Origin of the sequence: Actinoplanes sp. NPDC049265 (genome assembly GCF_043197135.1) — a bacterium.
Classification (GTDB): Bacteria; Actinomycetota; Actinomycetes; order Mycobacteriales; family Micromonosporaceae; genus Actinoplanes.
Window position 1 is genome coordinate 57,672 of sequence record NZ_JBICSP010000012.1, and the last position, 57,247, is coordinate 114,918.

The 57,247-nt window shown below is 71.1% G+C and carries 49 protein-coding genes and 1 riboswitch (2 of these 50 only partly in view); of the genes, 23 read left to right on the top strand and 26 right to left on the bottom strand.

Translation table 11 applies throughout. The features are described 5' to 3' along the window. Both ACGFIO_RS26655 and ACGFIO_RS26660 read right to left on the bottom strand, forming a co-directional pair. A protein-coding gene (locus ACGFIO_RS26655; RefSeq protein WP_392829634.1) for an NADH-ubiquinone oxidoreductase-F iron-sulfur binding region domain-containing protein crosses the window boundary here: on the bottom strand, positions 1 to 221 show its beginning. It extends 1,249 nt beyond the left edge of the window; 221 of the gene's 1,470 nt are visible here — the first part of the coding sequence; it begins with the start codon at positions 219 to 221; its stop codon lies beyond the left edge, outside the window. Further along, positions 222 to 1,817, bottom strand: coding sequence for a translation initiation factor III (locus ACGFIO_RS26660; protein ID WP_392829635.1), 1,596 nt, complete (start codon positions 1,815 to 1,817; stop codon positions 222 to 224). It lies immediately after the preceding gene. A 411-nt stretch (positions 1,818 to 2,228) separates the two neighbouring features. Here ACGFIO_RS26660 and ACGFIO_RS26665 point away from each other — a divergent pair, with 411 nt between their 5' ends. The 4 genes from ACGFIO_RS26665 to ACGFIO_RS26680 all read left to right on the top strand — a co-directional run bounded on the left by ACGFIO_RS26665 (position 2,229) and on the right by ACGFIO_RS26680 (position 4,964). Continuing rightward, positions 2,229 to 2,999, top strand: coding sequence for a hypothetical protein (locus tag ACGFIO_RS26665; protein ID WP_392829637.1), 771 nt, complete (start codon positions 2,229 to 2,231; stop codon positions 2,997 to 2,999). Between the two features lie 49 nt (positions 3,000 to 3,048). Beyond that, positions 3,049 to 3,828 carry a caspase domain-containing protein gene (locus ACGFIO_RS26670; protein ID WP_392829639.1) on the top strand — a complete coding sequence of 260 codons (780 nt, stop codon included), beginning with the start codon at positions 3,049 to 3,051 and terminating at the stop codon, positions 3,826 to 3,828. A gap of 112 nt (positions 3,829 to 3,940) precedes the next feature. Continuing rightward, a complete protein-coding gene (locus ACGFIO_RS26675; RefSeq protein ID WP_392829640.1) occupies positions 3,941 to 4,555 on the top strand; it encodes a DUF3455 domain-containing protein in 615 nt (204 codons plus the stop codon). Positions 4,556 to 4,571: 16 nt separating this feature from the next. Further along, positions 4,572 to 4,964, top strand: a complete 393-nt coding sequence (locus ACGFIO_RS26680) for a DUF6461 domain-containing protein (RefSeq protein ID WP_392829642.1) — start codon at positions 4,572 to 4,574, stop codon at positions 4,962 to 4,964. Here the strand turns inward: ACGFIO_RS26680 and ACGFIO_RS26685 are convergent. Further along, on the bottom strand, positions 4,927 to 5,799 hold the full coding sequence (locus ACGFIO_RS26685; protein WP_392829643.1) for a class I SAM-dependent methyltransferase: 873 nt from the start codon (positions 5,797 to 5,799) through the stop codon (positions 4,927 to 4,929). The two genes, ACGFIO_RS26680 and ACGFIO_RS26685, sit on opposite strands and share 38 nt — an antisense overlap. Positions 5,800 to 5,871: 72 nt before the next feature. Between ACGFIO_RS26685 and ACGFIO_RS26690 the strand changes: the two genes are divergently transcribed. Together ACGFIO_RS26690 and ACGFIO_RS26695 are read left to right on the top strand one after the other, a co-directional pair. Continuing rightward, on the top strand, positions 5,872 to 6,849 hold the full coding sequence (locus ACGFIO_RS26690) for an aldo/keto reductase (RefSeq protein WP_392829645.1): 978 nt from the start codon (positions 5,872 to 5,874) through the stop codon (positions 6,847 to 6,849). An 18-nt stretch (positions 6,850 to 6,867) separates the two neighbouring features. After that, on the top strand, positions 6,868 to 7,419 hold the full coding sequence (locus ACGFIO_RS26695; protein ID WP_392829647.1) for a TetR family transcriptional regulator: 552 nt from the start codon (positions 6,868 to 6,870) through the stop codon (positions 7,417 to 7,419). 3 nt (positions 7,420 to 7,422) lie between these two features. Here ACGFIO_RS26695 and ACGFIO_RS26700 read toward each other — a convergent pair whose 3' ends face one another. Both ACGFIO_RS26700 and ACGFIO_RS26705 read right to left on the bottom strand, forming a co-directional pair. Then, a complete protein-coding gene (locus ACGFIO_RS26700; protein ID WP_392829649.1) occupies positions 7,423 to 9,918 on the bottom strand; it encodes a LamG-like jellyroll fold domain-containing protein in 2,496 nt (831 codons plus the stop codon). Positions 9,919 to 10,076: 158 nt separating this feature from the next. Next, positions 10,077 to 11,441 (bottom strand): UDP-glucose dehydrogenase family protein, encoded by a 1,365-nt coding sequence (locus ACGFIO_RS26705; protein WP_392829650.1) that lies wholly within the window; start codon positions 11,439 to 11,441, stop codon positions 10,077 to 10,079. Positions 11,442 to 11,529: 88 nt separating this feature from the next. On the opposite strand from ACGFIO_RS26705, the gene ACGFIO_RS26710 reads away from it, so the two are divergent. Beyond that, complete coding sequence (locus ACGFIO_RS26710; RefSeq protein WP_392829651.1) at positions 11,530 to 13,050, top strand: diguanylate cyclase domain-containing protein; 1,521 nt, start codon at positions 11,530 to 11,532, stop codon at positions 13,048 to 13,050. An 86-nt stretch (positions 13,051 to 13,136) separates the two neighbouring features. On the opposite strand, the gene ACGFIO_RS26715 is transcribed toward ACGFIO_RS26710, so the two are convergent. After that, positions 13,137 to 13,844, bottom strand: coding sequence for a hypothetical protein (locus ACGFIO_RS26715; RefSeq protein ID WP_392829653.1), 708 nt, complete (start codon positions 13,842 to 13,844; stop codon positions 13,137 to 13,139). Between the two features lie 133 nt (positions 13,845 to 13,977). Here ACGFIO_RS26715 and ACGFIO_RS26720 point away from each other — a divergent pair, with 133 nt between their 5' ends. The 4 genes from ACGFIO_RS26720 (at position 13,978) to ACGFIO_RS26735 (ending at position 22,120) form a co-directional block, all read left to right on the top strand. Continuing rightward, entirely contained in the window at positions 13,978 to 15,108 is a 1,131-nt protein-coding gene (locus ACGFIO_RS26720) for a sensor histidine kinase (protein WP_392829654.1), read from the top strand. A gap of 161 nt (positions 15,109 to 15,269) precedes the next feature. Beyond that, positions 15,270 to 15,959 (top strand): response regulator, encoded by a 690-nt coding sequence (locus ACGFIO_RS26725; RefSeq protein ID WP_392830014.1) that lies wholly within the window; start codon positions 15,270 to 15,272, stop codon positions 15,957 to 15,959. A gap of 176 nt (positions 15,960 to 16,135) precedes the next feature. Further along, on the top strand, positions 16,136 to 19,225 hold the full coding sequence (gene glyS / locus ACGFIO_RS26730) for a glycine--tRNA ligase subunit beta (protein WP_392829655.1): 3,090 nt from the start codon (positions 16,136 to 16,138) through the stop codon (positions 19,223 to 19,225). Between the two features lie 726 nt (positions 19,226 to 19,951). Next, a complete protein-coding gene (locus ACGFIO_RS26735) occupies positions 19,952 to 22,120 on the top strand; it encodes a diguanylate cyclase domain-containing protein (RefSeq protein WP_392829657.1) in 2,169 nt (722 codons plus the stop codon). A 126-nt stretch (positions 22,121 to 22,246) separates the two neighbouring features. Here the strand turns inward: ACGFIO_RS26735 and ACGFIO_RS26740 are convergent, their stop codons facing one another. Beyond that, positions 22,247 to 23,368 (bottom strand): glycerophosphodiester phosphodiesterase, encoded by a 1,122-nt coding sequence (locus tag ACGFIO_RS26740; protein WP_392829659.1) that lies wholly within the window; start codon positions 23,366 to 23,368, stop codon positions 22,247 to 22,249. 324 nt (positions 23,369 to 23,692) lie between these two features. Here ACGFIO_RS26740 and ACGFIO_RS26745 point away from each other — a divergent pair, with 324 nt between their 5' ends. Further along, complete coding sequence (locus ACGFIO_RS26745) at positions 23,693 to 24,082, top strand: hypothetical protein (protein WP_392829661.1); 390 nt, start codon at positions 23,693 to 23,695, stop codon at positions 24,080 to 24,082. Here the strand turns inward: ACGFIO_RS26745 and ACGFIO_RS26750 are convergent. From ACGFIO_RS26750 to ACGFIO_RS26830, 17 genes are all read right to left on the bottom strand, one after another. Next, positions 24,079 to 24,816 carry an SDR family oxidoreductase gene (locus tag ACGFIO_RS26750; protein WP_392829663.1) on the bottom strand — a complete coding sequence of 246 codons (738 nt, stop codon included), beginning with the start codon at positions 24,814 to 24,816 and terminating at the stop codon, positions 24,079 to 24,081. The genes ACGFIO_RS26745 and ACGFIO_RS26750 overlap by 4 nt on opposite strands. Position 24,817: 1 nt before the next feature. After that, complete coding sequence (locus ACGFIO_RS26755; protein ID WP_392829664.1) at positions 24,818 to 25,453, bottom strand: TetR/AcrR family transcriptional regulator; 636 nt, start codon at positions 25,451 to 25,453, stop codon at positions 24,818 to 24,820. 47 nt (positions 25,454 to 25,500) lie between these two features. After that, positions 25,501 to 26,529, bottom strand: coding sequence for a branched-chain amino acid ABC transporter permease (locus ACGFIO_RS26760; RefSeq protein ID WP_392829666.1), 1,029 nt, complete (start codon positions 26,527 to 26,529; stop codon positions 25,501 to 25,503). After that, positions 26,526 to 27,398, bottom strand: coding sequence for a branched-chain amino acid ABC transporter permease (locus ACGFIO_RS26765; RefSeq protein WP_392829668.1), 873 nt, complete (start codon positions 27,396 to 27,398; stop codon positions 26,526 to 26,528). The genes ACGFIO_RS26760 and ACGFIO_RS26765 overlap by 4 nt, the downstream gene beginning before the upstream one ends. After that, positions 27,395 to 28,645 (bottom strand): ABC transporter substrate-binding protein, encoded by a 1,251-nt coding sequence (locus ACGFIO_RS26770; protein ID WP_392829670.1) that lies wholly within the window; start codon positions 28,643 to 28,645, stop codon positions 27,395 to 27,397. The genes ACGFIO_RS26765 and ACGFIO_RS26770 overlap by 4 nt, the downstream gene beginning before the upstream one ends. 37 nt (positions 28,646 to 28,682) lie before the next feature. Then, positions 28,683 to 29,375 (bottom strand): ABC transporter ATP-binding protein, encoded by a 693-nt coding sequence (locus tag ACGFIO_RS26775; RefSeq protein ID WP_392829672.1) that lies wholly within the window; start codon positions 29,373 to 29,375, stop codon positions 28,683 to 28,685. After that, positions 29,368 to 30,132, bottom strand: coding sequence for an ABC transporter ATP-binding protein (locus tag ACGFIO_RS26780; RefSeq protein WP_392829674.1), 765 nt, complete (start codon positions 30,130 to 30,132; stop codon positions 29,368 to 29,370). Before ACGFIO_RS26780 ends, ACGFIO_RS26775 begins: the two co-directional genes overlap by 8 nt. Then, positions 30,129 to 31,778 (bottom strand): tannase/feruloyl esterase family alpha/beta hydrolase, encoded by a 1,650-nt coding sequence (locus tag ACGFIO_RS26785; protein ID WP_392829675.1) that lies wholly within the window; start codon positions 31,776 to 31,778, stop codon positions 30,129 to 30,131. The genes ACGFIO_RS26780 and ACGFIO_RS26785 overlap by 4 nt, the downstream gene beginning before the upstream one ends. 120 nt (positions 31,779 to 31,898) lie before the next feature. Continuing rightward, complete coding sequence (locus tag ACGFIO_RS26790) at positions 31,899 to 32,150, bottom strand: hypothetical protein (protein WP_392829677.1); 252 nt, start codon at positions 32,148 to 32,150, stop codon at positions 31,899 to 31,901. Positions 32,151 to 32,162: 12 nt separating this feature from the next. Beyond that, complete coding sequence (locus tag ACGFIO_RS26795) at positions 32,163 to 33,347, bottom strand: anion permease (RefSeq protein WP_392829679.1); 1,185 nt, start codon at positions 33,345 to 33,347, stop codon at positions 32,163 to 32,165. Positions 33,348 to 33,523: 176 nt separating this feature from the next. After that, complete coding sequence (locus ACGFIO_RS26800; protein ID WP_392829680.1) at positions 33,524 to 35,590, bottom strand: PQQ-dependent sugar dehydrogenase; 2,067 nt, start codon at positions 35,588 to 35,590, stop codon at positions 33,524 to 33,526. Then, positions 35,590 to 36,507 carry a sugar phosphate isomerase/epimerase family protein gene (locus tag ACGFIO_RS26805; RefSeq protein WP_392829682.1) on the bottom strand — a complete coding sequence of 306 codons (918 nt, stop codon included), beginning with the start codon at positions 36,505 to 36,507 and terminating at the stop codon, positions 35,590 to 35,592. The genes ACGFIO_RS26800 and ACGFIO_RS26805 overlap by 1 nt, the downstream gene beginning before the upstream one ends. A gap of 243 nt (positions 36,508 to 36,750) precedes the next feature. Beyond that, entirely contained in the window at positions 36,751 to 37,530 is a 780-nt protein-coding gene (locus ACGFIO_RS26810; protein ID WP_392829684.1) for a hypothetical protein, read from the bottom strand. Between the two features lie 12 nt (positions 37,531 to 37,542). Beyond that, the gene (locus ACGFIO_RS26815) at positions 37,543 to 38,421 is read right to left on the bottom strand and encodes a hypothetical protein (protein WP_392829686.1); all 879 of its coding nucleotides are present in this window, start codon (positions 38,419 to 38,421) and stop codon (positions 37,543 to 37,545) included. Beyond that, positions 38,418 to 38,906 carry a hypothetical protein gene (locus tag ACGFIO_RS26820; protein ID WP_392829687.1) on the bottom strand — a complete coding sequence of 163 codons (489 nt, stop codon included), beginning with the start codon at positions 38,904 to 38,906 and terminating at the stop codon, positions 38,418 to 38,420. The genes ACGFIO_RS26815 and ACGFIO_RS26820 overlap by 4 nt, the downstream gene beginning before the upstream one ends. Before the next feature lie 9 nt (positions 38,907 to 38,915). Next, positions 38,916 to 41,228 carry a putative bifunctional diguanylate cyclase/phosphodiesterase gene (locus ACGFIO_RS26825; protein ID WP_392829689.1) on the bottom strand — a complete coding sequence of 771 codons (2,313 nt, stop codon included), beginning with the start codon at positions 41,226 to 41,228 and terminating at the stop codon, positions 38,916 to 38,918. A 120-nt stretch (positions 41,229 to 41,348) separates the two neighbouring features. Next, positions 41,349 to 42,677: an NAD(P)/FAD-dependent oxidoreductase gene (locus tag ACGFIO_RS26830; RefSeq protein WP_392829690.1), complete on the bottom strand. Its 1,329-nt coding sequence runs from the start codon at positions 42,675 to 42,677 to the stop codon at positions 41,349 to 41,351. 257 nt (positions 42,678 to 42,934) lie between these two features. Between ACGFIO_RS26830 and ACGFIO_RS26835 the strand changes: the two genes are divergently transcribed. From ACGFIO_RS26835 to ACGFIO_RS26860, 6 genes are all read left to right on the top strand, one after another. Next, on the top strand, positions 42,935 to 43,441 hold the full coding sequence (locus tag ACGFIO_RS26835) for a GNAT family N-acetyltransferase (protein ID WP_392829692.1): 507 nt from the start codon (positions 42,935 to 42,937) through the stop codon (positions 43,439 to 43,441). Positions 43,442 to 43,535: 94 nt separating this feature from the next. Next, a complete protein-coding gene (locus ACGFIO_RS26840) occupies positions 43,536 to 44,621 on the top strand; it encodes an alpha/beta hydrolase family protein (protein WP_392829694.1) in 1,086 nt (361 codons plus the stop codon). After that, positions 44,618 to 45,835 carry a sensor histidine kinase gene (locus tag ACGFIO_RS26845; RefSeq protein ID WP_392829695.1) on the top strand — a complete coding sequence of 406 codons (1,218 nt, stop codon included), beginning with the start codon at positions 44,618 to 44,620 and terminating at the stop codon, positions 45,833 to 45,835. Before ACGFIO_RS26840 ends, ACGFIO_RS26845 begins: the two co-directional genes overlap by 4 nt. Then, positions 45,832 to 46,449, top strand: coding sequence for a DNA-binding response regulator (locus ACGFIO_RS26850; protein WP_392829697.1), 618 nt, complete (start codon positions 45,832 to 45,834; stop codon positions 46,447 to 46,449). Before ACGFIO_RS26845 ends, ACGFIO_RS26850 begins: the two co-directional genes overlap by 4 nt. Positions 46,450 to 46,515: 66 nt before the next feature. Further along, positions 46,516 to 47,817, top strand: coding sequence for a M20/M25/M40 family metallo-hydrolase (locus ACGFIO_RS26855; protein WP_392829699.1), 1,302 nt, complete (start codon positions 46,516 to 46,518; stop codon positions 47,815 to 47,817). Positions 47,818 to 47,852: 35 nt separating this feature from the next. Further along, positions 47,853 to 48,344: a beta-class carbonic anhydrase gene (locus tag ACGFIO_RS26860; protein ID WP_392829701.1), complete on the top strand. Its 492-nt coding sequence runs from the start codon at positions 47,853 to 47,855 to the stop codon at positions 48,342 to 48,344. Positions 48,345 to 48,455: 111 nt separating this feature from the next. Here the strand turns inward: ACGFIO_RS26860 and ACGFIO_RS26865 are convergent, their stop codons facing one another. After that, positions 48,456 to 49,016 (bottom strand): redoxin domain-containing protein, encoded by a 561-nt coding sequence (locus ACGFIO_RS26865; RefSeq protein WP_392829702.1) that lies wholly within the window; start codon positions 49,014 to 49,016, stop codon positions 48,456 to 48,458. Positions 49,017 to 49,144: 128 nt separating this feature from the next. On the opposite strand from ACGFIO_RS26865, the gene ACGFIO_RS26870 reads away from it, so the two are divergent. After that, positions 49,145 to 50,329, top strand: a complete 1,185-nt coding sequence (locus ACGFIO_RS26870) for a S8 family serine peptidase (protein WP_392829704.1) — start codon at positions 49,145 to 49,147, stop codon at positions 50,327 to 50,329. A gap of 76 nt (positions 50,330 to 50,405) precedes the next feature. Here ACGFIO_RS26870 and ACGFIO_RS26875 read toward each other — a convergent pair whose 3' ends face one another. Then, positions 50,406 to 51,701 (bottom strand): aminotransferase class V-fold PLP-dependent enzyme, encoded by a 1,296-nt coding sequence (locus ACGFIO_RS26875; RefSeq protein ID WP_392830016.1) that lies wholly within the window; start codon positions 51,699 to 51,701, stop codon positions 50,406 to 50,408. 148 nt (positions 51,702 to 51,849) lie between these two features. Continuing rightward, positions 51,850 to 51,966: riboswitch (SAM riboswitch) on the bottom strand. A 385-nt stretch (positions 51,967 to 52,351) separates the two neighbouring features. Between ACGFIO_RS26875 and ACGFIO_RS26880 the strand changes: the two genes are divergently transcribed. The 4 genes in view from ACGFIO_RS26880 to ACGFIO_RS26895 are tightly spaced (at most 48 nt apart) and all read left to right on the top strand, a layout consistent with a single transcriptional unit that may run on beyond the window. Beyond that, a complete protein-coding gene (locus ACGFIO_RS26880; RefSeq protein ID WP_392829705.1) occupies positions 52,352 to 53,080 on the top strand; it encodes a hypothetical protein in 729 nt (242 codons plus the stop codon). Continuing rightward, positions 53,077 to 55,380 carry a hypothetical protein gene (locus tag ACGFIO_RS26885; protein ID WP_392829707.1) on the top strand — a complete coding sequence of 768 codons (2,304 nt, stop codon included), beginning with the start codon at positions 53,077 to 53,079 and terminating at the stop codon, positions 55,378 to 55,380. Before ACGFIO_RS26880 ends, ACGFIO_RS26885 begins: the two co-directional genes overlap by 4 nt. Continuing rightward, a complete protein-coding gene (locus ACGFIO_RS26890; RefSeq protein WP_392829709.1) occupies positions 55,377 to 57,107 on the top strand; it encodes a hypothetical protein in 1,731 nt (576 codons plus the stop codon). The genes ACGFIO_RS26885 and ACGFIO_RS26890 overlap by 4 nt, the downstream gene beginning before the upstream one ends. A gap of 48 nt (positions 57,108 to 57,155) precedes the next feature. After that, a protein-coding gene (locus ACGFIO_RS26895; RefSeq protein ID WP_392829710.1) for a hypothetical protein crosses the window boundary here: on the top strand, positions 57,156 to 57,247 show its beginning. 583 nt of this gene lie beyond the right edge of the window; the window shows 92 of its 675 coding nt (coding positions 1–92); it begins with the start codon at positions 57,156 to 57,158; its stop codon lies beyond the right edge, outside the window.

Here is a 57,247-nt window from a genome sequence, read left to right on the forward strand (position 1 = left end):
AGGACGGCGCGTACCTTGCGGGCGAACGGGAACCCGGCGCCGCCGCGGCCGCGGAGTTCGATCCGGTCGGCGAGCCCGATGAGCTCGCCGGAGGACAGTTGCGCGAACCCGCCGTGAACTTCCTGATGTGCGGCGAGGTCGAGCCGGCCGTACTCGTCGAAGCCCGCGGTGATGCGCGGTGTGCCGATGCTGGTGACCGGCGGGACCTGCGACGAACTCACCTACCGAGCCTCTCCCCTGAGCTGACGCCAGTACTGCGCGTCGTCGAGCGATTCGTCCCCACCGCTGACCCGATCGCGCCGGCCACCCCGGGGCCGGATCGGTTCCGCCTGCTGCGCCTGGCGGCGCGCGCGGCGGGAAGCCATGTCGACGAGCGTGGGGGTCTCGTCGGGCTCCATGAAGTTCGGGTCGCTGCGGCCGCGCCAGCCCTCGGACTGCGGGGCGAGGTCGACGAACTCGCTGCGGCTGTGCCGGCCGGAGTCGGCCCGGTCGACGTCGTCACGCCCTTCTCGCCGGGAGCGGCGCGGGGCGTCGTAGGTCTCGAACTCGCCGGTGCGGTAGTCGCCGCGGCGGCCGCGGGGGGCGTCGTCGTAGCGGTCGTCGTCATCGTCGGCGTACCGGCGGCGGCGGGGAGCCTCGTCCTCGTAGCGGTAACGCTCGTCCTCGATCGCCCGCCGCGACATCTGGCCGGTGGGCTCGTCGTAGTATTCACGCCCGCGGCGGGACATCTGGCCGGTGGGCTCGTCGTAGGACTCCATGGCACGACGGGACATGGCGCCGGTCGGCTCGTCGTAGCGCTCGTCGGCGCGGCGGCGCCCACCCCGGCGGCCGTACCCCTCGTCGTCGTACGGCATCGGGCTGATCGGGTTGCTGCTGATCGGCATCGAGCTCGACGGCATGCCGCTGGCCGGCATCGCGCTGGCGGGCATCCCGCTGGCCGGCATGCCACTGGCCGGCGGGGCCATCACCGGCGGGCGCGGGGTGGCCGGCTTGAACGTCTCGACCGAGGGCGGCTCGGGCTCCTCGCGACGCTTGCGCCGGGGCGCCGGGGCGGCGGCGGTGGGCACAACCGCGCCGACCGGCTTCATCGAACCGGTGGAGGTGGAGGAGAAGTCCTTCTTGCGGTTGAGGCTGACCGAGAGACGGACGGCCAGGCCGATCAGCACGCCCAGCACGCAGACGATGTAGCTGACGGTGACCCAGGTGGCGGCCGGGCGGCCGGCGCCGAGGCCGTGGATCAGGGCGAGCGGCCACATCAGGTACGAGATCGAGTGGATCGAGCGCCACATCCACGGCTTGCCCCGGCCGATGAACCGGGCCCGGGCCAGACCGGTCCAGGTCACCAGCAGCAGCACCCACCCGGACAGGGTGCCCAGCCCGACGTAGAAGTTGTTGAACGACGACAGGATCGGGATGAAGTCGATCAGGCCGATGTGCTCTTCCATGAACTTCGTCCACACGTGGGCGACCAGCGAGGTGACCGCGATGACGCCGGTGGTGCGGTGCGCGGACTGGAGCAGCACGCGCTGCCGGATGGAGAGCACGAGACGGTCGGTGGAGACCAGCCCGACCATGATCGTGATGGACAGCGACACGAGGGTCAGCACGCCCATGTAGAACTCGGAGTACGCGAAGAAGTAGTAGTACCCGACCCGGCCGAACGGTGTCAGCATCGACGCGGCCCAGACGGCCGTCAGGATGCAGATCGCCAACACGGCGACCGACCACTTCGGCGGTGGCTTGCGTCCGCCGGTGGCATCCACCGCCACCGGCTCCGGCCGGTTGTCGGGTCGTTCGTTGTACCTCGTGCGAGCCATTGACTCCTCGTTCTCCGCAGCGGTCTGTGTCCCTCGGGGCGTTCGGTACACCGGCATCCGTGGGGGATGCCCCGCGCTTCAGTTCTGGGGGGCCGGGGCGGCCGCGTCACTCCTTTGCCCGTTTGCACCCTGCGTTGCGGCCTGTTCGTGCCCTCCCCCATCTACGGAAGCCAGCCGTGTTCGGATGAACCAACTCCGAGAAGTTTCCCGACCTTCTTGCCCGGCCCTGCTACCCCACTCCCGGGCAGTGCCTCTGAGCTGCGGAGACATGGAAACGCAACGGTCAGCTAAGGCAAAAATAAGGTGCCGTCCGGTGGTGACCCGGGCCACCCGGTGAACCAATCCTCCGGGTCGTGCGAACTACCTGTTGTGCCGGTGACTGTGACTCCGCTGCGTAAGGAGATGATTGCTGTGCGGCATCGTGGTGCTGCCCTGCTGCTCTCGGTCGCGCTCACCCTGTTGACTACGGCTCTGCTGCCCGCTCCGGCTCAGGCCGAGGTCGACGGAGTGGATCTGAAGGTGACGAAGGTGCCGGACGAGTTCAAGGCCGGCGACGACCCGGACGTCGTCGAGGTCGTCGTGTCCACCGACAACCCCGGGCGCTGCCAGAAGGTCCGGTGGTCGCTGCTGGTCGGGGTGGAAGGAGCCGACCCCGATCAGGTACGGGTGAACCGGGTCGAGGAGGACGGCACGTTCCCGACCCAGACGCGGGCCGAGGGTGACCGGACCCGGATCACCGACACCCAGTTCGACCCCGGCCAGCTGTGCCGTGGGCGTACCGTGACCGGCCGTTATCTGGTCTCGGTGACCGGCGGCGCGCCCGACGGCGAGGTGACCTTCGAGTCGGAGGCGTTCGACGCGCGCGGGACGCTGCTGCAGAAGGCCGATGCCACCAGCGACATCTCGGGCGTCGCGAAGCCGTCACCGTCACCGTCGCCTTCCCCCTCGCCCAGCGAGCCGGGCGACGAGGAGGAGCCCGCGGCCGTACCCCCGCCATCACCTTCGCGGAGCGACACCGAACTCGCCGCCGGCCAGGACAGCACGCCCAGCCTGCTCGGCCCGGGCCTGATCGTCGGCGCCATCCTGGTCTTCATCGGCGTCGGGCTGCTGCTGCGGATCCGGATGCGGAACCGGCCCAAGCGCCCCCAGCGCCCGCAGATGCCGGGGTACGTGCGGTACTGAGTCACCTGGTTGACGGCGGTGACCCCGGCCGGTGCGCGATCCTGTGCGGATGAGACGGGGACTGTGCATCGGCATCAACGACTATCCGGGCACCGGCAGCGATCTGGCCGGCTGCGTCAACGACGCCAACGACTGGGCGGCCGAGCTGACCCGGCGCGGCTTCGAGATCGAGCTCATGCTCGACGGGCAGGCCACCGGCGGGGCCATGCGGGCGGCCATGCGCGGGCTGATCGGCGGGGCCGGCCACGGCGACGACATCGTGATCACCTATTCCGGGCACGGCACCTGGGTCCGCGACGACAACGGGGACGAGCCGGACGGGCGGGACGAGGCGCTCTGCCCGTGGGACATCGCCGAGAAGGGCCCGCTGCTCGACGACGAGCTGTACGACATCCTCAGCGACCGGGCCCGCGGCGTACGCGTGGTGATGATCTCGGATTCCTGCCACTCCGGCTCGGTGGCCCGGTTCGCGCCGTCCACCCGCCACGACGCCGACAAGGTCAAGTTCCTGCCGCCGTCGGTGTTCCTGACCCCCGACGAGGCGGCCCGGGCGGCCCGGCTGCCCCGGATCGCGGCCGGGCGCCCACGCAACGCGGCGCTGCTGATGTCGGGCTGCGCGGACATCGAGTTCAGCTACGACGCCCACTTCGGGGGTCGGCCGAACGGCGCGTTCACCTACTTCGCGCTCAAAGCCCTGAGCGAGCTGCCGGCCGGTGCGACCTACCGCGACTGGAGCGCGCGGATCGCCGAAGCGCTGCCCAGCCAGGACTATCCGCAGTCGCCGGCGCTGTCCGGCAGCAGCACCCAGAAGGGGTGGCCGGTCCTTTGACGGTTAGCGCCTAAGGCAAAAAACGCACAAACTTATGCCTGTCCTAAGGCGACAGTCTCTAAGGTTCGGGGCGCTCGCTTGCTCGCACGCTCGAACGTCAGGGGTCTCACCAATGCAGAAGCGCACGTTCCGCATCGTCGCCGGCGTCGGTGCCGCCGCCATCGCCATGATCGGCGTCACGGCCGGGGTGTCGTTCGCCGGCCAGACCCCGGTGGCCGCGCCGGCCGCCTCGTCCTCCTCGGCCCAGGCCGACAGCTTCCTGGGCGGCAAGCCGGATGTGCCGCCCGCCATCGCGGTGCCCGACGGCAACGTGCTGACCTCGGTGTTCAAGGCACATGGGGTGCAGAACTACGGCTGCAACAGCAGTGGCGCGTGGGCGCTGCTCGAGCCGGCCGCAGTGCTCACCGGCCTGTCCCTCAAGCCGGTCAAGCCGGCCACCGCGATTCACTTCCGCGGCCCGAGCTGGCAGTCGGACTCGGACGGCAGCCTGGTCGAGGGCACCTCGCCGGTGTCGGCGCCGTCGCCCAACCCGAACAGCATCGCGCAGCTGCTGATCACCGCGAAGACCCTGGACCCGGCCCGCGCCCAGACCGGCGTCTTCGCCGGCGTGACCTTCGTGCAGCGGCTGAACACCAAGGGCGGCGTGGCCCCGGCCGGCGCGTGCACGGCGGGCCAGACCACCGCGGTCAAGTACACCGCCGACTACCGCTTCTTCAAGAAGGCCTGATCACTACCCTGGTGGCGTGAAGGACCTCGCGGACGCGCGCGCCCTGGCCGACCGGCTCGGTGAGAGCTACGAACTCGTGTACGTCAAGGACGACACGGGCTGGTCGGTCAGTCGCGCCGCCCCTTCCCGGGAGACGCTGGAGACGGTCACGGTGTCGCGCGGCCCCGGCACGAGCCATTTCTCGTACGCCGTCGCCGGCGAGACGATCGTCGCGTTCGATCCGGGTTACCCCGCGCCGGAGACCACGTGGGGCACCGACCCGGCCCGGCTCTCGCACCTGATGACCGCGCTCGGCCTGCGCCCGCCCGACGACGAGTCCGACGACAGCTGGCGCGACGCCGACGCACGCGCCCTGCTCCTGGCCGAGCGGGTCACGGGCCTGCTGGAGGATCCGGCCGGACGGCCTTGAGGTAGGCGGTTCCCATCGTGCTGGCGCGTGGGGCACCCTGGTCGATCAGATCTTTGATGTACGCCTCGAAGCGCGCCGCCTCCTCGACGGTCATCGTCCGCGCGATCGCCTCCTCGTAGGTCGGCGCCAGCGGATTGGGCGCCGTCCGCCGCAGCCGCTCCCAGCCGGCCGACAGCGGCGGCTCCGGCACCTCCACCTCGGCCCGGTAATCCAGCTCGATCGCCGTGAATCCGGCCTCACCGGCCCATCGCAGCAGGTCCCGTTCGTCGAAGTCGGCGATCACCCCTTCGTTCCGGTACGCGGTCAGCAACTTCGCCACCAGATCATCCACCGGCGCCAGGTCGAACCCGAACAGCCGGATGCCCCGGCGTACCGCGAAGCTGTTGATCGGCTCGAACACCGCGAGCCGCCCGCCCGGCCGCAGCACCCGCGCCAGCTCGCGGAAGCCCTTGCCCTTGTCCGGCAGATACATCAGCACCGACCGCGTGGTGACGACGTCGACCGACCCGTCGGCGATCCCGGCCAGGTCGTCGGCCGAGGCCCGCACGAACTCGCACCGCGCATCGTCACCGGCCTGCCGCCGGCACTCGTCCAGCAGCGCCTCGGACACGTCACTGAAGATCACCCGCCCGCTCGCGCCGACCTGCTCGAGCGCCCCGAACCCGATCAGCCCGGTCCCGGTGCCCACGTCGAGCACGACGTCACCCTCTCGCACGGCGGCCCGCTGGAGCACGCCGTCACGAAACCGCACGAGCGCCGGATGGTGGTCTCGGCGTACCCCGGGATCGCCCCCGTCACGCCGCCCCATCAGCCACGCCGACCACTTGTCACCCATGCCGGCAACGGTATCGGCTGATTACTGGTTACAGAACTTGAAATCTGTAACCTGTGGATTTAAGGTCGCCGTGTGGACAACAGGAGACTGGGACAGGACGGGCCGCTCGTGCCGTCGATCGGGCTCGGCTGCGGGCCGATGTCGCTCGGCGAGCTCGACCCGGCCCGCGACCGGGACAGCGTGGCGACGATCCGCGCGGCCGTCGACGCCGGCGTCACGCTGATCGACACCGGCGACTTCTACGGCAACGGGCACAACGAGTGGCTGATCCGGCAGGCGCTGCGGGCCGGCGACCGGGACCGCGTGGTGATCAGCGACAAGTTCGGCGGCCTGCGCGACCCGGCCGGGCGGTTCGTCGGCACAGATGCTCGTCCGGCGTACCTGAAGAGTGCCCTTGCCTACTCGTTGCAGCGCCTCGGCACCGACCACGTCGACATCTACCGCCCGGCCCGGCTCGACCCCCAGGTGCCGATCGAGGACACCGTCGGTGCGATCGCCGAGATGGTCCAGGCCGGCTACGTCCGGCACGTCGGGCTGTCCGAGGTCGGCCCCGAGACCGTCCGGCGGGCCCACGCCGTGCACCCGATCGCCGACCTGCAGATCGAGTACTCGCTGTTCAGCCGGGGCCCGGAGCGCGAGATCCTGGCCACCTGCCGGGAGCTCGGGATCGGCGTGACCGGGTACGGCGTGCTGGCCCACGGTCTGCTCACCGGTGCGTACGCGGCCGGCAAGTTCGACCACTCCCCCCGCCACCAGGGCGACAACCTGCCCGCCAACCTGGCCCTGGTCGAACGGCTGCGGCCGCTCGCGGAACAGCGTGGCGTGACCATCGCGCAGCTGGCCATCGCGTGGGTGCTGTCCCGCGGCGACCACATCGTGGCGCTGGTCGGGGCGAGCCGCCCGGACCGGATCACCGAGGCCCTGACCGCGGCCGGCCTGGCCTTGACCGGGGCCGAGCTGGCCGCGATCGAGGACGCCGTGCCCGCGGACGCGGTCGCCGGTGACCGTTACCCCGCGCCGCTGATGGCGTCGCTGGACAGCGAACGCTGACGCGCTATGGTCGCGGGGATGGCCGCCCTGGACGCTGAGACGATCATGCTCGCCGCCGAGGACGCCCTGAGGCGCTTCGGTCCGGCCAAGGCGACAGTGGTCGACGTCGCCCGGTCGCTGGGGGTCAGCCACGCGGCGGTGTACCGGCATTTCCCGTCCAAGGCGGCGCTCCGCGAGGAGGTGACCCGCCGCTGGGTGAGCCGGATGTACGCCGGCCTGGACGCGATCGCGACCTCCGATCTCCCCTGGGAAGAGCGGCTGCGTACCTGGCTCGTGGCGCTCTACCACGCGAAACGGGACGCGGCGGTCGGCGATCCGGAGCTGTTCGCCACCTACCGGGTTCTGGCGCAGGAGCACAGTGCGATGGCGGCCGAGCACCTCGACCAGCTGCTGCTCCAGCTCACCAAGATCGTCGGCTCGGCGGAAGGGGCCCGGACCGTCTTCGAGGCCACCGCCACGTTCCACCACCCGGCCCACGCGGACGACTGGGAACGACCCGACCGGGACGAACTCCTCGACCGCGTCTGCACGCTGGTCATCGAGGGGCTTCGTCCCGGCCGGGATCGCTAGGTACTACTTCTCCTGGTCGTACAGCGCCTTGATCTCGGTGGCCGAGAGCGCCCGGTCGTACAGGTGCACCTGGTCGGCCACGCCGTCCAGGAAGTCGACCTGGTTGCCGCCGTACTTGCCGCGACCGATCACCGTGTTGCCGGTCGGGGTGGACGAGCTCAGGCAGGCGCTCGCCGTGCCGGCCGGCTGACCGTCGACGTAGAGCCGCAGCTCGCCCTTGACCGAGTCACGCACGCCGACCAGGTGGTACCAGCGGCCGACGTCCGGCTTGACCGGGCCGAGCGCCCGGACACCGGCGAAGCTCATCGCCCAGCGCTGATTCTGTCCCGAGTACTGCAGGAAGAAGTCGCTGTTGGACGGACCGTCCTGGCTGACCACGGTCTGGAAGGCGCCGTCGGCCTTGTCCAGCTTGACCCAGGCCGAGGCGCTGTAGTCGGACGACGTGTCCAGCACCGGGGCGCCGGTGTCGACGAACTGGGTGCTGCCGTTCAGGTCGACGCCCTGGCCCTTGTGGCCGGCCACGAAGCCGGGGTTGCCGACCAGCGTGCCGTCGTGGTTGCCGGCCGTGTCCTCGGCGTTGCCGTCCAGCGGGTAGACCGCCACGCCGTCGAGGCCCGGGGTGCCGGGCGGCGGCTGCGGCGTGTTGGCGGCCGAACCGTCGGCCTCACGGATGATGCGCTTGTTGATGTTGCGCACCTTCGTGAAGTCCATCTTCTCGACCTGCCGGTCGTACGTGAAGAAGCCGTTGACCTCATGCTCGACGTCGGTGATCTGGGTGTAGATCGAACCGCTGATGCCACACCGCTGGGCGGTCTGGATCGTGTCCTGCTCGTTGGTCACGTAGCGCCGGGTCAGCGACTCCGAGTCCGGGAACAGGTCGGCGTAGCCGTGCCCCTCGCCGAACCACATATGGTTGGGCACCTCGAGGCCGAAACCGCCGTGCTCACCGTCGATCGACACGCGTACGGCGTCCGGTGCCGGCGACGCGGGACCGCCGTCGTTGTATTCGTGCCAGTCGATGACGTCGCCCCGACCGGAGTCACCGTGCGAGTTGCAGCAGTTCACACCACTGTGGGCGTTCACCAGCCGGGTCGGGTCCTGGGCCTTGACCGCGTCGGCGATCCGGCCGGTGTCCTCGCGGGACCACTCGCCCCAGCCCTCGTTGAACGGGATCCATCCGACGATCGAGGTCCAGCTGTCGTGGTCGGCCACCATCTTGTGCAGCTCGGCCTCGAACTGGGCGCGCCACTCGGCCGGGATCGGGCCGGTGTTCGACGACGGCATGTCCTGCCAGACCATCAGGCCCAGCTTGTCGGCCCAGTAGAACCAGCGGTCGGGCTCGACCTTGATGTGCTTGCGGACGGCGTTGAACCCGAGCCGCTTGTGCGCCTCGAGGTCGAACTTGAGCGCGTCGTCGGTCGGCGCGGTGTACAGGCCGTCGGGCCAGAAGCCCTGGTCGAGGGTGGCCAGGTTGAACAGGATCTGCCCGTTGAGCGCGATCCGCAGCTTGCCGTCGGCGCCGGCCTTCTTACTGACCTCGCGCAGGCCGAAGTACGAGCCGACGGTGTCCACCGGCGTCGTGCCGCTGAGCAGCTGAACTTCGAGCGTGTAGAGGTACGGGTTGTCCGGCGACCACAGCTTCGGGTTGCGTACGGGCAACGTCAGCTGCGTGTCGGCCGGGCCGGTGACCTGGCCGACGATGCCGCCGTTGGCGTTCCGGGCGACGGCTTTGACGGTCAACCCCGAGCCGTTCACGGTCCGCGCGGTGAGCTTGAGCGCCCCGGCGGTGATGTCCGGCGTGGTCTTCAGGCTCGCGATGCTGGACGCCGGGACGGGCTCCATCCACACCGTCCGCCAGATGCCGGAGCTGCCCAGGTAGAAGATGCCCCGATCGGACTGCCGGCGCTGCTTGCCGATCGGCTGCCCGGTCGCGTCGACCAGGTCCTCGGCCCAGACGATGAGCTCCTGCGGGCCCTTGCCCTTCAGCGCGTTGGTGACGTCCACGTCGAAGCCGTCGTATCCGCCGCGGTGGGTGGCGACCTGCGTGCCGTTGACGTAGACCTTGGCGTCGTAGTCGACCGCGCCGAAGTGCAGGACCAGCCGCTGCCCCTGCCAGGCGGCCGGGACGGTGAAGGTCCGGCGGTACCACATCCGGTCCTCATGCCGCTGGATGCCGGAAAGAGCCGATTCGATGGGGTACGGGACCAGCACGCGCTCGCCCAGCGCCCGGCCGACCGGCGGCGCCTCACCGGCGTTGGCCTTGGCGAACTGCCAGACACCGTTCAGGTTCTGCCACGCGTCGCGGGTCAGCTGCGGGCGCGGGTAGTCCGGGAGGGCGTTGTCCGGGCCGACCTCGTCGGTCCACGGCGTGGAGATCGGTGGCGTCCCCTTGTGCCAGGCCGGGGCGGCGTCGGCCGGGCCGGCGGGCGCGGCTAAGCCGGCCACGGCGAGGGTCGCGGCGGCGGTCGCGGCCAGCGCGCGCCGTCGTCTCGTATGCATCGAGGTGGGTCCCTTCTCTCGCGTTGTTCGGTACGCGGGCAGCACCCAGCTGCGCTCCCGACACAACTCATCGGGAGCGCTCTTGGACGGCCATGAGCAAACACATTTCAACAATGTTGCGCAGGCAACGTCAAGGTTCGATGTTTTATTACTTCGTTTTATCCCGCTGTCGTCAGGTATCGATAGCCGAGCCGCTCCAGGCGGGCGGCGTCCAGGCAGTGTCGTCCATCCAGGAGCACCGGCTTGCGCATGATCCCGGCGAACTTGCCCCAGTCCAGCTCCAGGTACTGGTCCCACTTGGTCACCAGGACCACGGCGTCGGCGTCGTCGAACACCTCGTCGATCGAGTCGGCGAGCTGACCGGCCAGATCCGGCTGCTCCGCCCGGAACCGCTCCCCGGCCACCGGGTCGTGCAGCGTGACCCGGGCACCCCGCGAGATCAGCTGACGGGCGATGTCCACCGACGGCGAGTCGCGCAGATCGTCGGTGTCCGGCTTGAACGCCAGCCCGAGCACGCCGATCTTGCGTCCCTTGAGGATCCGCAGCTCACCCAGGAGCTGGTCGACGACCACCGAGCGCTGCTGCCGGTTCACCTCGCGGGCGGCCCGGACGATCGGCATGTCGTGGTGGTACTCCTCGGCCGTGGTGATCAGCGCCGCGGTGTCCTTGCCGAAGCACGAGCCACCCCAGCCGACTCCCGGCTCCAGGAAGCGCGGGCCGATCCGGGCGTCCAGGCCGATGCCCCGCGCCACCTGGGTCACGTCAGCGCCGACCTTGCCGGCCAGCCGGCCGACCTCGTTGATGAAGCTGATCTTGGTGGCCAGGAACGCGTTGGCCGCGTACTTGATCAGCTCTGCGGAGGCAAGATCGGTGGAGACCATGGGTACGGCGCCGACCTCACCCGGCCGGGGCAGGAACGACGGCGGCGTGAAGGTCTGGTTGAGCACGGCTCGGTAGAGCTGGTGCAGCACGTCGAGGCCACGCGGATGGTCCGAGCCGACGACGATCCGGTCCGGGTAGAGCGAGTCGAAGATCGCCACGCCCTCGCGCAGGAACTCGGGGTTCGACGCCACGGTGAACTCGCCGTCGGCCCGCCGGCCGTGCGAGCGCTCGAACGCCTCACGCAGGATCGAGTCGACCCAGTTGCTGCTGCCGATCGGTACGGTCGACTTGTTGACCACCACGGTGAAATCGCCCGAAATGTGCTGTCCGACGGTTTCCGCGGCCCCGCTCAGGTAACGCAGATCCGGGTTTCCGTCCGGCAGCGAGGGTGTCTGCACCGCGATGAAGACCACGTCGGCGTCCGGAACGCCGTCGGCATAGTCGGTCGTGAAGCTGAGCCGCTCCGACGCCTCGCCGAGCAGGGCCTCCATGTGCGGCTCGTAGATCGGCGACCGGCCGGCGCGCAACATCTCGACCTTGCGCTCATCCAGGTCGACGCAGGTCACGTCGTGTCCCAGGAACGCCAGGCTGACCCCGGTGGTGAGCCCCACGTAGCCCGTGCCGACCACGCACACCTTCATGACAGTCGTCCCCTTTCGCTACGGCAACCGACACCGTAGCCGACGCCGGACAACTCAAGCTGACGGCAGGATTGCCGATTTACCTGCCATGACGGTGGGTAGCGGAGTGCTCCCGGCCGGCCCGGCGATCGGTCCGCCGGCGCCGCAGCCGCAGCACGCCCCGGAACCGCAGGTCGCGATGCTGACCGACCTGGTCAACTTCATGACCCGGGACACGCCGTCGATCGGTCCGCTGGTGGACGTGGTGCACGAGCACCTCGGGGCGTGCGGGCTCGATCACATCACGATCTTCGCGCTGGATCCGGAGGAGGGCACGCTGGGCGTGGTCGCCGGCCCCGCCGATGACCGGGAGGACGGCGCCCTGGCGTTCCGGGTGTTCCGGGCCCCCGCCGGCGGTGCTCCGCTGCGCGACCGGGACCGGCTCGGGGTCCGGCTGCGGGCGGGCGGCCAGACGGTCGGTGTGCTGGTCCTGGCCGGCGGCGATCTGGCCGAGATTCGCCCGTACGTGATCAGCGCCCTGGCCCTGCATGTGGCCACCACGCTGCAGGCGCTGGACGCGGAGCGCCGCCGCCAGATGGTGGCGAACGTGACCGCGGCCACGAGGCGCCTGTTCGAGGAGGGCACGTTCACGGCGAGCGTGGAGGAGGCGGGCCGGGTCCTGGCCGAGACGGTGGCGGCGGCGTTCCGCACCGAGCACGCCGCGCTCACGCTGATCGACAACGAGGGCCGTATCGTCCGGGCGGTCGGCGTCGGCATGGCCGAAGAGCAGGCCGAGGCCATCCGGTCGAGCGCGGTCGGCGAGCCGGCGATCGCGTCCCCCCTGTGGAGCGAGGTGATCAAGAACGCCGGCCCCGTGCTGGTCAGCGACCTGACCGACGCCCGGACCCGGGCGGGCGGCCTGGCCCGCACGATGCGCCTGCGCTCCTGCGTGGCGATTCCCCTGATGGCCGGCACCCAGCCCGTGGGCATGGTGATCTGCGGCGACAGCAGCCGGCGGCGGAACTGGACCGGCCACGACCGCACGCTGGCCCGCCAGCTGGCCGTCGAGGGCGCGCTGATCGTCGACAGCGCCCGCATGCGCCAGGCCGAGGCGGCGCACGTCGAGACCTTGACTCACCAGGCGTTCCACGACGCGCTGACCGGCTTGCCGAACCGCTCGCACCTGCTCGACCGGGCCGACCAGGCGATCGCCGCCGCCCTCGAGTCCGGCGACCAGCTGGCGTTGCTGCTGCTCGACCTCAACGGCTTTAAGCAGGTCAACGACACGGCCGGCCACCACGCCGGCGACGTGCTGCTGCACCAGGTCGGCCAACGCCTCCAGTCAGCACTGCGCGGCGACGACCTGGTCGCCCGCCTGGGTGGCGACGAGTTCGCCGTCCTCCTCACCCGCAACGCGAACGAGGACAGGGCTTTCATGGTCGCCGAGCGCATCCACGAGCGCCTGTGCGAGCCCTACCACGTAGACACCCAGCAAATAGTCGTGGGCGCAAGCATCGGCATAGCCCTGTTCCCCGACTACGCCCCCCGAATGCCCGACCTCCTAAGAGGCGCCGACGCAGCCATGTACCGAGCTAAACGCCACGGCGGCGGCGTCCGCCTCGCCCGCTGAGGCTCCCTTCACCCCCACCCCGCGCCGCTCAAGCAACCGCCTTCCGCGAAGGCCGCCGCTCCTGATCAGCCCTTTTGCCGGACTTCTCAGCCCAACCGACCGAAGACGACCGACGCGGCAAGGAAGAGCAAGGCCAAGGGCAACGTGGCTTTGTTCGCCGGGAAGCGCGCCCTCCGCAGTTCGGCCAACCCGAACGGGACGAACGCAGCCGCCAGGCCCAGCAGCTCGACGATGGTGAGCCAGTCGGTGCCCTTGAGCACGCCGATCATCAGCCCGGACGGCAGCATCAACCCGATCGCTTGCCACGGCCGCAGAATCTGGGACAACACGCCACCGATCGCCAGGATGATCCAACCGGCCATGATGCTCAGGCTCAGGCTGGACGCGATCCATTCCGGGTAGGCGTAATAGCTGCCGACCGCGCGCGTCGCCGCATCTGTGCCGGCGCTGTCCACCAAGGCCAGTGCGAACGTGTTGACCCCACCGTGGAAGGCCCGGGCGAACAACCCCGTCATCACCAGCGCGCCGCCCCACACCGCCCAGCCCGGCCTTGTCGCGGCGATCCGGCTCGCCACCAGCGCGACGCCCGGCCAGAGCACGATCACCCCGGCCAAAAAGGTGGCGTTGGCCGCTGTCATCAGCCCCGGCCGCTCCGCATAGGCAGCGAGCTGGTGCGGGAAGAAGAACGGCACACCCCACCGCAACAGGGCGCCGGTCAGCAGCAACAGGGGCCCGAGGATCAGTGAGATGCCACCGAGCCGGGCGCCGGGAAACGCGGGTCCGTCGTTCGTCATGCAGGGAGCTTTGCTCGCCGCCCCACCGGCCCGCGTCGGACCAGGGTCGGAACTTTTCGGGCGCCGCGTCATCCCCGAGAATGTCCAACCCTGGTCTGATGGCAGCGCCCGCGCCGCTCACTAATCTGGCCGCGTGAACAAGCTCTTGGACATCGCAGTGGCAGCCATCCTGCTGCTGGTGTGCGGGCTCGCCGCGGGCGAGCCGGCACCAGCGGAGTGGTGGCGATGGCTGCTCGTGGCCGCGGTCGCCGTCCCGACGGCGGTCCGCAGCACCTGGCCGGCCCTCGCCGCCGCGGTGACGGGCGGGGCGGCGACGGCTCTGTTGTGGTCCAGCACCATCTCCGAGTACGCCGCACCTGTGCTACTCGTGGCCGTCGCCCTGCCGCTCTACTCGGTCGGTGTGACCGCACCGACATCACGGTCCCTCCCGCTGCCGGCGCTGGGCCTCGTGGCGGCCGGGGCGCTGGGGTTCTGGCGGCCGGGCGCACCTTTGATCGCGATACCCGCGGTCGTGTTCCCCTGGATGATCGGCCGGCTGGTGCGCCACCGTCGCAGGCTCGCGGAGCGGCAGGCCGTGGAGCGAGCCGATCGCGCGGTCGCCGACGAGCGGCTGCGCATCGCCCGCGACATGCACGACGCGGTCGCCCACCACCTCAGCATGATCACCATGAAGGCGAGCGTTGCTCGGCACGTCGCGTCGGCCCGGCCTGAGGAGGCGGAGGGCGCGCTGGCGACGATCGAGGAGTCGGGCAAGGAAGCACTCGTGGAGATCCGGCGGGCGATTGGGGTTCTGCGCGACGGACCCCACTCCGACCTGGATCTGGACGCGCTGATCCGCCGCGTCGAGCAGACCGGCATCGCGGTCGAGCTTCGTGCCGCGACCGTGCCTGCGACGGTGCGGCCGGTGGTTCATCGCATCGTGCAAGAGTCGCTGACCAACGTGATCCGTCACGCCACGACGGCCACCGTCTGCAAGGTGACGATCGACGCGGGTCCTACGTTGGTCGAGATCCGGGTCGTCGACAACGGCTCGGCCACAGCGCCCGCCGCGAGCTTCGCGGATCGCGGACCTGAGCCGAGCGAGCCGAGCATCGATCCGGCGAAGGGCGATGAGGAAAGAGGACAGGACGGGGCCGGCGGCCACGGTTTGCGGGGCATGCGCGAACGGGTCGCCGCGTTCGGTGGTCGCCTCGATGTGGGGCCGGCGTCCGGCGGCGGGTTCTCGGTGACCGCGTCACTTCCGCTTTCCGGCGGTGCTCGATGACCGCGGCCAGGCCCCTGGGTGCGATGAGCGGCGGCGCCACGCAGTCCGGTGCGGTGAGCGGCGCCACGCAGCCGGGCGCGGTGAGCAGCGCCACGCAGCCGGGCGCGGTGAGCAGCGCCACGCAGCCGGGCGCGGTGAGCAGCGCCACGCAGCCGGGCGCGGTGAGCGAGGCGGTTGGGGGTGAGGCGGGCGACCCGATTCGGGTGCTTGTCGCCGACGACCAGACGCTGCTGCGGGACAGCTTGCGGGTGTTGTTCGGCTCGACACCGGGCTTCGAGATGGTGGCTGAGGCGGGCACCGGGCGGGAAGCGGTTCGGCTGGCGGTGACCGAACGGCCCGACGTCGTGGTGATGGACGTGCGGATGCCTGACATTGATGGGATAGAGGCGACCGAGAAGGTCTGCGCGGCGGCTCCGGGCATCCGGGTGCTGATGCTGACGACGTTTGATCTTGACGAGTACGTGTATGGGGCGTTGCGGGCGGGAGCCAGTGGCTTTCTGCTCAAGGAAGCGGGCGCGTCGGAGCTGGTCTCGGCAGTGCGGGTGGTCGCGTCGGGTGAGGCGTTGCTCGCGCCTACGGTGACGCGGCGGTTGATCGCCGCCTTCACGGCTCAGGCGCGGCCGGCGCGAGGATTTCACAAACGGCTCGCGGGGATCACGGACCGCGAACGGCAGGTGCTCGAGCTGATCGGACGCGGTCTGTCGAACACCGAGATCGCCCGGCACCTGACGCTCAGCCTCGCGACCGTGAAGACCCACATCGGGCGGCTGCTCACCAAACTCCAGGCCCGCGACCGGGCGCAGCTGGTGGTCGTGGCCTACGAGACCGGCCTGATCGTCGTGGAGCGGTGATGGCGAGCAGACCAGGGTCAGACGAACGCGCTCAGGCCGGTCGCCGCTCGCCCGACGATCACGGTGTTGATCTCACTCTCCTCCGGCGAGAGCAGGTCCGGGCAGCGGCACAGGTCACCCACGAGAGGCATAATCCGGTGCATACCCGGGGAGTGGCCTGCCTAGACTTCGGTCCCATGCTCACCATGCAGGACGCGCTCGCCCGGTTGATCGCCTACTGGACCGATCAGGGCTGCCTGACCGTTCAGCCGATGAATACCGAGGTAGGCGCGGGCACGCTCAACCCGGCCACGTTCCTGCGGGTGCTGGGTCCGGAGCCGTGGCGGGTGGTGTACGTCGAACCGAGTGTGCGGCCCGACGACTCCCGGTACGGCGAAAACCCGAACCGGATCCAGACCCACACCCAGGTGCAGGTGATCCTCAAGCCGGAGCCGGGCGACGCACAGGAGCTCTACCTGGGCAGCCTGGCCGCGCTCGGTATCGACGTGGCGGCGCACGACGTCCGGTTCGTCGAGGACAACTGGGCGTCGCCGGCGCTCGGCGCGTGGGGGCTGGGCTGGGAAGTCTGGCTGGACGGGCTGGAGATCACCCAGTTCACGTACTTCCAGCAGGCCGGTGGGCTCAACCTCGACCCGCCCGCGGTGGAGATCACCTACGGGATCGAGCGGATCCTGATGGCCCTGCAGGACGTACGGCACTTCAAGGACATCGCGTACGCCGACGGAGTGACCTACGGCGAGGTGTTCGGGCAGGCCGAGTACGAGATGTCCCGCTACTACCTGGACGACGCCGACATCGACGCCAACCGGCGGCTGCTGGAGATCTACGCGGGCGAGGCGCAGCGGATGATCGACGCGGGGCTGCCGGTGCCCGCACACACGTACGTGCTGAAGTGCTCGCACGCGTTCAACGTCCTCGACTCCCGCGGGGCGGTGTCCACGGCCGAGCGGGCGGCGGAGTTCGGGCGGATGCGCCGGCTGGCCGGTGAGGTGGCCCGGCTGTGGGTGGCGCGGCGCGAGGAACTGGGGCATCCGCTGGGCGTCGTCGAGAAACCCGCGCCGGCTCGTGCGGTGCCGGCCACGGAAGGCGCGACCCGGCCGCGGATGCTGGCCTTCGAGGTCGGTACGGAAGAGATGCCGCCCGCCGCGGCCACGGCGGCGGCCTCCTTCCTCCAACAGCGGCTGACCGAACTGCTCGGCCAGACCCGGCTGACCTTCGGCGACCTGCGGGTGGCCGTGACACCCCGGCGGCTGATCGCGATCGTGCACGACGTGGCGGCGCGGGAGGACGACCGTACCCTCCGGGTCAAGGGCCCGAAGGTGGGTGCGCCCGACCGTGCGCTGGCCGGCTTCGCCCGCGCCCAAGGCGTCGAGGTGGCCGCGCTGGCCGGCGAGGACGGCTACCACTACGCGGAACGGTTCGAGACCGGGCGGGCAGCCGGCGCGGTGCTGGCCGAGGTGCTCGGCGACGTGGTGTCGGGGCTGCGCTCGGCCCGCAACATGCGCTGGAACGATCCGGAGCTGTCCTTCACCCGGCCGATCCGCTGGCTGCTCGCCCTGCTCGGCGACGACGTGGTGCCGGTGACAGTGTCGACGCTGGCCGCGGGACGCGAGACACGGGTGCTGCGGGACGCCGCCGAGCCCATCCTGACCGTGGCGTCGGCCGAGACGTTCATGGAGACGATCTCGGTGAACGGCATCGTCGCCGACCCCGAGGACCGCGCCGAGCTGATCTCGACCGGAGCGCAGGACCTGGTCTACCCCGACGGCCGGGCCGACCTCACCGGGCTCCTCGAACAGGTCACGCATCTGGTCGAGGCGCCGAATCCGCTGCTCGGCTCGTTCGACGAGAGCTATCTGTCGCTTCCGGCCGAGGTGCTGACCACGGTCATGCGCAAACACCAGCGCTATTTCCCGGTGCGCGACGCGGACGGCGCTCTGCTCCCACTGTTCGTGGCGGTCGCCAACGGGGTCGTCGACGTGGATCAGGTGCGCACCGGCAACGAAGCGGTGCTGCGAGCCCGCTACGAGGACGCGGCGTTCTTCTACCGCGCCGACCTGGCCACGCCGCCGGCCGAGATGCGGGCCAAGCTGGCCCGCCTCACGTTCACCGACAAGCTCGGCTCGATGGCCGACCGCGCCGACCGCATCGGCCGTCTCGCCCTGTCCCTCGCCACCGACGGCGACGTGGGCCCCGCCAACGGCTACACAGGGTCCGCCAACGAAGGCACGGGGCCCGCCAACGGCAGCACAGGATCCGCCAACGGCAGCGCAGGGTCCGCCAACGGAGGCAGCGCAGGGTCCGACGACGATGACTTGGGGTCCGACGACGCTGGCGTGAGGTCGGGTGGAGGTGACAGGAGGCTCGGCGGTGAGACTTTGGAGCGGGCCGCTCAGCTGGTCAAGTTCGACCTCGGGGCGCAGCTGGTCACCGAGATGACGAGTCTGGCCGGGGTGATGGCGCGGGACTACGCCTATCAGGCCGGAGAGAGCCGGGCCGTTGCGCAGGCGCTCTACGAGTGTGAGCTGCCGCGCAGCGCGGGTGACGACGTGCCGGCTTCGGTGCCCGGTGCGCTGCTGTCCCTGGCCGACCGGCTCGACCTGGTCGCGGGGCTGGCGGCCACGGTGGGTCTGCCGACCGGGAGCAGCGATCCGTTCGCCGTACGCCGGGCGGTCCTCGGTCTGATAGCCGTGCACCGCGCTCAGCCGGCGCTCGCCTCGCTCAGCCTGACCGACGCGCTGGCCCGCGCCGGCGAACTGCAGCCGGTCAAGGTCACGCCGCAAGTTCTGGCCGACGCCGGCGAGTTCCTGGCCCGGCGTCTGGAGCAGCAACTCACCGAGGAGGGACACCCGGTCGATCGGGTACGCGCGGTGCTCGTGCACGCCGACCGGCCGGCGGTGGCCGACACCTACCTCGCGCAGCTGTCCGCCCTGGCCGGTGACGCGGCGTTCCAGGCGCTGGCCGCCGCCCTGACCCGGGCGCGGCGCATCGTCCCGGCCGGGACGGCCACGCTGACCAGCCCGGATGCCCTGTCCGAGCCGGCCGACCGGGCCCTGTGGGAGGCGGTCGAGGCCTGTCCCCCGCCGGCCGACCTGGCCGGCTTCGTGACTACGGCCGGGCCGCTGGTGTCGGCGGTGGACCGATTCTTCGAGGACGTGCTGGTGATGGCCGAGGACCCGGCGCTGCGGGCGGCCCGGCTCGGGTTGCTCGCGCGGGTACGCGACCTGGGCGACCCGCTGCTGGACTGGCCGCAGCTGCGCCTCTGACCGGAGCGCCCCAGGCGCGGCAAGGCCCGGCGTGATGGGTCAGACGGGCACAGCACGAGGCGGCGGGACGGGCGAGACGGTGCGGCGTGGCGCTGCAGGACGGGCGGGATGTGTGCGGCATGGCGCGGCGAGACGGCGGGAGGAATGAAGTGCTGCGTCCGGGAACCGGTCCGGGCTTGTCGAGTCGTCCGGCATCGGTGAGGTCAAGCTGGGAGGCCGGACGGGACGGAGGCAGCCCTGCAACGGCGGCGCGGGCTTGACCGCGGCTTGGGGCGCCCAGCTCTTCCTTCGAGTCGCATGCGGGCGGCGGCCGTAGCGGGGTGGGACCACGTGGCGGTGGATGCGAGGCGCCGGCTGTTGGCCCGGTGAGCGCACCGGTGGATGCGGAGTCGCGGCTGTTGGCGCGGTGACTGCACGGGTGGATGCGGGGCGGGGCTGTTGGCGCGGTGACTGCACGGGTGGATGCGGGGCGGGGCTGTTGGCGGGGTGGGACGGAGGCGGGACCACAGGGGACGGCCCGGCGGGGTGGGCGGTCGGAGCGGGACCAGCGACGGGGGTGGGCCCTGATGACAGGGCTCTGGTGTGCACGTACCCGTCGAATTTGATTGGTTTGGGAAGCCCGCGATCATGTTGGCCATGGGTAACGATCGACCGGGCGGCGAGTGACGGTATTGTCTCCTCTGCGTAGTACGGAGTGACACAGGACACTCCCGCGGAAGGGGCGCAATGGTCGAAAGTGGAGATGCCGGGCAGGTCCTGGGTGTTCTCTCGCCCTTCCTCGGTGGGTGGTATTTCGGCGGTGTGCTCGACGGGATCGCGCAGGCCGCAGCGGCTGCGGGTGCGGCTGTGGTCGCGGTGCAGACGCTGGACGCGGGTACCGATCAGCTCGAACTGGCTGAGCCGCCGCATCCGCCGCATCCTCTGGCCTGGGATCATGCTGCCGGCTTCGTGGTGATCGTCAACGCGGCCAGCGCCAAGTATCTGAACGAGATCCGGGCCACGGGGCGGCCGGTCGTCGTGGTCAGTCACGACTACGCGGACGTGGACTGCCCGACCGTTTTCCCCGACAACCGGGTCGGCGTGCGGGCCGCGGTCGAGCATCTGATCCAGCACGGGCATCGGCGGATCGCATTCGCCGGCTTCATGGGCGCGCTCGACCAGCAGGAGCGGTTCGCTACCTATCGGGAGACGCTGCTCGCGCACGGCATCACGCCCGACCCGGCCCTGGTCTACGAGGCCACCGACAACCAGCGGGCGGGCGGGGCGGTCGCCGCGCGGGCCATGCTCGACGCCGGCCTGCCGTCGACCGCGGTGCTGACCGGCACCGACCTCAACGCGATAGGCATGCTCGGGGTGCTGACCGAGGCCGGCTGCCGGCTCCCGGACGACCAGGCCATCGTCGGCTTCGACGACCTGTCGGACGCGTCGTTCACCGAGCCGCGGCTGACCACCGTGCGGCAGTCGCTGGTCCGGATCGGGTCGACCGCGGCCGAAGTGCTGCTGGCGGAGATCGCCGGGGCCGGCTCCTCGGGTGTCACGGCGGTTGCTCGGTCTGGGCCGCCGGGTGGTTCCCGGGCTGGGTCTGGCTCGGCTGCGCATGCGGGGACCGGCTCCGCGGCGCTCGACGGGACCAGCTCGGCGGCGCTCGACGGGACCAGCTCGGCGGCGCTCGACGGGACCAGCTCGGCGGCGCTCGACGGGACCAGCTCGGCGGCGCTCGGCGGCAACGGCTTGCCGGCTGGGCCGGTGCGGCATGAGGTGGCTACCGAGTTGGTGGTTCGCGAGTCGTGCGGTTGTCCCGCGCCCGAGTTTCCGGAGAGTGCGGCCGACGCGGTGCGGTCGCCCGAGGTACTGCGCGCCGAAGGGCGGTCGCAGTATCGCGAGCGGACCCGGCTCCAGGCCGCCCTGCGCAGCCAGTACGACATCAGCCTGGACCTGCTGCGCAGCCACGAGGAGGATCCGCGGCAGCTGGGCTGGCTGCGGCGTACCCCGGCGCGGGCCGGCTGTCTAGGCCTGTGGACGGAGACGGCCGGCGCCGGCGATCAGACGCTGGACGTCGTCGGCGCGCTACCTGGCGGCCCGCGCGCCGGTGATCAGATGCTGGACATCGTCGGAGCGCTGCCCGGTGGGCCGTTGCCGCCGGTGCGGGCCAGCGGGTTCCCGCCGGTGGCGATCCTGGACGCGGCCCGCGCCGAGCCGGACGCGCTGACCTTCGTGGTGCCGGTGCGGGTCCGCAACCGCGACTGGGGGCTGCTCGCGACCGTGGACCGGGTCGATCTGCAGGCGGCCACTGGGCGCGAGCCGATCAACCAGTGGGCTGCGCTGCTGACCGTGGCCCTCGACTATCAGGCCGTTCTGGGTACGCTGCGCGAGCGCGAGGAGCAACTGCGCGAGAGTGCGCTGTTCGACCATCTGACCGGGCTGCCCAACCGGGCCTACTTCATGCAGCTGCTGACCGCGGCGGTGGACCGCAAGCCGGGCGTGGTCGTGCTCTTCGTCGACCTGGACGGCTTCAAGCTGATCAACGACACGTTCGGCCACTCCGTCGGCGACCGGATCCTGATCGAGGTGGCCGAGCGGCTCCGCGCCGAGCTGGGCACCCACGGCACGGCCGGCCGGTTCGGCGGCGACGAGTTCCTGGTGCTGCTGGACGCGCTGGACGACGGACACACTCCGACGGAGGTCGCGCAGCGGTTGCAGGTCGCGCTCGGCCGCCCGTACCGGATGGCCGGCCGGGATCTGATGGTCACCGCCAGCATCGGCGTGGCGCTGGCCGACGACAGTGCCGAGGCGGACGCGGAGACGCTGGTCCGGGACGCGGACATTGCCATGTACTGGGCCAAGTCCCGGTGCGCGGGCGGTCAGGCGGTGTTCGACCCGAGCATGCTCCCCTGATCCGCCGGTCCGCGGGTCAGACCAGCGAAGGGGCGAGGAGGCCCGGCCGAAACAACCGGCAGACCAGGGAACAGGCCAGAACGCCAATGTCAGCCCGGTTCCCCGGCCGGCGCGCCGAAACGCCGGTCAGACCAGGGAACGGGCCAGAACGCCGATGTCGGCCTGGTCGGTGAAGAGTCCGTCGACGCCGGCCCGCCAGAAGGCGATCTGCTCGTCGATGGCCTTGCCCCACGCGGCGGGGTCGGTGCCGACGCGCAGGTGCGGCGGGAGGAACTGGTTCTCGGCGCGGAAGGTGTAGGGGATCACGTTGAGGCCGGCCGCGTGCGCGTTGGCGATCAGCGGGGTCGGCTGGGCGTCGGCGGGGGTGGCCGGGATGATCTGCGTCTTGTCGGGGCCGATGCCGTCGATCCAGCGGGACAGGTCGGCCAGGCCGGCCGGGGTGAGATAGTCGGCGTACGTCCTCGAGTCACCGAACGGGCTGCCGCTGGCACTGGTCAGGAACACCAGCGGCGCCTTGACCTTGTGCACCCGGCGCAGGTCGATCAGGTTGCCGGCCTCGAAGGACTGGATGTAGACGGGCGCGCCGGCCCGGTCCAGGCCGTGGTTGCGCAGCGCCCGGACCAGGTTCGGCTCCAGGCTGAGCCCGAGCGCCCGGAAGTAGGTCGGGTGCTTGGTCTCCGGGAAGACGCCGATCTCCCGGCGCAGCTCCCGGGACAGGCGCTCGCGCAGGGCGAGGACCTCGTTGAGGGTGGGAATCTGAAACAGTCCGTTGAACAGCGTGTTCTCCTGGCGTACGGCTGGGATGCGCTCGGTCGCCCGCAGCGTCTTGAGCTCGGCCAGCGTGAAGTCGTGGGTGAACCAGCCGGTGACCGGCACACCGTCGAGCACCACGGTGCGCTGCCGCCCGGCGAACTCGGGCCGCGACGCCACGTCGGTCGTCCCGCCGATCTCCGGCTCGTGCCGCGCGACAAGCACCCCGTCCCTGGTGGAGACGAGGTCGGGCTCGATGAAGTCGGCGCCCGTCCGGGCGGCCAGCTCGTACGACGCGAGGGTGTGCTCGGGTCGGTAGCCGGACGCCCCGCGGTGTCCGACCACGATCCCGGTGCGCCCCTTCCGCCCGGTGCTCGCCCCGGCGCCGGCCGAACGGCTGTCCGCGGCCTCGGCCACGGTGCTGGGCAGGGCGGCGGTAACGGCGGGCGCGGCGGCGGCGAGCGCCCCCAGCCGCAACACCTGACGGCGATCGGCCACGATGGTCCTCCTTGGGACGTGACGAACAAAACGGGCAACGAACAGAAGCGGACAACGAACAGTGCGGGATGGGCAGAACGGGTGACAAGCAGAAGCCGGGTAACGAGCGGGTGCCGTCCGCGAGCCAAGGTGATCGATCCGACGTCCAGGTGACCCGCACGTGACTGATCCGAAAATTGTCAGAGTCACAGCGGAACGGCCCGCTCACGCCCGGCGGTCGCGGCCCGGCCTGGACGGACCGCGCAGCTCGCGGAGCGGGGACATGACTCTGCTGTGCCCGTACCCATCGGGTCGTGGTTGGTCTCGAACAGGCAGTATGGCGGGATGGTTCGCGTTGCTTGTCTCGTCGCTGTCGTCCTCGTGCTGGCCGGTTGCGGAACGGAGAGGAAGGAGACCCCGGCGCCGTCCGTGCCGGCGAGTGTGGCCCCGGCCAGCGAGGCGCCCGAGCCGCCGGACAACGACGGACCGGACACCGAGCCACCCGCATCCGCGCCGGGCGACCTCTCCGACCAGGGCCAGGCCTACCTCGACGAGGCGATCGGAACCGAGCTCGGAGCGCTCGAGGCCGCGCCACCCGACCAGGCCGCCGCCCACCGGAAGACGCTGGACAACCTGCCCGGCGAACCGGACAAGGTGCTGGCCGCCCTGAGTGGCTACCAGTGGCTGTCGCCCGAGGCCGAGGCGCTCTACCGCAAGGCCCAGAACTCGCGCTAGATCGAGATGCCGCCGTCCACCGGGAGGACGACCCCGGTGATGTAACCGGCCTCCTCGGAAGCGAGGAAGGCGGTGGACGCGGCGATCTCGCTGGGCGCGGCGAACCGGCCGAGCGGGATGGCCGCCTCGAGTTCCTGGCGTTTCTCGGCCGGGATCGAGTCGATCATGCGGGTTTCGGCGTTGGGCGAGATCGCGTTGACGGTGACCCCGAACGCCGCGAGTTCCTTGGCCGCAGTCTTGGTGAAGCCGATGATGCCGGCCTTGGCCGCGCCGTAGTTGGCCTGGCCGATGTTGCCGCGCAGACCCGTGTACGACGTCACGTTGAGCACCCGACCGTAGCTCTGCCGCCGGAACACCGGAACCGCGGCCCGGGTGAGCCGGAACGTTCCACCCAGGTGGACGTCCAGCACGTCGGTCCAGTCCTGGTCGGACAGCTTCCACAGGCGGCGGTCGCGGAGGATGCCGGCGTTGTTGACCACGATGTCAAGCCGGCCGGTGGCGGTGACCACCTGCTCGACCAGGGCCTCGACGGCCTCGCTGCTGGTGACGTCGACGGCGACGCCGGTCGCGCCCAACTCGCCGGCCGCCCGCGCCACCTCGTCGGCGTCGGCGTCGACGAGGAAGACCGTCGCCCCGGACCGGTGGAAGAGGCGGGCGAACTCCAGCCCGAGCCCGCGCGCCGCCCCGGTCACGATCGCGGTCCGGCCGGCGAAGTCGAATGTCAGATTCGGCAACTCACGCTCCTCGCAATTCCTCCGCCCCCTCTTTCAGGGAGGTCAGGACCCGCCGGGTACGCGGCGAGTCCGGTAGCACCGCGAGAAGCAGCGGAGAGGTCGAATAGGTCGATTGGTGGTCCATGAGCCCGCGTACCCATTCCATTCCGGCCGCCAGTTCGGCGATGGGATCGGTGGTGCTGCCGGAGCGGACCCAGTTGCCCAGCGCCGACCGGTGGATCGCGTCGATGAGGGCGGCGATGGCCATCGACTGGAACGGCGGGGCGTCCGGTGGGAGGTGTTCGCGCAGGTACGACCGGGTCAGGGCGACGTACCGCTCGTGCTCGACGACCTCACGTTTCCGCAGTTCGGGCACGACCCGCGTCAGTTTGTAGCGCCGCAGGACGAGATCGGGGCGGCTGACGAACTCGCGCAGGGACTCTTCTGTGGCGGCGATGACGGCATCGACCGGATCAGTTCCGGGCGGGGCCTCGGCCAGACACCGCTGGACCAGCCCGAGGCGTTCGGGGTGGTCGGGAAAGACGAGTTCGTCCTTGCTCTCGAAATGCCGGAAAACGGTGCGGCGGGACACGCTGGACGCTTCCGCGACGGCTTCGACGGTGACGTTCGCGTATCCCTCCTTGAGGAACAGAGCCATGGCCGTTTCCGAGATCCGGTACTTGGTATCGAGTATTTTCCGCGACGTCACCGATTGGATGTCCCCTCCTGACTCGACGTCGGCCGGCGCAGCCGCCGGGCCATCCATCGGTGCCGAACCGTACCCCAGACGCCCCGGCGGAACAGCAGCACTACCAGCACGAAGACGGCGCCGGTGATGAGGTCGATGCCGTGGAAGCCGGACGAGGCGAGGTAGTCGGCGAGCATGACGGTCAGGAACGCGCCCACGATGCCGCCCCACAGCGTGCCGATACCGCCGAGCACGGTCATCAGCACGACGTCGCCCGAGGTGCTCCAGTGCAACTCGGTCAGCGCGACGAAGCCGTGGTTGATGGCGAACACGCCGCCGGCCAGCCCGGTCAGCCCGGCCGACAGCACGAAGGCGATGACCTTGTACTTCTCCACCTCGTAGCCGAGCGCCCGGGCCCGCTGGCTGTTGTCGCGGATCGAGACCAGGACCCGGCCGAACGGCGAGTGCACGATCCGCCAGGCCGCCCACATGCCGAGCAGGAGGATCGGAAGCGCCGCGTAGTAGAAGTAGAACGACTCGGTCTCGATCAGGTCGATGCCGAAGAAGGTCCGGGGCACCCCCTGCAGCCCGTTCTCGCCGCCGGTCAGGTCGCTCCACTGGTAGCCGATGAAGTAGACCATCTGCCCGAAGGCCAGGGTGACCATCGCGAAGTAGATGCCGGACCGGCGTACCGACACGTACCCGACCGGCAGGGCGAGGATCATCGCGAACACCGCGCCGCCGATCACCGCCATCGGGAACGGCACACCGTAGTGCGTGGCGATCAGGCCGGTCACGTAGGCCGAGCTGCCCCAGAACGCGGCGTGCCCGAACGACAGCAGCCCGGTGAAGCCGAGCAACAGGTCCAGGGCGATCGCGAACAGCGCCATGGCGACGATGTCCATGGCCACCGGCGGGTAGACGAACCAGGGCAGGCCGAGCGCCGCGATCAGCCCGACGGCCAGCAGGATCCACCGCCGCCGGTTGCCGGTCACCGGTGGGTCCGCCTCGGTCACCGGGGCCTCGGCCACCGCCGACTGCGTCATGCCACCGCCTCCTTGCTTCCGAACAGCCCGGCCGGCCGGACCAGGATGACCAGGGCCATCAGGACGAAGATCAGAATCTGGGCGAAGGTCGGCGCGTACGCCTGCCCGAACGCCTCGACCAGGCCGACCAAGAATCCGGCCACCACGGCGCCGACGATCGACCCGAGTCCGCCGATCACCACCACCGCGAACAGGATGATGGCGAAGTTGTTGCCCATGTCGGCGGTGATCGCCCGGAACGGTGCGGCGAGCACCCCGGCCAGGCCGGCCAGCGCGACACCGAAGCCGAAGACCGGGGCGACCCAGCGGCTCACGTTGACGCCCAGGGCCCGGGCCAGCTCCGGCTTCTCGGTCGACGCGCGGACGATCATGCCGACCCGGGTACGCGTCATCATCAGCCAGACGAGCACGCAGACGGCCACCGAGAACAGCAGGACGAACAGCTGGTAGCGCGGCAGGACGATGCCGCCCAGGTGGATCCGGCCCTGCAGCGGGCCCGGCAGCCGGTACGGCAGCCCGGAGACGCCGTACCGCTGCTTGACCAGCTCGACCAGGACCAGCGTGAGGCCGAAGGTCAGCAGCAGGTTGTAGAGCGGGTCGAGCCGGAGCAGCCACTGTACGAGCAACCGCTCGACCACCAGGCCGAAGGCGAACATCAGCACCGGTACGAGCAGCAGCGACCACCACAGCGCGAGGTCGAACGAGTCGAGCAGGACGGCCGCACCGACCGCACCGAGCATGTAGAACGCGCCGTGGGCGAAGTTGACCACGCCCAGGACTCCGAAGATGACCGCCAGGCCCAGGGCCGCCAACGCGTAGAAGCTGCCGGCGGCCAAGCCCTGTACGGCGTACTGGAGAACCGCGCTCATGGCTTCATCGTGCAGCCGGACGCCTCGGCCGGCGGGAACGCCTTCGCCGCCGGGATCTTGGTCACGATCTCCTCGTAGTCCCAGTCCTCCTTAACGTCGGCCGGCTTCTTGACCCGGGCCAGGTAGGCGTCGTGGATGACCAGGTGGTCCTGGGCGCGGATCTCGCCGTTGCGCAGGAACACGTCGTTGAGCTTCTTGCCCTCGAGCTGGGCGGCGACCTTGTCGGCGTTGTCGGTACCGGCCGCCTGGACCGCCTCCAGGTATTGCAGCGCCGCGGAGTAGTTGCCGGCGTGCTCGAAGCTCGGCCGGGTGCCGGTCTCGGCCTTGAACCGGTCGGCCCAGGCCCGCGCCTCGGCGTCCATGTTCCAGTACCAGGCGTCGGTGAACAGGGTGCCGGCGAACTGGTCGACGCCGAGCGAGTGGATGTCGTTGATCAGCATCAGCCCGACGGCCAGCTCGATGCCCTGTTCCTTCAGCCCGGACTCGTTGAACTGCTTGACCAGGTTGATCAGGTCACCGCCGGCGTGCATCGTCCCGATCACGTCGGGCTTGGTGCTGCCGGCCTTGGTCAGGAAGGTCGCGAAGTTCTCGTTCGGGAACGGTGTCGGGATGGTGGTGCCGACCGAGCCGCCCGCCTTGGTGATCGCGGTGGTGAACGACTTGGTCATGTTCTGTCCGAACTCGTAGTCCGGGAAGATGATGTTCCACTTCTTGCCACCGTTCTCGGTGACCGTGGTGCCGGTGCCGTTGGCCAGCATGTACGTGTCGTACGCCCAGTGGAAGGTGTACTTGTTGCACTGGGCGCCGGTCAGCGCGGTGGTCGCCGCGCTCACGTTGAGGAACAGCTTCTTGTGGCTCTTGGCCTGGTTGGCCACGGCCAGGGCGGCCGACGAGGTGGGCACGTCGAGGATGACGTCCGCTCCCCCGCGTTCGTACAGTTCCGAGGCCTTGGTGTTGGCGATGTCGGGCTTGTTCTGGTGGTCGGCCGACGTCACCTCGATCTTCTTGACGACCGCCTTGTCGCCGTACTTCTTCTGGTAGTCGGCGACGGCCATCTTGACCGCCTTGACCGAGTTGGGGCCGGAGGCGTCCTTGTAGATGCCGGACTGGTCGTTGACCACGGCCAGCACCAGCTTGTCGCCGGAGAAGTCGCCGCCCGACCCGCCGGGGCCCCCGCCACCGCACGCGCCCAGTAGCAGCAGAGCCGTCAGGGCCGAGGCGCCGGCCCGCAACCGCCTGGTTTCCATGGTGGTGGTTCTCCTTACCGAGATGAGACGAGATCGGTCAGATGCCGAGGTGCTTGAGCAGGTCGCCTTCGCGCCGCTGGAATTCGTCGTTGTCGAGGCTCTCGACCACCCGGCCCTGGCTGAGCAGGTAGTGCCGGTCGGCCACGGTGGCGGCGAACTTGACGTTCTGCTCGATGAGCAGCACGCCGGCGCCGGTGGCCTTGATCTCGCGGATGATCTCGCCGATCCGGGCCACGATGACCGGGGCCAGGCCCTCGGAGGGCTCGTCCATCAGCAGCAGACGGGCGCCGGTTCGCAGCGTCCGGGCGATGGCCAGCATCTGCTGCTCGCCCCCGGACAGCGTGGTGCCGGGGGCCTTGCGGCGCGCGGCGAGCACGGGGAACGCCTCGTAGACGCGGCCCAGCGGCCAGGCCCGGTCGGAGACCCGGGGCGGCAGGAGCAGGTTCTCCTCGACGGTGAGGCTGGCGTAGATGCCGCGATCGTCCTGGACCCAGCCCATCCCGGCGCGGGCCCGGCGGTGCGCCGGGACGCGGGTGACGTCGCGGCCGAGGAAGCGCACGCCGCCGTCGATCTGCCGGTGCAGGCCGATCAGGCAGCGCACCAGGGTCGTCTTGCCGGCGCCGTTGCGGCCGGCCAGCGCGACGACCTCGCCCTCACCCACGCGCAGGTCCACTTTGTGCAGGGCCTGGGCCTGGCCGTACCACGCGGACAGGTCGGTGACCTCAAGCATGGTCGGCCTCACCCAGGTACGCGGTGATCACCCGCTCGTCGGTGCGGACCTCGTCGTACCCGCCTTCGGCCAGGATCTTGCCCTGCTGCAGCACTGTGACCCGGTCGGCCAGGCTGCCGACCACGTGCATGTTGTGGTCGACGAAGACGACGGTGCGGCCGGCCGCGATGCGACGGACGAGGTCGATGGTACGGTCGACGTCCTCGACACCCATTCCGGCGGTCGGCTCGTCGAGCAGCATCACCGGCGGGTCGAGGGCCAGCACCAGGGACAGTTCGAGAGCGCGCTTCTGCCCGTACGCGAGAAGCCCGACCGGTTTGTCGGCCAGCGCCGTCAGCCCGACCTGTTCGAGCAGTTCGTCGACCCGGGCCCGGTCGCGGCCGAGCAGTTTCTCCGACCGCCAGAACCGGAACCCCTGCCGGCCGTGTCCCTGCAGGGCCAGTTCGACGTGCTCGCGGCTGGTCAGGGTCTCGAACAGGCTGGTGATCTGGAACGACCGGGCCACACCGCGCCGTGCGACCCGTTCGGGTGGCTGGCCGGTGACGTCCTCGCCGAACACCGCGATCGTTCCGGCGGTCGGTGCCAGGAAACCGGTCAGCAGGTTGAACAGTGTGGTCTTGCCCGCGCCGTTGGGGCCGACGAGCGCGTGCACGCTGCCCTCGCGTACCTCCAGATCCACCGAGTCGACCGCCCGGAAGCCCCGGAACACCTTGGTCAACGCGTTCGTGCGTACCGCCACCCGGCCGTTCGCCGTCACACCGCCCCCTTCACACAGTCGAAGCTCTGAGCCTGGTTCGGATCGCCGGTGCGGTACCGGGGCCAGCGGGGGTACTCGCACAGCGGGCGGGTCCGGCCGTCGCGGGGGTCCTGCGCCACCGGCGCGACCGGCGCCCGGCCGCTCTCGACCCACTGCTCCAGGGCGGTGAGCGAGTCCCAGGTGGCGGCGAACGCGGGGGCCGGGAAGTTGGCGTGGTTGGCGCCCGGCGCGACGTAGTACCGCATGAACTCGTTCGTTTGCCGGACCCCGACGGTGGCCTGCACGCGCCGGTAGTAGTCGTTGGTGGAGCGGTGGGAGACGAGCTCGTCGGCCGCGCCGTGCATCAGGATCAGGCGTCCGCCGGACCGGGCGAAGGGTCGCAGGTCGGCGTTGTTGCGGTCCTGGATGGTGGAGAGGTAGCTGATCCGGGGGAGCCACCGGCCCGGCCGGAGCGCGTCGATCTCGAGCGAGTTCTGGCCGGGGTCCCTGGTCAGGAAGTACTTCACCCACTGATCCCAGTACTGGGGGCCGAACCCGCTGGTCACCGGCATCGGATTGGCCGGCGGCGTGGTTCCGAAGCCGAGGTAGGGCGTCCGCATGTCCGCCCCGGACAGCAGGGGGAACCCCGGGTAGTGGCGTTCGCCGCTGGCGATGCGGTATGGCCAGTACAGCGGCGTGGATGCGGCGATCACCGTGGCGATCTGGAGGTCCGACAGGCAGGTCGGCCCGGTGTCGGCGCCGCCGGGGCAGCGCAGCTTCCTCGGGTCGTAGGTGCACCCGTCCACGTTCGAGACGATCTTGTCCTGGACGCCGTCGCGCCCGTCGCAGGCCGCGATGGCGCTGTTGTAGAGGAGGGTCTGCTTCTCCGGCCCGGGGTAGGCGCCAGGGCGGGCCATCAGGTTCGTGAGGTGTCCGAGGAAGAGGATCTCGGCCATGTTGTTCCAGGCCGGGTACGCGGAGATGACGCCGTCGAAGACGTCCGGCCACCTCTGCGCGACGACCAGAGCCTCACGGCCGCCGGTCGAACCGCCGGCGAAGTAGCGCCGGTGGGGCCCGGTGCCGTAGCCGCGACGGAGAAGGTACATGGCGGCGTCGTGGGTCTTGCGGAGCGCGTCGCCGGCCGAGAAGTTCCGCAGGGCCTCGTCGTTCAGGCCGAACGATCCGTCCAGCGCTCCGGTGGGGCCGGCCTGGTGACCGGAGTCGCTGGCGTAGGTGGCGTAGCCCCGGGCCAGCGGGGTCGGCTGGTCGATGCGGCCGAACGGCACGTTCATGGCGATGTCGGGGATGGTGCCGTTGAAGCCGCCGCCGCCGAACATCATCGTGTCGTGGTTCCAGCCGACCGGCAGGGCGAGACGCATCTTGATGTCCGGAGCCGCCCGGTCGACCGGGAAGAGGTCGGCGCGGATGTCGCAGAACTCGACCGCCCGTCCACTCACGACCTGAGTGACCAGGGCGGCCGACTCGACCCGGCCGCCCCGGGTGGGCAGGCTGATCGCCGCGGCCGGGACCGCCGCGGCGACCAGCTCCGCGCATCTCGGGCCCGCGCCCGCCGTGGCGGCAGCGGGCGCGGGCCCGAGGTTCACCGCGCTCACCGCAGCGAGGGCGAGAGTCAGGCCGGCCGGAATCCACTTCGATCGTCCACTCATGACGAACCTCCCGGACAGCACGCTGTGCCGCCAATCCAGATATTGACGGCACTCAGTGCCACCCACTGTGCCATGGGTCACACATGACCACAAGGCCCCACAGTGGAATGCGAGAGGGATCTATTTGTCGGTGAGCGTCGGGTAGACGTGCTCGAAGGACAGGGCCTGCCCGAAGCCCGACGCCACGATGAGGGTGATGCCCAGCGCCACACCGAGCAGGACCACGGTGAAGCAGGCGTAGGCGAGGGGACGGGCCGGCCGGGCCAGGACGCGGATGCCCGCGGCGAACAGGGCCGGAAGGCCGGCACCGAACAGCAGGCAGACCAGAAGGACACGCCAGGCGCTGTCCAGGGCGAGGGTCACGTTGTGCATGGCGCGGGTTCCTCAGTGAACGGCCGGGACCGGAGCCGCCGGCTCCCAGTCCTCGTTGACGTTGTGCTCGCCGACCGGGCGGCGGCGGGAGCGTACGTACATGGCGGCCGAGGCGAGCAGCAGGAGCGCGAAGATCAGCAGGGCTCCGCCCGCGCCGCCGATCAGGTGACCCAGCCACCACATGGCCGCGCCGACCAGGCCGGCCGCCGGGAGGGTGACGAGCCAGGCGGCGACCATGCGGGCGGCCACCGGCCAGCGGACCCCGGCGTTCGGGCGACCGACGCCGGCCCCGATGATCGAGCCGGTGGCCACGTGGGTGGTGCTCAGCGCGAAGCCGAGGTGACTGGAGGCCAGGATCACCGCGGCGGAGGCGGATTGGGCGGCCATGCCGTGCTCCGGGGTGATGTCGGCGATGCCCTTGCCCAGGGTGCGGATGATGCGCCAGCCGCCGACATAGGTGCCCAGGGCGATGGCCAGGGCACAGGCGACCTTGACCCAGAACGGCACCGCGCCGGTGTCCGTCCAGTGCCCGGCGGCGATCAGGGCCAGCGTGATCACGCCCATCGTCTTCTGGGCGTCGTTGGTGCCGTGGGCCAGCGAGACCAGGGAGGCGCTGCCGATCTGGCCCCAGCGGAAGCCCGATCCGGTGTGGTGGCGGGCGAGGCCGGCGGTGATCCGGCGGACCGCCCAGGCGCCGGTCGCCGCGACCACGCCGGCGATCAGCGGGGACAGCACGGCCGGCATGAGGACCTTGGCGACCAGCCCGTCGGTGTTGACGCCGACCCAGCCGAGGCCGGCCACGGTCGCCCCGATCAGGCCGCCGAACAGGGCGTGCGAACTGCTCGAGGGCAGGCCGAGCAGCCAGGTGAGCAGGTTCCAGACGATCCCGCCGACCAGCCCGGCCAGCACGATGAGCAGGAGCGCGCCACCCCCGTGGGCCAGCAGCTCAGGCTTCGGGGCGCCCGAGGAGTCCTGGATCCTCACCACCGCGTTGGTGACGGTCAGGGCGACCTCGACCGAGAGGAAGGCGCCGGCCAGGTTGAGCAGGCCGGCCAGGGCTACGGCGGTACGCGGCCCGAGCGCCTTGGTGGCGATGGAGGTGGCCATCGCGTTGGCGGTGTCGTGGAAGCCGTTGGTGAAGTCGAACCCGAGGGCGGCGACGACGACCAGGACCAACATGAGGAACTCTTGGCTCACGGCGGTGAGTCTCACCCGCGCGCGGCCCGTTCATCCATAGCGTGAACGCGAGAGGTACGACTGTTCGCTGCCAGTTAACCTGATGTTTCCTTTAGGTGACACACACGGTGCAAATGCCTCACGCAACGCAACGAGGGCCGGGCGGCGTACACCCGGCCCTCATCTGGCGTTTACCTCTACTCCTCCGTCGGGGTCAGGACCACCTGGGCCGAGCCGGTGGAGCCGTCCGCGTCGGTGTACTCGGCGACGAAGACCGCGGTCAGGTTGTCCGCGCCCTCGTGGCCGGCCGGGATGAACGTGGTGATCGAGCCGCTGCAGCCGGCCGCCGTGGAGAGCGGGTGTCCGTGCTGGTCGTGGCCCAGGATGTAGGTGACCGTGACGTTGGCGCAGTTCACGGCCGTGTCGTCGGTGACGTTGACCTGGTAGGTGACGACGTCGCCGAAGTGGAACGGCTCGCCCTCGGCCGGGTCGGTGGTCAGCTGGACGGTCGGGGCGACCGGGCCGACGTGCAGCGGGAACTCCGCCGAGGCGGAGCGGCCGGTCGAGTCGGTGACCTTCAGGGTGGCGCGGTAGTCACCGTTCTGCGTGTACGTGTACTTCGGGTACGCCTTGCGCGAGTCGACCTTGCCGTCGGCGTTGAAGTCCCACGCGTAGGTGAGGTCGTCGCCGTCCGGGTCGTACGTGCCGGCGCTGGAGAACGCCACCGTGAAGGGGGCCGAGCCGACCGTCGGCTCCGCGTTGATCTTCACGATCGGTGTCTTGTTGTTCGGCGCGTAGTCGATCCGGGCCAGCTGCGCCTCGGGGTTCTCGGCGAAGTAGCCGTCCCCGTACTCCAGGACGTAGAGCGCGCCGTCGGGGCCGAACTCCAGGTCCATCGGGTTGTCGAAGATGAACGAGGGCAGCACCGACTCGACAGTGACCACTTGATTCCGATTGTCCAAAGTCAAACCTTTGACCCAGTCGCGGGTCCACTCGCCCAGCAGCGGCTTGCCGTCGTAGTAGGCCGGCCAGGCCGTCTCCGACCGGTTGGTGCGGTCGTAGTCGTACGCCGGTCCGCCCATCGGGCCGATGCCGCCGGTGCCCAGCTGCGGCCATTCGGCGCTGGCCCCGTATCCGTAGATGATCTCCGCCTTCTCGACCGTCGGCAGGTTGCGCAGGCCGGTGTTGTGCGGCGAGTCGTTGACCGGCTGAGCGCAGTTGAACGGCTGGCCCGACCGGTTGGTGGCGAAGTCGAAGTCGACGTAGGGCAGAGTCGGCGACACGCAGTACGGCCAGCCGTAGTTGGCCGGCTTGTCGATGGCCATCCAGCGCCCGCGACCGGCCGGACCGCGCGACGGGTTGTCGGTGTTGGCGTCCGGCGAGTAGTCGCCGACGTACACCACGTCGGTGTTCGGGTCGACGGTGAACCGGAACGGGTTCCGCAGGCCCATCGCGTAGATCTCGGGCCGGGTCTTCGGGGTGCCCGCCTCGAAGAGATTGCCCTTCGGGATCGCGTACGAGCCGTCCGGCTTGACCTTGATCCGCAGGATCTTGCCCCGCAGGTCGTTGGTGTTGCCGGCCGAGCGCTGCGCGTCGAACGCCGGGTTGCGGTCGGCCCGCTCGTCGATCGGCGCGTACCCGCTGGAGGCGAACGGGTTGGTGTCGTCACCGGTGGACAGGTACAGGTTGCCCTGACTGTCGAAATCGATCTTGCCGCCGACGTGGCAGCAGATGCCGCGGTCGGTGTTCACCTGCATGATCTGCTGCTCGGTGGCCAGGTCGAGGGTGTTGCCCTTGAGCTTGAACCGGGACAGCTGCAGGTGACCGTGGAATGGCGCGAAGTCGGCCGCGGTGCCGTTCTCGGGCGCGTCACCCTCGTTGACACCCGGGGTGTCCGGGTTGTCGGTCGGCGTGTCGAGCACCGGCGAGTAGTAGACGTAGACCCAGTGGTTCGAGGCGAAGTTCGCGTCGACCGCGATGCCCTGCACGCCCTCCTCGTCGTGCTGGTAGACCGGGATGCGCGCGGCCAGCACGTTGCGGCCGGTCCGTGGCTCGTAGATGCGCACGTCGCCCTTACGGGAGGTGTGCAGCACGCGCTTGTCCGGGAGCACGGCCAGCGCGATCGGCTCGCCCGGGAAGTCGTCGAGGGTGACCTTCTGGAAGTCGGAGTCCGGTGGTGGCGCGTCGGCGGCGGCACTGGCCGGCGCCGAGAAGGTGGCGGCGACCAGGGTGGCCACCGCGGCCATGGCAAGAAGCTTTCGCATCAGAACCGCAATCCCTTGAGGAAGTCGTAGCCCACACGGGCGGTGTCAAGAGCTTGTTCGGGAGTACGCGGCGGGCTGCCCGCGTCGTCACGCTCCACGATGTACTCGTCCAGGCCGGCCTCCTGGGCCAGCCGGAAGATGCGCTCGAAGTCGATGACGCCGACGCCCGGGTCCTCGAACGGGGCGTTGGTGAAGTTGCTGGTGTCGACCTTGAGGTCCTTGACGTGCACCTGACGGATCCGGCCGCGGTTGGCGTGGATCAGGTCGACCGGGTCGTGCGCACCGCGCCAGGCCCAGTACAGGTCCACTTCGAAGTGCACGTACCGCGGGTCGGTCTGGCTGGTGAGGATGTCGTAGCCGGTGCGGTCGGTGCCGTTCTGCCGGACGAACTCGAGGTGGTGGTTGTGGTAGCCGAAGCGCAGCCCGGCCTGGCGGGCCAGCTCGCCCGCCTTGTTCAGGTCGGCGGCGAGCGCGCGGTACACGGCCGCGTCCCGGACCGGCCCGTTCGCGCCGACGCCGAAGAACGGGTGCACGATGTACTTGTTGCCGACGATGGCGGCGTCGGAGAGCGAGCGCTTCCAGGCGTCGGCGTTCCACGGCTGCGGGATGCCGACGTGGCCGGAGGTGGCCCGGATGCCGGCGTGGTCCAGCGCGGCTCGGAACTGGGCGGCGGTGCGGCCGACGAAGCCGGCGTGCTCGACCCGGGTGTACCCGATCTCGGCGAGCTCCTCCAGGCTCGCCTCGAGGTCGATGTTGAGCTGGTCGCGCAGGGTGTACAGCTGCACGCTGATGTGATCGCGCGGCACGCGGCCGCTGGCGCCGCTGGCCGAAGCGGGCTCGGACAGCACAGTGGACGTGCCTATCGCGGCAGCGCCGGCGGCTGCGGCGCCCAATAAGTTTCGACGGCTGACGTGCATGAGGGAGCCTCCCCCGGTCGGATGTGGACAAGGATCACGGGGTACGTAGATCGACGATGTGCAATGGGGACGTTACCGGGAAGTTAAGGCCGTCACGAGACAAAGATTCGTCAGAATATGCAAAAGTTAAGCGCCGGTAAGCAGAATGAAATGCGCTTAGGCCGTGATTCGTCGTCCAGCCGAGTGCGAGGCGAGGCCCAGAGTCTGGCTGGACGACGAGTCACGGCCTGAGTCGGGCAAGGGTTACAGCGGGACCAGGCGTGCGGCGAGGGCCACTGTCTCCAGATCGCCGTCGCGTAGCCGTTGAGCTGCGTCCTTCTCACCCAGACCCTCGAGACGCTGGGCGGCCGTCGCGATCAGATCGGTTTCGCCGTCGAGCAGGCGGCGGGCCAGGCGGGCCTGGAACGGGCTCAGCTCGGCGTACGCGCAGCGGTCCAGCGCGCTGATCGTGCTCGGGTCCAGCGTGCCGGCCAGGGCCCGCTCGGTGACGACCTTGAGCAGCCAGGACGGCCACCAGCCGTACTTGCCGATCAGGAACCCGGACCGGATCGCCTGCTCGGGGTGCTGCCCGGCGTCGAGCAGCCGGAGCGTCAGCGGGATGTCGAAATACTCCAGCCGCAGCGACGTGACGAACAGCCGGAGCAGCGGCATGAACCCGACCATCGGCTCGGCCGCCGCCGCCGCCTCGGCGTAGTCCCCGCGCAGCACCACGCTGAGGATCTCGGCCTCCTCGGTCGAGGCGGTGCTGGTCGCGCTCTCGTTGAACCGGCGCACGGTATCGGCCAGGCGCCCAGCCGCGGCATGCGCCCACGTCTCCAGCTCGCCGCTGCCGGGCTTGTTCAGCCAGCGCACGACCACGTCGGTGGCCAGCCTGGCCTCCTGCCGCAGCAGTGGCGCGGCGATCCGCCGGACCAGCAGATCACCGAAACCGTCCACCACCAGCGCGGCGTCGAACCGCTCGGAGGCCTCCGGGAACTGGGCCCACCACTCGGCAGGATGCGGTGTTTGTCCGGCGGCGTGCACCCATCCAGGGTGCTACTCCCCGGCCGTCCCTCGTGCCGCTTTCACCAGGTTCATCGGGTCGAGCAGGCCCGCCTTGACGATCGTGCGGCTCAGCGGCCGGGTCAGCTCGGCCAGCCGCAGCCGCTCGGCCTCGGTCAGCACCGCCCAGCCGGGCTCGGCCAGCCGGTCGGTGACCGCTTCGAGCTCGGCGAGTTTGTCGCGCCCGGCGTCGGTCAGGCTCTCGGCGTCAACCCATCCCCGGGTACGCAGGGAGTCCACCGCCGCGTCCCAGTCCTCGTCCCGCCAGCCCCGGGTGGTCTGCAGGAAGACCCGCGGCGACCGCCCGGCCGTCACCTGCAGCACGTTCGACTCGACGCCGCTGATCCCGGCCTGCAGCAGCGCGCTGACGTGCCCGTCGCCACGGAACTCCCGCAGCAGCCGCTGGGCGTGGAAGAGCCGCAGGTGCGGCTCGTCCGGCCAGGGCATCCCGATGTGCGCGGCGAACAGCGGCCGGCCCTGCGGGAACTCGCACGCCCCCTCGGCGGCGCGGCCGGCCAGCTCGGCCGCCTCGGCCACCTCGGGGCCGGCGACGGTCTCGTCACCCAGGCCGCGGCGTAGGGCCTCGCCGGCCGCGTCCATCTGGGCGGCCAGCGCGGCGGCGGGCGTGGTGCGCTCCCAGATCGCCGGGACCGCCCGCCGGACCAGACGCGGGTTGAAGTTGTAGAAGGTGGCGATGATCGGGCCCGGACCGGTCACCCCGAAAACGCCGCCGCGGGACGCGAAGTAGCCCTCGATCGGGCTCAGGCCCAGCTCGGCGAAGCGGCCGAACGCCTCCGGCGCGAAGTAGATCATCGCGTGCAGCGGCTCGGTGACCCGCCAGGCGAGACGGGCCGAGGACTCTTCAGCGCTCATGTGGTCTCCCCGAACGGCATGGTGATCTCGTGCGCGGCGGTGATGCCGGCGCCGTGTTCCGGGGGTATCAGATCATGCGCGCGGGCGAAGCGCCGACCGGAACGACGGGTCACGGTCAGGGTGGCCATCTGCACCGGCATCGGCGGCGGCCGGAACGGGCCGCTCCCCCACCGGACCCAGATCGCGATGCGCCCGGCCCCGGCCTCGGCCAGCAGCTTGTCGACCGTACGGGTCCGGTCGGAGTGATCCACCTCGACGACCAGCGGCGGGCCGTCGGTGCGGGCGAAGGCGACGTCGACCACCGAGTGCTGCTTGTCCATCGGCGGCGGCAACGTCACCACGCTCGGGGCGCGACGGTAGACCCGCCAGCCCTGCCCGGCGCCCCACTCGGCGACGGCGTCGATGACCCGGGCGGTCACCTCGTCGGTGGTCAGGTCGCCGAAGATCAGCTGGTCGAGCCATGCGGTGAGCGCGTCCGCCTCCATGCCGGCATTTTATGGGGCGGCCACGACCGGCCGGCTCGCCTGGGCGCGGAGCAGCTTGCGCATCTGCTCCGGCGGCATCGGCTTGGCCAGGTGGTAGCCCTGGCCCAGGGTGTAGCCGAGCTCCCGCAGCTTGGCCACCTGCCCGGCGTTCTCGATGCCCTCGGCCACGGTGTCCAGCCGCAGGGCGCCGGCCAGCTGGCTGACCGCGCGGGCCACCGCCTGCCGGGCGTCGGCCGCGGCCGGGTCGCCGTCGTCGACCTCGATCCCGTCGACGAAGGACTTGTCCAGCTTGACGATCGACGCCGGGAACGCGCGCAGCAGGCTCAGCGACGACTCGCCGGTGCCGAAGTCGTCCAGGGCCAGGCGTACGCCCAGCTCGTGCAGCTCATGCAGGGCGAGCAGCACCTGGCGGCCGCGCAGCACCTCGGACTCGGTCAGCTCGAGCACCAGCCGCTCGGCCGGCACCCCGCTCTCCGCCAGCGCCTCGCGCACGTCGCCGACGAAGTCCGGGTCGTGCAGCTGCCGGGCCGAGACGTTCGGGCCGAGCTTCTGGATCGTGTCCGGCCCGAACTCGGCCAGCCAGGCCGCGAACTGGCGCAGGCTCTCCCGCAGCACCCAGCGGCCCAGCGGCACGATCAGGCCGGTGCGCTCGGCGGCCGGGATGAACTCGCCCGGCGGCACCAGGCCACGGGTCGGGTGCTGCCAGCGGACCAGGGCCTCCACCCCGATCACGATCCGGTCCTCGAGGCGCATCAACGGCTGATAGTGGATCCGGAACTCACCGGCGTCCAGGGCGCGCCGGAGCTCGCCACCGAGCTGGATGTGCGTGAGGATCGGCTTTTCCATGCCCGGGGTGTACGCCACGAAGCCGGCCTTGCCGCGCTGCTTGGCCGCGTACATGGCCACGTCGGCCTGGCGCAACGCGATGTCCAGCGTGGTGCCCTTGGCCGCTGTGGTCACGCCGATGCTGGCCTGCACCAGCAGGCGGTCCGGGCCGAGCGGGCGGCCGAGCGCGTCGAGCACCCGCTGGGCCACGTGCGTGCCGAGTTCGGGGCGGTCGCAGACCAGCACCGCGAACTCGTCGCCGCCGAGCCGGGCGGGCAGCCCGTCGCCCCCGACCGCGGTCCGCAACGCCTCGGCCACCGAGACCAGCAGCCGGTCGCCGACCGCGTGCCCGAGCGAGTCGTTCACGGTCTTGAAGTCGTCCAGGTCGACGATCAGCACCGACACCGCGTCGCGGACCCGCAGTTCGGCGGCGAGCCGGTCGCGGAACAGGGCCCGGTTGGCCAGCCCGGTCAGCCCGTCGTGGGTGACCTCGTGCTGCAGCTGCTCCTCGGACTGCTGCCGCTCGGCCAGCAGCCGGGCGTTGTCCCGGAAACCGACCCCCAGACGGGCGGTGACCAGCAGGCCGACAAGCACCGCGAGCAGCATCGCGAGGCGGTCGGTCCAGCTCATGTTCCCGGTCGCGACCGCGGTCAGGGTGATCGCCACCGAACCGACGGCGAGGTACGGCAGCAGCGAACCGGCCGGCCGCTCGGGCGCGCTGGGCGGGGTCAGCGCGGCCTGCCACTGGGAGCGTACGGCCAGCGCCAGCAGCAGCGGCGCGACCGGTAGGACGATGGCCTGGCCGGGCACGTCGCCGCCCCAGCCCATCTGCACGGCCAGCATGGCCATCACGGCCGCGGTCAGGCCGACCGCGGCGACCAGCCGGACCGCGGTGCGGTCGACCGGGCCGCCGGCCACGTACGAGACCTTGGCCACGCCGCCCATGGCGAGCAGGCAGGCCAGGGCGACCAACGCGATGCCGGCGTCGCTCCACGGGTCGACGGCGTCGAGCATCGGCGCCACGCAGAAGTGCCAGAGCAGGGCGGCCAGGCCGAAGAAGGCGATCGACCGGTCCAGCAGCAGCCGCCACTGCGAGCCGCGCGGGCGGCCCATCGGCACCGAGGCGACCGCCCAGATGGCCATGCCGAGACCGAGGCCGATGAAGCTGGCGGCGATCGGGCCGATCGGCGGCGGCCGGTTGCCGATCGAGTTCCGGCTCACGTCCACGGCCAGCAGGGTGTAGCCGGTGGAGACCGAGGCGCAGGCGATGGCGATGCGGGCCCAGAAGCGGCGCACCTCGGGCACCAGCGTCACCTGGTGCGTCATCCGGACGATGGCGTACGTCGCGACCGTGCCACTGACCGGCAGCAGCCAGTAGACCGGCCAGGCCGGGCCGGCCAGCCCGAGCCGGAACAGGACGAACCAGACCGTGCCCGCCAGCACGAGGCCGAGGGTCGTCAGGACATGACGAATCGGCGCCCGCGCGTCTAGGACCATGTCCAGAAGATCGGCGGGACGGCCCGAATTCGTAGGAGTCCCGCCCATGGTCGACACGCTAGGCAAAGGTGAATATGCCCGCATCGGTCAAATGGTCACACCGCGTAGCGTCATGAGCGGTTACGCACTGCGTGACCGTTCCCGGTCGAACGGGTCACCATACTCGCGCACCGCGGCCCGGGCGAACGCCTGCTGGAACGTCGACACCCGCTCGGAGCGGCCCCGCCCCAGGAAACTGACCGCCCAGTGCAGCACCGCGGTCACCCGGTTCTTGAAGCCGACCAGGTAGAGCAGGTGCACCGCCAGCCACATCAGCCACCCCACGAAGCCCGAGAACCGCAGCTTCCCGACGCTGGCCACCGCGTGGAAGCGGCTGATCGTGGCCATGCTGCCCTTGTCGAAGTAGCGGAACGGGCCGGCCGGTTCCTGCCCCGCCAGCCGGCGCTTGATCTGGCCGGCCGCGTACCGCCCGCCCTGGATCGCCACCTGAGCCACCCCCGGCAGCTGGTCGAGCGCGGCCATGTCGCCGACGGCGAAGATCTCCGGGTGCCCCGGCACGGTCAGATCGGGGTTGACCTGGATCCGCCCGGCCCGGTCGGCCGGCGCGCCGGTGGCCTCGGCCAGCTGCCGGGACAGCGGCGGAGCGGCCACGCCAGCCGCCCACATCTTGGTCATCGACTCGATCCGCTCGTGCCCGCGGTCGGTCTCCACCTCGATGCCGGTGGCGTCGACCCCGACCACCCTGGTCTTCAGCTCGGCCTCGACGCCCATCAGGTGCAGCTGCTGCAGGGCGCGGGTGGACAGCTGGTCGCCGAAGGACGGCAGCACCCGGTCGACCGCGTCGATCAGGATCACCCGGGCCCGGCGCGGGTCGATGTGCTTGTACTGCCCCGGCAGGGTGCGGTGGGCCAGCTCGGCGATCTGGCCGGCCATCTCGACCCCGGTCGGGCCGGCACCGACCACCACGAAGGTCAGCCAGCGGTCGATCGCCGCGGGGTCGGTCTGCAGGTCGGCCAGCTCGAACGCGCCGAAGATGCGGGCCCGCAGCTCCAGCGCGTCGTCGATGCTCTTCATGCCCGGGGCGTGATCGGCGAAGCCGTCGTTGCCGAAGTACGACTGGGAGGCGCCGGCGGCGACGATCAGCGTGTCGTACTCGACCTCGTAGTCGATGCCCGGCGCCTCGACGCCGACCTTCCGGGCCGCCGGGTCGACGGCCGACACCCAGCCCAGCCGCACGTCCACGTTGTCCTGGCGCCGGAGGATCTCGCGGATCGGCGGCGCGATCTCGCCCTCGGACAGGATGCCGGTCGCCACCTGGTAGAGCAGCGGCTGGAACAGATGGTAAGCGGTGCCGTTGATCAGCGTGATCTCGACATCGGCACGGCGCAGCGACTTGGCGGCGAACAGCCCGCCGAACCCGGCGCCGACGATGACTACGCGATGAGGCATTAGCCCAGCATGCCCTAAGACCTGCTCGTGATGCGGTCTGCCCGCCGACGGAAAGTCGCTGCTCGGCGACATTGCGGGTGATACGCGCGGCGCGTTCGAGCTCGGCGGCCGCCTCGTCGCCACGGCCGCGGCGATCGAGCAGCTCCGCGCGTACCGCCGGCAGTTGGGGGTAACCCGGCAGCTCTCCGCCCAGCTCATCGACGATCTCGACCGGAGAACCTTTTCCGCGGCCCGGAATTTCGGGCAGGATGCGGCTCATGCCGATCGCACAGCTGACCCCGGGCGACATCGACGAGATCGTGGCCGGGTTCGCGGCCCTGGGCTGGCCGGGCAAGGATCGGCCGCAGTACGAGAGATACGTGCGCGAGCAGGACGCCGGCGAGCGGGTGATCCTGGTGGCGCGCACGGATGCCGGGCAGTTCGCCGGCTACCTGACGGTCAAGTGGGAGGCCGGCTACCAGCCGTTCCGCGATCAGGGCATCCCCGAGGTGCAAGATCTGAACGTACTGCCGCACTTCCGCCGCCGCGGCCTCGCCACCGCCTTGATGGACCTGGCCGAGGAGCACGAGGCGACCCGCAGCCCGATCGCCGGCATCGGGGTCGGCCTGTACACCGACTACGGCCCGGCCCACCTGATGTACCTCGAACGCGGCTACCGCCCGGACGGCCGCGGCATCAGCTACGGCGGCCGCGTCTGCGCCCCGGGCGACCCGGTCACGGTCGACGACGACCTCTGCCTGATGCTCACCCGCCGGCTGCGCTGACCTGACAGATGTCATAGCGAAACCGTGTGCGGCGCACGGGAAGCGGTGACAGGACGAACTACCCCGGCGGCGTGACCGCCCGAAGACTCGAAGCATGCTGAAACTGCTGCTCGCCGCGACGCTGGCGGCTCCACCGGTCGCGACCGTCACCCAGCTCACGCTGCCCCCGCCGACCGGGCCGGACCGGGTCGGCACGGTCACCCTGCACCTCGTCGACCGTTCCCGCCCCGACCCCTGGGTGGCGAGTGAGCGGGTCCGGGAGCTGATGGTGCAGATCTGGTACCCGGCCCGTACCGTCCGCGGCTATCCGCGCGCCGACTGGGTGTCGCCCGGCCTGGCGGCCCGGATCAACCCGCCCGGCAGCGGGTTCGCGCTGCCGGTGACGCACGGTCACGTCGGTGCGCCGCCGCGGCCGGGCCGGCACCCGGTGGTGGTCTACTCCCCCGGCTTCGGGCTGGAACGCACCGGCAGCACCGCGCTGGTCGAGGATCTGGCCTCGCACGGGTACGTGGTCGTGACCATCGACCACACCCACGACGCGTCGTTCGTCGAGTTCCCGGACGGCCGTGTCGCCACCGGCGCGATCCCGCCGCCGGCCGGGCCGGACGAGGAGGCGGAACTCTTCGAGCGGATCCTGGACGTCCGCGTCACCGACACGACGTTCGTCCTCGACCGGTTGCGGACGACCGGCCTGGCCCGGCATCTCGACCTGTCCCGGGTCGGCATGTTCGGCGTCTCGCTCGGCGGCGCCACCGCGGCCGAGACGATGCGCCGCGACCGGCGGGTGCGGGCCGGCGCCGACCTGGACGGCACGTTCTTCGGGCCGGTGCTCCGGACCGGGCTGGACCGGCCGTTCCTGATGATGGGAGCCGATTACGAGGGCGACGAGCAGGACGACACCTGGACCGCGTTCTGGGGCCGGCTGCGCGGACCGCGCCACTGGGTGCAGCTCGACGACGCGCGACACCTGTCCTTCACCGACTTCCAGGTGCTGCTGCCGCAGACGGGCGCGCCGCCCGAGGAGATCACCCCGATCGTCGGTAGCATCAACGGCCCGCGGTCGGTCGCGGTGCAGCGGGCGTACCTGCGCGCATTCTTCGACCGGCACCTGCGGCACCGCCCCGGGCGGTTGCTGGACGGCCCGTCGGCCCGATACCCGGAGATGCGATTCCTGCCATGACCCCGGACGCGCGGCGACGGTGGAGCGGACTCACCCAGTCCGACCGTCTCGAGGTCTACATCCGGGTGACGCTCTACAGCAACGTGGTCCTGGTGCCGCTGGTGGCCGCGGGAGCCTTCGTGACCGGCGTCGACCCGGGTGTCCGTTCGGTGTCCACGATCCTCGCGGCCGGCCTGCACGTCGTCGTGTGCGCGCTGCTCATGCGGGCCGGCATCGACGCCTATCTGGGACGCCGGCCGCGACCGGGGACGCTGATCCGGGCCGGCGCGGTCACCACCGTGGTCGCCGCCGGTGCGGGCGTCGCGGCGTACCCGGCACCACCGGACGGCCCGGGGATGGCCGCGCTGCAGATGGCCGTCACCATCTACGGCATCGCGCTGGTGACCGTGTTCCGGCCGCGGACGGTTCTGCTCACCGCCGGAACCGCCGGGTGCGTCGCGGCCACCGTGGCCGCCGTGGGCGCGGGCCGGCCGGCGGTCGCCCTGGCGGTCATCCTGCTGGTGCTGGTCCCGGCGGCCCGGGTCACCCTGTGGACCCTGGGCATGGTTCGCGAGTTGGAGCGGGCCCGGCGGACCGAGGCCGGGCTGGCCGTGGCCGAGGAACGACTGCGGTTCGCGCGCGACCTGCACGATGTGCTCGGGCGTTCGCTGTCGGCGGTCGCGGTCAAGGCCGGGCTGGCGGCCCGGCTCGCCGATCTGGGCCGCGACGGCGCGTCCGGGGAGATGCTGGAGGTCCAGCAGATCGCGCGGGAGTCGCTGATCGAGCTGCGCGCGGTGGTCGGCGGTTACCGTACGGCCGACCTCGCGACCGAGCTCGGCGGCGCACGGGCGCTGCTCGCCTCGGCCGGCATCAGCTGCCGGGTCGACGCCGGGCCGGAGCCGGCCGGGCCGGTGCAGGGGGTGCTGGGCTGGGTTGTGCGGGAGGGTACGACCAACGTGCTGCGGCACAGCGAGGCCCGGAACTGCGTCATCGTGGTGCGGGCGGAAGCGGAAACGGTGGTCCTGACGATGGAGAACGACGGCGCCCCGGCCCTCGACCGGCCACCGGCGAACGGCAACGGGCTGGCCGGGTTGACCGAGCGGATCGCCGCGCTGGGCGGCACGGTCACCGCCCGGCATCGCCCGCCCGACACCTTCCGCCTGATCGCGACGGTCCCGGCCGGATCGTCGCCGGCCGCGTCTTCGCCCGGCGTTCCGCATCGGGAGGGGACGTGACCGGGCCGGGCATTCAGGTGCTGCTGGTCGACGACGAGCACCTCATCCGGGGTGCGATGGCCGCGCTGCTCGGCCTGGAGGACGACATGGTCGTGGCCGGGCAGGCCGGCACCGGTGCCGAGGCGGTGGCCATGGCGCGGGCGCTGCGCCCGGACGTCGCCGTCGTCGACCTGCAGCTGCCCGACCGGGACGGCATCGCGGTCGCCGAGGCGATCCAGCGGGACGTGCCGACCTGCCACGTCATGATCGTGACCAGCCACGGCCTGCCCGGCCATCTGAAGCGGGCGCTGGCCGCCGGGGTGCGCGGCTTCCTGCCCAAGACCGCCGCCGCCGAGGTGCTGCCCATGGTCGTCCGCACCGTCCACAGTGGTGGCCGCTACGTCGACCCGCAGCTGGCCGCCGAGGCGATCAGCGCCGGCGCGAGCCCGCTGACCACCCGCGAGGCGGAGATCCTCGGGCTGGCCGCCGAGGGTGCGCCGATCGACGACATCGCCCGCGGGGTACGCCTCTCTCCCGGCACCGTCCGCAACTACCTGTCGGCCGCGGTCGGCAAGCTCGGGGCGGTCAACCGGCACGAGGCCGTCCGCATCGCCCGCGGTCGCGGGTGGATCTGACCCGGCCGATACCCGCCGCCGACCCGATCCTCGGCACCAGAGGCCCAGCCGTGCTTGGGTAGGAGGGTGACAGACGCCGAGGACGAGGTGGTCGGGCTGGCCAGTGAGCTGATCGCCATCGACACCACCAACACCGCCGACGCCGGCGGGCCGGGCACGGAACGACCGGCGGCCGAGTACGTCGCCGGGAAGCTGTCCGAGGTGGGTTACGACGTCACGTACGTGGAATCGGGTGCACCCGGCCGCGGCAACGTGATCGCCCGGCTGGCCGGCGCCGACCCGTCCCGGGGTGCGCTGCTGGTGCACGGGCACCTGGACGTCGTACCCGCCGATCCGTCCGACTGGACCGTGCACCCATTCTCGGGCGAGGTGCGCGACGGCTACGTGTGGGGCCGGGGCGCCGTCGACATGAAGGGCACGCTGGCCCAGACGCTGGCGGTCGCGCGGCGGTTCAAGCGGGCCGGCGTGGTGCCGCCGCGAGATCTGATCTTCGCGTACGTGTCGGACGAGGAAGCCGGTGGCCGGCACGGCGCGTCGTGGCTGGTCGACCACCGGCCGGAGCTGTTCGAGGGCGCCACCGAGGCGATCAGCGAGGTCGGCGGCTTCTCGGTCACGGCCGGCGGGCGGCGGGCGTACCTGGTCGAAACGGCCGAGAAGGGCACCATGTGGCTGCGGCTGCACGCCCGGGGCACGGCCGGGCACGGCTCGCTGCTGCACACCGACAACGCCGTGGCCAAGCTGGCCGCCGCGGTCACCCGGCTCGACCGGCACCGGTTCCCGCTGCTGCTCACTCCGCCGGTCCGCGACCTGCTGACCGGGCTGGCCGAGATGAGCGGGATCCGGTTCGACCCGGCCGACCCGGAGCCGTTCGTGGCGCGGCTCGGCCACCTGTCCCGGATGATCGGGGCCTCGCTGCGCGACACGGCCACGGTCACGATGCTGAACGCGGGCTACAAGACCAACGTGGTGCCGTCGGCCGCGCACGCCACCGTCGACGCGCGGATGCTGCCCGGCCGCGAGGAGGCGTTCGAACGGGAGCTGGTCGAGGTGCTGGGACCGGACGTCAGGCCCGAGTGGGACACCATGCCGGCCGTGTCGACCACGTTCGACGGCCACCTGGTCGACGCGATGGCCGCGGCGATCGAGGCCGAGGACCCGGGCGCGCGGCTGTTGCCGTACCTGTTGCCGGCCGGCACCGACGCCAAGTCGTTCCGGCGGCTGGGCATCCGGCACTTCGGCTTCGCGCCGCTGCGGCTGCCACCCGACCTCGACTTCACGTCGCTGTTCCACGGCGTCGACGAACGCGTACCCGTCGACGCCCTGACCTTCGGCACGCGCGTCCTCGACCGCCTGCTGCGAAGTTCCTAGCTCCCCAAATCCCAGCGGAAATGTAGGGTTAGGGCATGACTGTGACCGATGAGCTGCTCGCCAACGCGGAGCGCTACGCCGCTTCGTTCGACCGGGGCGACCTGCCCCTGCCGCCCGCCAAGCACGTCGCCGTCGTCGCCTGCATGGACGCGCGGCTCAACCCGTACGGACTGCTCGGCCTGACCGAGGGCGACGCTCACGTGATCCGCAACGCCGGCGGGGTGATCACCGCGGACGAGCTGCGCAGCCTCGCCATCAGCCAGCGGCTGCTCGGCACCACCGAGATCATCCTGATCCACCACACCGGCTGCGGCATGCTGACCTTCACCGACGACGAGTTCAAGGCGTCGATCCAGGCCGACGTGGGCATCAAGCCGGCCTGGGCGGCCGAGGCGTTCACGGACCTCGACGAGGACGTACGGCAGTCGGTCCGGCGCATCCTCGACGACCCGTTCATCCCGGCGAAGGACTCGGTGCGCGGCTTCGTCTACGAGGTCGAGACCGGCCGCCTCCGCGAGGTCAAATAGGCGCGCCTCGCCGCCTGCGCGAGGTCTAGGACCGCCCGGCGGCCCGCCACCGGACCGGAGTGAAACGAAACAGTTTCGTTCACCCTCGGCCGCGGTCGGTGGGGTCCGCGGTCAGGCGAGGGCCGCGACGATCCGGTCGGGTGCGATCGGGGTGGACCAGTCGGGGCGGACGTCGGCGAATCGGACGACGCCCGCCCGGTCGGCCACGATCGCGGCCGCGAACGGGAGGACGTTGCGGCGGGTGCCGAGCTGGATGTCGGCCCCCGGGGCGGCGAAGCCGATGTTGAGCGCGTCGATCAGCCGGTGCCGCGGGTCGGAGGCGACCAGGAAGTCGAAGTCGTAGCGGTGTTTCAGCGCGGCCAGCCGGCGCGGCGCCTGCGGGCTGACCGCGACCAGGTGCGCGTCCCGGGCGGCGAGCGAGGGCGCCAGGCCGGTACGGTACGCGGTCAGCGCGGCGCCACAGGCGGACGACCCGGCGTGCCGGATGAACAACAGCACCACCGGGCCGGTACGCAGCAGCCGGTCCAGATGGATCGGGCCGAGATCGACCTCGACCAGCGGCTCGATCGGCAGGCGGTCGCCCGCGGTCACCATGCGCTGGTGCAAAGCGTTGCGCTCCACCAACCGCGCGAACTCCGCACCGGTGACCCGACGTTCCTGAGTGACGGTCATGACGCCATCATATCCCCACAAAAACTATAGGAGATAAATATATTGTTCGGTTCGTATTCAATCGTTGAACGTCGATACATGGTTTCTTCCTAGCGTGGTCCCCAGGCATCCATCACCTGGAGGAACAGATGCGACCTGCTCGGCTCTCCCTGGCCACCGCCGTCGTCACCGGCACCGCCCTGGCGGTCACCGCCACCCCCGCCCTGGCCGCCGAGGCCACCGGCACCGTGCTGCACGCCGCCAGCCCCGACGCCGTCGCCGGCAGCTACCTGGTCACGCTCAAGGCCGGCGCCCAGATCGACCGGGCCAACGCCGACCGGATCAGCCGGCGCTACGGCGGCCGCGCCGACCGGGTCTTCGGCCACGCGGTCGAAGGCTTCACCGCCAAGCTGACCGCACCGCAGGCCGCACGGCTCGCCGCCGACCCCGCGGTGGGCACGGTCGAGGCGGACCAGACCGTACGCGTAACCGCCACCCAGACCGGCGCACCCTGGGGCCTCGACCGTTCCGACCAGCGCGGCCTGCCTCTGAGCACCACCTACACGTACGGGCCGAGCAGCGGCGTCACGGTCTACGTGGTGGACACCGGGATCCGGATCACCCACCAGGACTTCGGCGGCCGGGCCAGCTACGGCTACGACGCCGTGGACAACGACAACGTGGCCCAGGACGGCAACGGCCACGGGACGTTCGTCTCGGGCGTCGCCGTCGGCAGCACGTACGGCCTGGCCAAGCAGGCCAACGTGGTCGGCGTACGGGTGCTGGACAACAATGGCTCGGGCACCACGGCGGGCGTGGTCGCCGGCATCGACTGGGTGACCGCGCACGCGGCGCCCGGGCGCTCGGTCGCCAACCTCAGCCTCGGCGGCGGGGTCAGCAGCACGCTGGACGCGGCCGTCCGGCGGTCGATCGCGGCAGGCATCCCGTACGCGATCGCGGCCGGCAACTCCGGCGCCAACGCGAGCAACACCTCACCTGCGCGGGTCACCGAGGCGTTGACCGTGGGGGCCACCGACCGCACCGACGTACGCGCCAACTGGTCCAACTACGGTTCGGTGCTCGACCTGTTCGCGCCCGGCGTCGACATCACCTCGGACTGGCGGACCAGCGACACCGCCACGTACACCGGCAGCGGCACCTCGTTCTCGTCGCCGCACGTGGCCGGGGCGGTCGCGCTCTATCTGTCGGCCCACCCCGGCGCGTCGGTGACCACCGTGAACAACGCCATCGTGGCCGCCGCGACCACCGGCGTCGTGTCCGGCCCGGGCAGCGGCTCGCCGAACCGCCTGCTCTACACGGCTTCCCTCAGCTGATCCGCACGGCGGCCCGGTCCGGATCCCTTGGACCGGGCCGTTCGCTGCTCCCCGGCGTGGACGACGAGGTGAATCGTCAGCGCAGGCCGAGGTCGGTGAGAGCGGAGATCAGGCGATCCACGTCGTCGCGGGTCGAGCCGAGACCGAAACTCGCGCGCAGCAAACCGGTGGTAGCACAGTCGCCGGCCACGGCGCCCGACCCGGCCCGCGCACCCGAGGCAACCGGCGCACCCGAGGCAACCGGCGCGATCGAGGTGACCAGCGCGCTCGAGGTAACCGGCGCACCCGAGGCGACCGCCGCGCTCGACGCGGCCGGCGTCGCGCCGGTCAGGCGGCGGACCAGGGGGTGGGCACAGAACTGGCCGGCCCGGACCCCGATGCCGTACCGCTCGGCCATGGTGGCCGCCACCCCGGCCGGGTCGGGCACGGCGAAGGACGCGATGCCCACCCGTGCGACCGCGCCGCCGAACAGGGTCACCCCGCCGAGGCCGTCGAGCAGACTCTGCTCGTGCTCCAGCAGCGCGGCCCGGTCGGCCCGCAGCAGGGCGGCGCAGACGGCGCCCAGCGACACCGCGCCCAGCAGGTTCGGGGTGCCGCCCTCGTGCCGGGAAGGCCCGGTGGTCCAGGTGATCTCGGCCGGTTCGTCGCCGACCGCCGCGCTCGCACCGCCGCCGCGCAGGTAGGGCTGGGCGGCGTCGAGCCAGTCGCCCCGGCCGGCCAGCACGCCGGCGCCGAAGGGGGCGTACAGCTTGTGCCCGGACAGGGCGAGGTAGTCGGCGCCGAGATCATTCAGGTCGACGGGTACGTGCGGAGCCAGCTGCGCCGCGTCCACGACGACCCGGGCGCCGTGCCGGTGGGCGACGTCGGCGAGGCGCCGGACCGGCCAGATCTCGCCCGTCACGTTGCTCGCCCCGGTCACCGCGACCAGCACTGGGCCGTCGATCGTGGCCAGCGCCGCCGCCAGCGCGGCGACCGCGGCGTCGGGGGTGGCGGGGGACGGCAGCCGCACCACCGAGGACCACGGCAGCAGGTTGGCGTGGTGCTCGCCGTCGAAGACGACAGTGGTGGTGCCGGTCGGCAGGGCGCGGGCCAGCAGGTTGAGCGCGTCGGTGGTGTTACGGGTGAAGATCACATGGTCGCCGGGGCGGGCGCCGACGAACTCGGCCACGATGTCGCGGGCCCGCTCGTACTCCAGGGTCGAGGTCTGTGACCGGAGCCCGGTGCCGCGGTGCACGCTGCCGTAGAAGGGCAGTAGGTCCTGGACCGCGTCGGCCGCGGCGCGCACACAGGGCGCGGAGGCGGCGTAGTCGAGGTGAGCGAATCGCACGGTGCGGCCACTGGCGATCTCGACGGTAAGTTCGTTGCCGACGATCTCCAGGTCTCGCACGTCCTCTTTAAGGTCTCGCACGTCCTCTTTAAGGTCTCGCACGTCCTCTTTAAGGTCTCGCACGTCTTCTTGGTCGCTGTTCTGAAAAGCGACAGACATGGCCTTCTCCTCGTGAGGGTCGGGGACCCGCACGGGCCCGCGCTTGCCCCGCGTCGAGTGACGCGCAGCCTGGTCCTCACCCGGGGCACCCCATCGCGAACGCAAGGGTTGCCGGCCAGCAAGCCGGGGCTACGCGCTGGCACTCATGACCTGTCGCCGACCATATCATCCCGCCGGTCGTCACATCAGGCGCCGGCCGGTCCCCGGCGGCTCGCTCCGGTGCTGGAATCCGGGTCACCCGTCCGGGGTAAGCGAGGAAGACCGGAGCCCTCCCCATGATCGGGCGGCGCGCCTGACCGATCAGGTCGACTCTGCTCGGCCCGACGCCCGGAGTACGTGTCGCGGGCACCGATGACCTGGATCGCGGGCAGCGGCGGGCCTAGTCTCGCCAACCGGACCGAGCACCGGGCGTACGGGAATCGGTCCCTCTTCCGACCGAAGTGGCCGTCCACGCCAGATGGCCTTCTCATCCCTGCCCGGCATCCCCACAGTGCTTACGCGGCGCTCATCTCATCCTGCCCATCGGAGGCTCTTCCATGCCCGATCCCATCTTCTACTCGATCGTCGTCGTCGACGTGGAGCGGTTCGGTCAGCGCACCAATCCCATGCAGGCGTCACTGCGCGCGGCCATGTACGAAGTCGTCCGGACAGCGTTCGCCGATGTGCGACGGGACGGCGAGATCGTGCGGCTGGACCGCGGCGACGGCATCGTCATGCTGGTGCCGACGGCCACGGCCGACTCGGTGACCCTGGCCGGGCGTTTCGTCGACGCGCTGGACCGGGCGCTGCGGGAGAAGTCCCGGATGTTCTCGGCCGAGCATCAGATGCGCATGCGCGTCGCCCTGCACCAGGGCAACTGCCTGCAGGACGAACACGGCTGGCAGGGCGAGGCCATCAACACGGCGGCGCGCCTGGTCGACGCCCAGGAACTGCGCGACGCGCTGGCCGCCGCGCCCGACGCCGCGATGGCCCTCATCGTCTCCGACGAGATCTATCGCGGGGTGGTCCGGCACGGGTACCGGTACATCGACCCGGCGTCGTTCGCCCGGATCACGCTGGCCAAGAAGGAGCTGCACGAGGACGCCTGGATCAGCGTGCCCGGCCACCCCAGCCCGCCGCTGATCCGCCGGCCCGAGCGGCGAAGCGAGTCGTCCGGCCCGGCCGCACCCACCACCACGGTGTACGGCCCTCAGGTGAATAACGGCGACTACGTGCGGGGCGACAAGGTCGGCGGCGACGTCTACCACTTCGGCGGGCCCCGGTGAACGTTCCCGCGGCCCCGGCCACACCCGCGGCGACACCGGCCACACCGGCGACGCCAGGCGGGGGCGGCGCCGGCGGGGGCACACCGGCCGCGCCGAAGGCCGCCGGCGCCCCGGCCGCGCCGAAGACGCCCGGGGCTCCGGCCGGCCCGGCGCCACCCGACCCGTCGAAGACCCCGGCCACGACGCCGGCCGACACCGAGGTCGCCACCGACGCGAAGCTCGACGGCAAGGGCGGCAAGGTCCAGGCCGCGGTCAACCCGCAGCAGCGAGCCGACCTGCTCCGCGAGGCGGCGGGCAAGTTCCTCGGCGATCACGTCGCCGGCGACCGGGTCAGCGGCGACAAGTACGTGACCATCCACGAGGGACGCGAGCGGGTCCGTCTCCCCCGGCTCGGCATCGCCCTGGCCGACATGGTGCGGCGGGCGTTCGTGGCCCCTCCGGAGTGGTCGCGCGTCCGCGCGGAAGAGCACGGCAAACGGATCGTCATCCTGCGGGCCGACCCCAACCGGGGCAAGTGCGCCGCCGCGATCCGGCTGCTGCAGTCACCGGCCGACCGGCCCATCTTCCATCTCGACCGCGCCATCCAGCTGGCCACACTGGCCGCGACGCTGGAGAGCGCGGCCAGGACCGCGGGGGCGCTGCCGCGGGGCGCCGGGTTCCTGCTGCAGGAGCCGCTCGCCTGGGACGCCGTCGGTGGCAACGTCCTGCAACACGTCGAGGCCGCCCTGGAGGAGATCGACGGACGCCTGGTCGTGACCCTGGACAGCAGCGCCGCGCTCGCCGACCAGGACGTCGCCGGCCACGTCGTCGACCTCGGCACGGCGCCTCCGGTCGCCGACATCTTCGACCGGCACCTGGCCTGGCGCCTCGACGACCCCCGGCTGTACGCGCGGGTCAAGGTCGATGTCGAGGTCGTCGCGCTGTCCGAGGAGGTGCTCACCGAGGACGTGCCGATGCACGTCGCGGCCAACCTGGCCACCATGGTCGGGCAGGCCATCGACGGCGCGACGATCGACATCGGACGGGTCCGGCAGCGGATGTCGCAGGTCGCCACCGAGGAGTTCGACATCTGGTTCGGCGGCCTGCCCGATCTGCCCGCCCGATGCCTGGCGATCGCCCTCGCGGTGCTCGACGGCATGCCGTACGAGAACGTCGTGCACGCGGCCGACCTGCTCACCGAACGCCTCGACGGGCCGCCGCAGGTGGCCGGCGACAACGTGCTGGCGCCGTGGCGGGACCCGTTCCGGCACACCCGCACCGAGGTGCTCCGCCGGCTCCGGGCCGAGACGCGGCCGGGTGTCGAACGCGGCATGTTCGGCACCGTCCCGGTCGAGGCCATGGGATACCGGTCGGAGGACTTCCCCCGCCTGGTCCTCGAACACGTCTGGCGCCGCTTCGGCCTGCACCGCGAACTGCTGGGCTGGCTGCACGACCTGTCCAGCGACCTCAACGAGGAGATCCGGGCCCGGGCCGGCACCGCGCTCGGCCTGGTATCCACGTTCGCGTTCGACTTCGTCTGGACCCAGGTGCTCCGGGCGATGGCTCAGGACACCGGCAACTTCCGCAATCGCGAGGTGGTCGCCTACGCCCTGCGGGTGCCGGCCGCCGAACCGGCGCTGCGGCCCCTGGTCGACGCGATCGTCACTGGGCTGGCCGGCAACGCCGACCTGCCGTTCGGGCAGGCCACCGCCGCCCGCGTGTACGGCGTGAGCCTCGGCCCGCTCGGCGTCGGCGAGGCGCTGGCCGCCCTGGACCGGCTGGCCGTCATCGACGACCGCTACATCGCCGCCGGCATCGGGGACAGCCTGGCCGACCTGATCATGCAGGACGAGACCCGGAACCCCGCCCAGGTCCTGGCCAAGGTCTCGGCCTGGCAGAGCGACCGGCGGCGGGCCCTGGTCGGCGAGGCGGTCTTCCTGCACCTGGCCCGCTGGCTGACCACCGATCACGTGGTGGCCGGCCGGACCGTCGTCTGGCCGACCCTGCTGTGGTTCGCGGACGAGCGGATCGAGTTGCGGGCCGGGCTGCTGAGCATGTGGCGGTTCGTGCTCAATTCCGGGAGCCTGCCCGAGCAGGTGGCCGAGGTGCTCGCGCACTGGGCCGACCTGGCCGAGGCGGACGCGCATGTGCGCACGTCGCTGAGCCGGATGCTGGGCGCCACCGCGGGCGCGAGCGAACGTACCTACACGTTGGTGCAACGCCAGGTCAGGGACTGGCGGGCGCCGGACAACCTGCGACCCAAACCCCGCACCGCGTACGCGGTCGAGGACTCCATGCGCCCGAGGAACGATGCCGCGTGACCACACCACTCAACCCGATCCTGTCCGTCACACCGGTGCAGCGAGGGCTGCTCAGCCGCACGGTCGCCACCACGCCGGACGTGGCGGTCGTCTACTCGACCGGCGCCGGCCAGGCCGTCTACCTCGGCGGTCGTCCGCTGACCTGGAAGGAACAGACGTTCTCCCAGTACCGCACCCGGTACGACGTGGACACCAGCGATCATCGTCGCACCGTCGAACTACGCAGCAGCCCGCTGCCGTCGCGCGGTGACTACTACTTCTTCATCGCCACCGTGGATGTCGCGTTCCGGGTGCACGACCCGGCCGAGGTGGTACGCCGCAACATCCGCGACACGCTGCCCGTGGTGTACGGCTTCCTCAAGAATCAGCTCCGCGGCATCACCCGTGGCTTCGACATCGAGCAGTCCACCGAGGCCGAGGAGGCGGCCCGCCGCCGGTTCGCCGGTCCGGTGACGCTGCCCGAGGGCATCACCCTCTTCGAGGTGTCGCCCCGGCTGCTGCCCGACGCCGAGGCCAGCCGCTACCTGCAGGGAAGGGTCGCGTCGGCCCGGAGGCTGGAGAGCAACGTCGACCAGCACCGGGTGAACGTCCAGGAGGCCATGCAGCAAGGCGAGCTGGACCGGATGCAGCAGATGGCCCGGATCCAGGCGGTGCAGCTGGACCTGAACGCGCTGGGCGGCCAGGAGCTGACCGCCCGGCAGATGGCGCAACGTCACCTGGCCACCCACCCGCACGACACCGAGCGGGTCATGGCCTTGCTCATGCAGCACGAGCTGGCCATGATCGAGCGCCAGGACGGGCAGGCCCACCAGGCCACCGAGTTGTTCAAGTTCCTGGCGCAGAACGGCACGTTCCAGCCGGGCGACATGGAACACCTGGTCTCGCCGCTGCTCCGGCAGATGGGCGCCGCGCCGGCTCCAGCGGCGATCCCGGCGACGGCCTGGACCCAGCCGCCGGTGCTGCCCAGCACGCCCGCACCCGGCGCGCCTCCGGTCGTACCGGTACAGGGGAAGCCTCCGGCGGTCGTGCTCGAGCAGAACCCGGAGACCAAGGTGTGGACGCCGGCCGACGGAGTGCAGCCGATCTATCTCGTGGTGGACGAGTCGGCCGAGGTGACGCCGTACATCGGCGATCTCAGCAACGGCGTGCACCTGCTGCACGAGGCCCTGCTGCGGGCCGACGACGTCGCGTCGGCGATCCGGCTCGGCGTGCTCGGCTTCGCCGACGAACTGGCCACCCGCCGCCCGCTGGAGCCGATCATGGCCGGCGCGCAGTCGCCCTGGTTCGCGCCGCGCGGAACGGCGGACTACGCGATCACCTTCGAGAAGCTGATGGACGTCATCGACCAGGACATCCCGCTGCTCAAGGAACAGCAACCCAAGGTGCTCCGCCCGACCGTGTACCTGATCAGCGGCAGCGACGCGGCGGACGGCGTGTGGAGCGGCCCGTACCAGCGCCTGACCGACCGCGGTTCCCACCGGTACGCCCCCAACATCGTCTCCTGCGGCTTCGGTGCCGCGTCACCGGCCCTGATCACGCGGATCGCCACCGACCCGCGGCTCGGCTACATGATGGCGGCCGGCGTGGACGTGCACGACGCGCTCGCGAAGTACTGGCAGTCGCTGGCGAAGTACATCCTCAGCTCCGGCCGGGCGTTGATCAGCGGCCGCGGCGAGGTGACGTACCAGCCGCCGGCGGGCTTCGTCCTCGCCCGTGAACTCGTCTGACCACAAAGAAATCAATGACCGGCGTACGCCGGGGAAAGCATGGCGGTAATGACTGGTAACCGGGGCAACCTCCTGCCCGTGTACGTCCTCGCCGACGAGTCGGGCTCGATGGCCCCGTACATCGGCCAGCTCAACGACGG

Excerpts from the sequence above, each read along its gene's own strand:
- ACGFIO_RS26660 (WP_392829635.1), bottom strand. The coding sequence starts at position 1,817 with ATGGCTCGCACGAGGTACAACGAACGACCCGACAACCGGCCGGAGCCG.
- ACGFIO_RS26670 (WP_392829639.1), top strand. The coding sequence starts at position 3,049 with ATGAGACGGGGACTGTGCATCGGCATCAACGACTATCCGGGCACCGGC.
- ACGFIO_RS26675 (WP_392829640.1), top strand. The coding sequence starts at position 3,941 with ATGCAGAAGCGCACGTTCCGCATCGTCGCCGGCGTCGGTGCCGCCGCC.
- ACGFIO_RS26685 (WP_392829643.1), bottom strand. The coding sequence starts at position 5,799 with ATGGGTGACAAGTGGTCGGCGTGGCTGATGGGGCGGCGTGACGGGGGC.
- ACGFIO_RS26695 (WP_392829647.1), top strand. The coding sequence starts at position 6,868 with ATGGCCGCCCTGGACGCTGAGACGATCATGCTCGCCGCCGAGGACGCC.
- ACGFIO_RS26700 (WP_392829649.1), bottom strand. The coding sequence starts at position 9,918 with ATGCATACGAGACGACGGCGCGCGCTGGCCGCGACCGCCGCCGCGACC.
- ACGFIO_RS26705 (WP_392829650.1), bottom strand. The coding sequence starts at position 11,441 with ATGAAGGTGTGCGTGGTCGGCACGGGCTACGTGGGGCTCACCACCGGG.
- ACGFIO_RS26710 (WP_392829651.1), top strand. The coding sequence starts at position 11,530 with ATGACGGTGGGTAGCGGAGTGCTCCCGGCCGGCCCGGCGATCGGTCCG.
- ACGFIO_RS26715 (WP_392829653.1), bottom strand. The coding sequence starts at position 13,844 with ATGACGAACGACGGACCCGCGTTTCCCGGCGCCCGGCTCGGTGGCATC.
- glyS (WP_392829655.1), top strand. The coding sequence starts at position 16,136 with ATGCTCACCATGCAGGACGCGCTCGCCCGGTTGATCGCCTACTGGACC.
- ACGFIO_RS26735 (WP_392829657.1), top strand. The coding sequence starts at position 19,952 with ATGGTCGAAAGTGGAGATGCCGGGCAGGTCCTGGGTGTTCTCTCGCCC.
- ACGFIO_RS26745 (WP_392829661.1), top strand. The coding sequence starts at position 23,693 with ATGGTTCGCGTTGCTTGTCTCGTCGCTGTCGTCCTCGTGCTGGCCGGT.
- ACGFIO_RS26755 (WP_392829664.1), bottom strand. The coding sequence starts at position 25,453 with ATGGCTCTGTTCCTCAAGGAGGGATACGCGAACGTCACCGTCGAAGCC.
- ACGFIO_RS26760 (WP_392829666.1), bottom strand. The coding sequence starts at position 26,529 with ATGACGCAGTCGGCGGTGGCCGAGGCCCCGGTGACCGAGGCGGACCCA.
- ACGFIO_RS26765 (WP_392829668.1), bottom strand. The coding sequence starts at position 27,398 with ATGAGCGCGGTTCTCCAGTACGCCGTACAGGGCTTGGCCGCCGGCAGC.
- ACGFIO_RS26770 (WP_392829670.1), bottom strand. The coding sequence starts at position 28,645 with ATGGAAACCAGGCGGTTGCGGGCCGGCGCCTCGGCCCTGACGGCTCTG.
- ACGFIO_RS26775 (WP_392829672.1), bottom strand. The coding sequence starts at position 29,375 with ATGCTTGAGGTCACCGACCTGTCCGCGTGGTACGGCCAGGCCCAGGCC.
- ACGFIO_RS26785 (WP_392829675.1), bottom strand. The coding sequence starts at position 31,778 with ATGAGTGGACGATCGAAGTGGATTCCGGCCGGCCTGACTCTCGCCCTC.
- ACGFIO_RS26790 (WP_392829677.1), bottom strand. The coding sequence starts at position 32,150 with ATGCACAACGTGACCCTCGCCCTGGACAGCGCCTGGCGTGTCCTTCTG.
- ACGFIO_RS26800 (WP_392829680.1), bottom strand. The coding sequence starts at position 35,590 with ATGCGAAAGCTTCTTGCCATGGCCGCGGTGGCCACCCTGGTCGCCGCC.
- ACGFIO_RS26805 (WP_392829682.1), bottom strand. The coding sequence starts at position 36,507 with ATGCACGTCAGCCGTCGAAACTTATTGGGCGCCGCAGCCGCCGGCGCT.
- ACGFIO_RS26815 (WP_392829686.1), bottom strand. The coding sequence starts at position 38,421 with ATGAGCGCTGAAGAGTCCTCGGCCCGTCTCGCCTGGCGGGTCACCGAG.
- ACGFIO_RS26820 (WP_392829687.1), bottom strand. The coding sequence starts at position 38,906 with ATGGAGGCGGACGCGCTCACCGCATGGCTCGACCAGCTGATCTTCGGC.
- ACGFIO_RS26825 (WP_392829689.1), bottom strand. The coding sequence starts at position 41,228 with ATGGTCCTAGACGCGCGGGCGCCGATTCGTCATGTCCTGACGACCCTC.
- ACGFIO_RS26830 (WP_392829690.1), bottom strand. The coding sequence starts at position 42,677 with ATGCCTCATCGCGTAGTCATCGTCGGCGCCGGGTTCGGCGGGCTGTTC.
- ACGFIO_RS26835 (WP_392829692.1), top strand. The coding sequence starts at position 42,935 with ATGCCGATCGCACAGCTGACCCCGGGCGACATCGACGAGATCGTGGCC.
- ACGFIO_RS26840 (WP_392829694.1), top strand. The coding sequence starts at position 43,536 with ATGCTGAAACTGCTGCTCGCCGCGACGCTGGCGGCTCCACCGGTCGCG.
- ACGFIO_RS26845 (WP_392829695.1), top strand. The coding sequence starts at position 44,618 with ATGACCCCGGACGCGCGGCGACGGTGGAGCGGACTCACCCAGTCCGAC.
- ACGFIO_RS26860 (WP_392829701.1), top strand. The coding sequence starts at position 47,853 with ATGACTGTGACCGATGAGCTGCTCGCCAACGCGGAGCGCTACGCCGCT.
- ACGFIO_RS26865 (WP_392829702.1), bottom strand. The coding sequence starts at position 49,016 with ATGACCGTCACTCAGGAACGTCGGGTCACCGGTGCGGAGTTCGCGCGG.
- ACGFIO_RS26870 (WP_392829704.1), top strand. The coding sequence starts at position 49,145 with ATGCGACCTGCTCGGCTCTCCCTGGCCACCGCCGTCGTCACCGGCACC.
- ACGFIO_RS26880 (WP_392829705.1), top strand. The coding sequence starts at position 52,352 with ATGCCCGATCCCATCTTCTACTCGATCGTCGTCGTCGACGTGGAGCGG.